The organism is Streptomyces sp. CG 926, assembly GCF_003148825.1.
Lineage (GTDB): Bacteria > Actinomycetota > Actinomycetes > Streptomycetales > Streptomycetaceae > Streptomyces.
In genome coordinates this window covers 803210-859715 of sequence record NZ_QGGZ01000001.1, presented here as the reverse complement: position 1 = coordinate 859715, position 56506 = coordinate 803210, and the positions used below count along the sequence as shown (strand labels likewise).

Sequence of the window (56506 nt, the reverse complement as noted above, 5' to 3'; positions counted from 1 at the left end):
ATGCGTCACCTGCGCGCCTCCGAGGCCCGTATGCACGTCCGTGAAGAGGTGCCCTTCTACACCGGGCGCCGCAAGTCCGTCGCCGATCTGGTGGCCGGGCTCGCCTGATACCTCCCCTGGGGGGAAGGACCGGAGGACGACCACACCGTCAGGTGAGTTCCTCCGGTGGATCGGGAGGCTGGTCCGGAAGACGGCCCCTGCCCCCGAAACGACGCAGCCGGAGCTCCCGCCCGGAAGTTCAGACGACCGGCGGCAGCAGCGCCCTGTGGGCGCTCGCTGCCCGGTCGTCCAGCGACACCGGTGCGGGCTCCGGATGCGGCGCACATGTGACACGCCACCCGGGGGTGGCGCCCGTCAGCAGATACCGCTCCACGTGACGGTCCACGCAGCCGTTGCGTCCGCCGACCACTCCGTGGGAGCCGGCCCCCGTCTCCGTCACCAGCGAAGCCCCGGCGCCGAGCCGCCGTTGGAGTTCCAGAGCGCCCGGGTACGGCGTCGCCCCGTCCCGCTCCGCCGCCACCACCAAGGTCCCGGGCAGCCGCTCCGGCTGGGCCCCGACCGCCACCGGCCGCTGCCGCTGTCGCACCGGCCAGGAGGCACACGGGAGGTTCAGGAAGGCATTGGCCCAGGTCTCGAACGGGGCCCTGCGCGCCACCTCGGTGTTGTCGCGGTCCCAGGTCCGCCAGTGGGCGGGCCAGGAGGCGTCGTTGCACAGCACCGCCGTGTAGACCGCCGTCGCGTTCTCCACCTCGGCCGCCGTCCGCGGATCCGGGGCGGCCTGGGCGGTCAGCCGCGCGGGATCGCCGCGCAGGAAGGCCGCGAGGGCCGCCGCCCGGTCCGGCCACACGTCGTCGTAGTACGCGGCCTGGAGGTAGGCGGCGCGCAGTTCGCCGGTGCCGACGACCCCGCCCGCGGGAGTACGGGCCACCGCCTCGCGTACGCGAACGTAGCTCGCCTGCACGGCCGCCGGGGTGGCGCCGAGGCCGTACGTGGTGTGGTGCCGGGCCGCCCAGGCGCGGAAGTCGTACCAGCGGCGCTCGAAGCCGGGTGACTGGTCGAGGTTGTTGCGGTACCAGACGCGGCGCGGGTCGGGGTCGACCGCCGAGTCCAGGACCATCCGTCCGACGCGGCCCGGATGCAAGGTGGCGTAGACGGCGCCGAGGTAGGTGCCGTACGAGGCGCCCATGAAGCTCAGCTTCCGCTCGCCGAGCGCGGCCCGTAGGACGTCCAGATCGCGGGCGTTGTTGAGCGTGGTGTAGTACGGCAGGGCCGCGCCGGCCCGCCGCGCGCAGCCGCGGGCGTAGGCCCGGGCGGCCGCGAGGCGCTGCCTCTTGTACGCGGGCGAGGGGTCGTCCGGGACCTGGGTGGGTCCCTCGGCCGAACTCGCGGGGTCCTGACAGGACAGCGGGGCGGAGCGGCCGACGCCGCGCGGGGCGTAGCCGACCAGGTCGTAGGCGGCGGCGATCCGCTCCCAGCCGGGGACCTCTGCGAGCAGCGGGAAGAACATGCCGGAGGCGCCGGGGCCGCCGGGGTTGTGGACGAGCGCGCCTTGGCGGACGGCGCCGCGGGCGCCGGTCGCGGCGATCTTGCTGACGGTGAGGGAGATCTGCGGGCCGTCGGGGCGGGCGTAGTCGAGCGGGACGCGCAGGGTCGCGCAGCGGACCGGGGCGGGCAGCTCCTCGGCGTCGGGGCAGCGTCCGAAGTCCAGTCCGTCGCCTCCGGGTACGGCCGCGGCCGCCGCGCGGCGGGCGGTGAGGGCGGCGCCGGCGGCCTCGGCCGCCGTCCCGCCGAGGGGGGCCGGCGATGCGGACCGGGCCACGTGGGCCGGGGCACACAGGAGAAAGGAGAGCGCCGCCACGGCGGCCGTTCGGCCCGTGCGTCCCGTCCGCATGACGGCCCCTCCCTCTCATCCGATGAACAGATGAGAGGTCGGGGCCGGGCCGTTGTAAAGGATCACCGGCAGATGTCGGCGCCGATGGCCCCGTTGCCGCCGATCGCGCCCCCGATTGCCGTACGTCCGGGGGTCAGGAGCTGCTGCCGCAGCTGGAGCTGGAGGAGCTGCCGCAGCTCGACGAACTGCCGCAGCTGGAGCTGGACGAACTCCCACAGCTGGAGCTGCTTCCACCGCAGCTGGATCCGCCGCCGGAGGAGCCGCAGCCCGAGCCACCGCCACAGCCGGAGCCGCCTCCACAGCCCGAGCCGCCCGCGCCGCCGCTGTCGCTCGCGGCGCACCAGACGATCGGCAGCACGTCGGCGGAGGACGAGTGCGCGTGCGCGTGCGTGGAGTGGGGCATGCCGTGCGGGCGGGTGCGTGATTGGGCAGCCGCCAGCCGGGTCCCGCGCACGGCGGGCACCAACAGCTGTCGCAGGTACGGGTCCCGCAGGCCGCGCAGCCCGAACAGCGCGGTCTGTACCTGCGGGGTCCGGTCGTTCAGATGGGCGGAGCGGATCGCGCGCAGCGCCCGCGCCCCCGCCGTCGTGATCCGGCTCTTGGCCCGGGCCGCGCAGACCAGACCGACGACGATGCCACCCACCAGGGCGAACAGCACCTTCACGATGAACGGCACCCCGGATCCGGACTGCAGGGCCAGCGACACGACGGTCAGCACCAGCGAGACCGGGAACAGGACCATGCACACGATCGCCTGGGTCAGCCCCCAGCGCCGCAGGCGCCGCTGCCCGGACCCGGGCGGGACGATCAGTCCGCGTTCGGCCAGGGCGTCCCCGATCTCCTGGACGGCCGGGTCGCACATGGCGGCGTAGCGCACCTGGTAGAGCCAGCCCGAGGGCGCCCCCGAGTGGGCCTGCAGGACGGCCCGCTCGGCGGGGTCGCCGGCCCGCGCCCCGGGGCGTACCTGGACGATGCCCGGACCGCCGGCCACCAGCCGCCCGTCGGCGAGCATCGACACGAGCGCGGCGTCCACCACGGTGCCGGGGCCGCCCACCATGAAGGCGGCCTCGGACAGGTCGTGCAGGCCGGACGAGGGCCCGGCGGACACCGGCCGGGACCGGATCCGGCGGAGCCTCAGCATCAGCAGGACGGACGAGAGGACGACGGCGATCCAGATCGCCACGGCGAACACGTTCATGCCGCTCTCCCTACGAGCGTCCGGGCCCAGCGCACGATCCGGCGGGGCGGTTTGGCCCCGGCCCGGTCCTGCCACCAGGTGGTGAGCCGGCGCCGGGCCGCCGGATCGGCCGGCAGGTCCCGGATCAGCAGGTCCTCGGCGAAGTCCAGCGCGTCCCGGCGGTATCCGGAGGTCATCGGGCGCCCCTTGGCATAGGAGAGGAAGGCCTCGCGGTACGCCTGCGGGCCGCCCAGGATCACCGGCAGCTCGGGAGCCACCTTCGCCACCACGTCGGCCCGCTTGGCGGCCAGCGCCCGGGCCTGCACCCGGATGCGCCGGCGGTCGAAGCCCTCGGGTACGGGGGTCCCGGCCACCAGTGCCGACAGCAGCGCGGCCTGTCCGAGCGCCACCCGGGTCCGGGTCGACTCCTCGACCGGGCGCGGCTCGGTGCCGGTGCCGGAGTCGGTGCCGGAGTCGGAGTCGGTGTCCGTCGCGCCGGCGGTGGACGCGGCCGCGGGCGTGGCCGGTCCGGCCGTCACCACCGCCCGGATCGCGGCCAGCTCGCCCGCGAGCTCGGCCTCCGCCGGGAAGTCGTCGTCCCGCTCCAGCAGGACGCCCGCCGGTTCCACCCGGGAACGCAGCTCGGCCAGCAGGTCGAGGACCACCGGCGGGACCGGGTGCGCGTGGGTGTCGTGCCAGACCCCGCCCCGCTCGACACCGCCCGCCACGTGCACGTACGCCAGCGCCTCCAGCGGGATCGCGTCCAGCACGGCGGCCGGGTCCTCGCCCCGGTTGACCCGGTTGGTGTGCAGGTTGGCCACGTCGATGAGCAGCCGGACCCCGGTCCGCTCGACCAGCTCCGTGAGGAACTGCCCCTCCGTCAGCTCCTCGCCCGGCCACGAGAACAGCGCGGCGATGTTCTCCAGGGCGAGGGGGACCGGCAGGGCGTCCTGCGCGATCCGCACGTTCTCGCACAGCACGTCCAGCGCGTCGCGGGTGCGCGGCACGGGCAGCAGGTGCCCCGCCTCCAGCAGCGGCGAGGTGGTCCGTACGAAGGCGATGTGCTCGGTGACGAGCGGCGCCCCCAGCGCCACCGCCCGCTCGCCGAGCGCCGCCAGCTTCGCCGGATCGGGGCGGTCCGCGCCCCCGAGGCCGAGCGAGACCCCGTGCGGCACCACGCGCGTGCCCCGCTCGCGCAGTCGCAGCAGGGAGTCGGGCAGGTGGCCCGGGCATACGTTCTCGGCCACCACCTCGACCCAGTCCAGGCCGGAAAGCCGCTCGACGGCGTCCGCGATCTCCGGCCGCCAGCCGATGCCCACCCCCAGGTGTGCCATGGGCTTCATGTCCCCTCGCCCCCTCTCTTCGTACCGTGTGCCGATGTCATGGCCCCGACGGAGTCGCGCCAATCGCAGGAGGGGACGTTCAGAGGAACATTTGAGGTTCCCGCCCGGCCCGCGCAGCGCGCCGGGCCGGCCCTCGGAGCCGGGCCCTCGGAGCCGGGCCCTCGGAGCCGGGCCCTCGGAGCCGGGCCCTCAGAGCCGGGCGCGCAGCGCCGGGTGGTCGGCGACCACCGTCGCGCTGCCCGGCGCGATCTCGGTGAATCCGGCGTCCCGGACCACCGGGAGCCCGCTCCCGCTCAGCTCCGCCCACCGCTCGCGCGGTGCCGTCCGTACCGCCAGCCGGAAACCGGAATCCTGCCAGGCGGTCCGCTCCGCCTCCGCCAGCTCCCACCACGCCAGCTGCGCCGCGTGCCCGGCCTGGGCCATGGCCTTGCCGGCCGACATGTCGAGGCCGGGGTTGAGCCACAGCACCGGCAGCCCCGGCTCCGCGGTCACGCCGACCGGCTCCGGGTCGTCCAGATCGGTGCCCGATACCTGCAGTTTGGCCAGTTCCTTCGGCCAGCCGTCGAGGGGCACCGGCGGGAAGACGCGTACCTGCGCGGCGTCCCCGTGCACGGTGACGCCCGGTAGGGTCTCCGCCTTGCGCCACTCGGCCCCGCGCGCCCGCCGGACCACCTTGCGGATCCGGGCGTCCTGCCAGTCGCGGACCGCCTGTGCCCATTCGCCCTCGCCGTGCGCCCGCTCGTCGGTGAGCAGGACCAGTACCGCGCGGGCCGCCGTCTCCAGGGCGTCCGTCCGGGCGGGCGGTTCGGCCTTCTCGATCCGCACCACCAACGGCAGCACGAACTGCGGTGCCTCGTCGCGCAGTACGTGCTCCTGGCGGAAGGGGCTGTCCGCGCCGACCGAGGGGAGGCCGGAGATGTCGTTCGTGTGCTGGCTGCTCATCCCGCCAAGGATGCCGGCCTCCGCCTTCAGGATGATGCCCCGGGTGGCCGTACCGGGTGAGGATCGAGGCCATGAAGAGTGACCTTTTCGCGTCCGAGAACCTGGCCCAGGCGGCCGTCGCCCCCGGCATGACCCTGCAGAACGCCAAGTCGGTGAAGTACAACGTCAACGGTGAAATGCTGGCCCGCCAGGGCTCGATGGTCGCCTTCCGCGGCAACCTCCAGTTCGAGCGCAAGGGACAGGGCATAGGCGGCATGCTCAAGCGTGCCGTGACGGGCGAGGGCCTCGCGCTCATGTCCGTGCGCGGCCAGGGCGAGGCCTGGTTCGCGCACCGGGCGGGCAACTGCTTCATCATCGACGTCGAGTCGGGTGACGCCCTCACCGTCAACGGCCGCAACGTGCTCTGCTTCGACCCGACCCTGTCCTACGAGATCAAGATGGTGAAGGGCGCCGGCATGACCGGCGGCGGCCTCTTCAACAGCGTCTTCAGCGGCACCGGCAAGCTCGCCGTCGTCTGCGACGGCAACCCGATCATCATCCCGGTCACCGCCCAGGCCCCGGTCTACGTGGACACGGACGCGGTGGTCGGCTGGAGCGCCCGGCTGGAGACCGGCCTGCACCGCTCCCAGTCGGTCGGCTCGATGATCCGCGGCGGCTCCGGCGAGGCGGTCCAGCTGAAGCTGAGCGGCGAGGGCTTCGTGATCGTCCGCCCGAGCGAGGCCGTCGAGACGGTCACCGCGCATTGAACCCGATCGGTGTGGGCCGCTCTTAGGCCGGAGCCGCCGCTGGGTGCTGCGCGGGATCACGCCGGAACTCCCGCGCGGCGCCCTCGTCCGCGTCGAAGGCGCGAACGGCGGCATTGCCCGGCCGCCGCCCGACGGCGCCGACCCTCCGGTGGAGCCGTTCGCCGTTCCGAAGAGTGATGATATGTAACCTTCTGTGATCATCGCTTCAGGGGTGGGGATGTTCGTTCCCGTAGATGTGGCCACTTCGCGCATGCGGCGAAGGGCCTCCCCTCCAGGAAAGGACGCACATGAGGAAGCTGGCTTGGGCTGCGCGGGGCATGTCGGTCGTATCGGGAGCGGTACTGCTCGGGGCGCTCGTGGCCCCGTCCGCGGTCGCCGCCGACACCCCGGGGGGCACCGCGTCCCCCAACAGCTCCATGACGGCGCAGGGCAAGAAGTGCGGTGCGCGCGACGTCAGCTCCGCCGCGCCGGACTATGAGAACTTCAACACCCCGATCGTCTTCCGTGTGGCGACCGACGCGCAGGGCCACTCGTTCGTCAACGACAGCCGCAACGCGGGCGTGTGGATCAACCTCGGCCTTCTCGCCAACGCGCCGACGTGTGTCACCGACAGCGCGCTTTCGGTGACCGAGGCCAACCCGGGCATCCTCTACATCACCCTGCTCGCCGAGAACGGGGTGCTCCACGAGGCCCAGTGCGCCACCAGCGACACGCCGTTCGCGCCGTCGAACCTCGTGGCGGCCTGCGGCGCCGGCTTCTCGATCCTCCCGAACACCCCCGTCGTCTGAGTGAGTCACACCAGGGGATAGGGGTGTCCGGCCGCCCGGCGGCCGGACACCCCTATCCCACGTCGGCCGGTGACGAACCGTCCGGGACGAGGAGACGGGGCTCGCCCGTGCCGTCCGCCGGGGTCGACCAGATGTCGCTCGCACGGCCGTCCTGGCCCGGCAGTGCGTAGGCCAGGGTCGCGCCGTCCCGCCACGCGGCCTGGTCGTCGACGCTACGGGTCTCGGCCACCGGGTGTTCGCGCATCGTCGCCAGATCGAGGACGTACAGCCGCCAGGGTGCCCGGGGGTCGTCGGAGACCTTCTTCTTGAAGGCGAGACGGGTGCCGTCCGGGGACAGCGAGGGGCATTCGACGTTCTCCCGCAGCGCCTTCGCCGACCAGGCGCGCAGATCGCCCTCGACGAGGTGGGTGGCGCCGCGGGTGGAGACGGTGGCGTAGAAGCGGTTGTCGTCGACGGCGAAGCTCACGCCCCAGTAGTTGACGTCGGAGTCGTGGTGGCGGGCCCCGTCGAGGGTCAGCGGGAGCTGCTCGATCGACTTGATCAGATAGCCGGTGCGCAGGTCCAGGATCGCCGTCCGGGTGGAGAACGCGGCCGTGTTGTAGGAGTCGCCGGTCGTGAAGGTGGTCCAGGACAGGACCTGGCCCGAGGCCGAGACGCGGGCCCGGTTCGGGATGCCGGGCACGGTCACCTTGCGGATCTCGCGCATGCTTCGGTCGAGTACGAGGGCCTCCGTGCGCGCCGGTACCCCGGGCAGCTTCCGCAGGCACAGGGCATGGCCCCCGGCGGTGTGGAAGCGGTCGCAGGACGGGCCGCCGGTCACCCGCGGCAGGCCGGGCCCGCCCTGGCGCGCGATCCGCCCGCCGACCGCGTCCCGGAAGTAGAGGCCCGGCTCCAGGGCGCCGAAGGAGGCGTTGGCCTGCTGCGTGCGCGGCCGTTCGCGGTGCCGCGCGTGCAGTACGTAGCCCAGCGAGCCACCTGCCAACAGCAGCACCGCGGTGACGACCAGGACGAGGCGCAGTCGGCGGGACGGGGGATTCACGGGACCTCCGGGGCGGCCGAGGCGTTCGGGGCGTCAGGGGGAGCGGCGGGCAGGATGCGCGAGGCGGCCGCGAGCGCCGCGGCCAGCGCGAGGGCGGCGGCCCAGAGGGCGGGCCGCTGCCCCCAGAGGGTCCATGCCGCCCCGAAGCCGGCGGCGCCCAGCAGTCGGGCCAGTGCCTGCCCGGTCTGCAGCACCGCGAGCCCGCCCGCCCGGCCGGCCGGGGGCAGCGCGGGGGCGGCGAGGGCCATCAGCACCCCGTCGGTGGCCGCGTAGAAGATACCCAGCAGGGCGAGCACCCCCACGACGGTCGGTGCGCAGACGGGAGCGAGCAGCAGGGCGTACGCGCCGAGCAGGGCGCCGTGCCCGAACAGGAAGGCCGTCCGACGGCCGGTCCGGTCGGCGATCCGGCCCGCGGGGACGGCGAGCAGCAGGTAGACGGCGGCGGCCCCGAGCGGCAACAGCGTGAACAGGGCGGGCGGCAGGTCGAGTCCGCGCAGGAGCAGCAGGTAGAGGAAGGCGTCGCCGATGGTGGTGGCGCCGAGCAGGGCCGAGGCGTACAGCACCCGGCGCAGCGCGCGGTCGCGCAGGACCGGGAGCCTGGGCGGACGGACCCCGGCCGGAGCCGGAGCGGCCGGCCCGGGCGCCGCCGGGACGTACGCGACGAGCAGCAGCACGCCGAGCAGACCGACGCAGAAGCTGACGGCGAACACCGCGTCGTAGGCGTCGGCGGTCGCCCACAGCACGGCGAACGCGGCGAGCGGCCCGAGCAGGGCGCCCGTGGTGTCCATGGCGCGGTGCACGCCGAAGGAGCGGCCGAGGCTCTCGGGGGGCCCGCTGAGCGAGATGAGGGCGTCGCGCGGGGCGGTACGGATGCCCTTGCCCAGCCGGTCCGCGGCGAGCGCGGCGGCGATCCCACCCGTGGCGCCGCCGGCGAGCAGCAGTCCGAGCCGGGAGAGCGCGGAGAGCAGGTAGCCGGCCCCGGCGACCCGCTTGTGGTGGCCGCGCCGATCGGCGAGTCGCCCGCCGAGCAGCCGGACGAGGGCGGTGGCCCCGTTGAACATCCCGTCCAGGAAGCCGAACTGGAGGGGGGTCAGGCCCAGACCCAGGACGAGGTAGAGCGGCAGGACCGCCGTGACCATCTCGGAGGAGATGTCGGTGACGAGGCTGACCGCGCCGAGCGCGAGGACGGCGGCGGGGACGCGCCGCCGCACGCCTGAGGGGCGGGGCGACGCGTCCGGGCGGCCGTTGGCGGCCAGGTACATCAGTGGCAGCTGTACTTCGGGCCGGTGTCCTTGACCTGGCCGTCGGTGGCCACGTAGGTCCATCCGTAGCCGGAGTCGGTGAAGTCCAGCTTCACCACCCCGTACGGTCCGCTGATCCGCTTCTGGCTGTTGGGCTGGACCTCCTCGATCGGGTAGGGCTCGGCGCCGCCCATCCCGCCGACGATCTCCACGATCCCGTCGGCCGTCGCCCGGCCCTCGGGGTCCTGCGGGGCGAACCGCTCGTAGTGGTGGTCGTGCCCGTTCAGGACCAGGTCGGCCCGGGCGGCGTAGAGGATCTTCCAGATCGGCTTGGAGACCGGGTCGTTGCCGTGCCCGCCGGAGGAGTACAGGGGGTGGTGCCAGTAGGCGGCGACGCACGGCTTGGTGTTGGCGGCGAGGTCGGCCTTCAGCCAGTCGGTCTGGGCCTTCTGGTCGAAGGAGTTGGAGTCGAGGGCGAGGAAGTGCCAGTTGCCCTCGTCGAAGCTGTAGTAGCTCTTGCCCTGCGGGTAGGCGATGCTGCCGAAGTACGCCTTGTATCCGGCGAGCGGGCCGGCCGGGTCGTACGTCTCGTGGTTGCCCGGGACCGGCCGGGTCCGGGACTTGAAGGCGCCCCAGCTCTTGTCGTAGTAGGCGCGGTAGTCGGACAGCCGGGCGTCGTCGTACTGGTTGTCGCCCATCGTCAGATAGAACTTCGGGTCGATCCGCGCGGCGAGCGCGGCCGTCTTCGGGTGCGCGCAGCCGCTGTCGGACGCCGTGCACTGCGCGGCGATGTCCCCCGCGGCGACGACCGTGAAGGAGCCGCCCGGCGGCGGCCCGTCCCCGACGGTGCCGAACACCTCGGCCTCGAAGAGCGAGTAGCCGTAGGAGGTGCCGCGCGCGGTGCCCTGGACACGCAGGTAGCGGCCCTTGCCGGACAGGCCGGTCCAGTCGTCGACACCGCCGTTGCCTGCGCTCTCGACGGCGAGCGTGGTCCAAGCGGCGCCGTCGGTGGAGACCTCGACGCGGTACGCCTTGGCGTAGGCGGCCTCCCAGGTGAGTCGGACGCGCGAGACGGTGGCCCCGGTGCCGAGGTCGACCCGGATCCACTGCGGGTCCTTGCCCTCGGCACTGGCCCAGCGGGTGGCCGGGTCGCCGTCGAAGGCGTTCTTCGCGCCCAGCGCGGAGGATTCGGTGGAGGAGGCGGTGGCGGGCTTCCCGCGGGATATGAGGGGGTCGGCGGCGGCCCCGGCCCGGCCGGGCCAGGCCAGGAGGAGCCCGCCGACGAGCGTGAGTGCGGCGAGACCGGTGAGGCCGGTGAGCAGGCGGGTGCGGAGTCTGCCGCGTAACAGAGGGGGATGAGCGGAGGCGTTCAGGCGCATACCTGGAACTCCCTACCTTGAGGGGGCGGCGAGAGCTGGACACTGGCGCGGGGCGCCGCACCCGCCCGCGGACGGGCAGGGGGCGGCGCCACGGCGGCCGGGTCAGAGCTCTCACTGAGCGCGTCATGCCCGTGGGGGTGGGCACCGCGCCAAGCCGCCGCCCGGGACACTAACAGGAAGGAAAGTTTCCTACCAGTACTCGCGCAGCACGTGGCCGAGAGCCGTCGGGCCGGTAGGCTCGTCCCCATGGACCGGACGGACGAGAGCGCGTCGTACTGCCCCGCACCCGCCGACCCCACCCCCGCCGGCCGGGTGGCGGGACCGCCGTACGCCAACTGCGTGCTGTGCGCCGCGCCCACCGAGTACGGGGTCGCCACCCCGGGCGTGGTGCTCTGCCCCGTGTGCGAGTGGCAGGAGGCCCAGCGCACCGCCTGCTCCGGCTGAGGTCCGGATCCGCCGGATCCACCGGCCGGGGTCCGGGGTCCGGCTCGCGGCGCGGCTACTTCCCGATCAGCTCGGAGACCTTCACGAACCGGTAGCCGCGCTTGCGCAGCTCCGGGACGATCCGCCGGACGGCATCCTCCGTGACGGGGGCGGCGCTGCGCGTGCAGTGCATGACCACCACCGAACCGGGCTTCACGCCGTCGAGCACCTGCTCGGCCACGGCGACCGGGTCCTTGGCGAAGGCGTCCCCGCTGACCACGTCCCACTGGACGGCCGTGACCTTGGCCGTGGACACGGCCCGCAGAGCCTGGTCGTCGTAGCAGCCGCCGGGGAAGCGGAAGTACGGGACGGTGTTGACGACGCCCGCCTGCCGGAAGGCGGCGAAGGCCCGGTCGACATCGGCGCGGGCGGCCGCGCCGTCGAGCGCGGGCAGCCCGTAGCAGGGGGACGTGAAGGCGTGGTGGCTGTACGAGTGGTTCGCGATCTCGAAGTTCGGGTCGGTGCCGATCGACTTGGCCTGGTCCGGGTACTCCTCGGCCCAGCGGCCCGTCATGAAGATCGTCGAGGGCACCTTGAGGGTGCGCAGGGTCGAGATCAGCGCGGGGTTGTCGAAGTGCTCCCCGTCCGCGGCGCGCGGTCCCTGGTCGGAGGTCATGTCGGCGTCGAAGGTCAGCGCCACGGTCTTGTCCGTCCGCTGCTTCGCCCGTTCGAAAACGGGGGTCAGGCCGTTCGGGCCGGGCGCCATGGTCGGGGGCTTGGCGGGCGCACCGGCCTGCGGGGAGGCGGCGGTCGACCCGGGGGCGGGCGCGGGGGTGGGTGCGGAGGCGGAGCCCGAGGTGGACGCCGAGGCGGCGGGGGTGCCCATACGGGCCTCGCGGCCGGTGGCCGGCGCGCCGGCGCCGCCCCCGCATCCCGCGAGCGCGGCGCCGAGCGCCGCCAGGGCAGCCGCGGCAGCTACTTTTCGTACGCAATTGGTCACGTACGCAAAATATATGACTAACTGATCAGAAGAATGAGCGACAGGCGGTCAGGTGGGACTCACCCCGCCAGGAGCCGCCTACGGCACTCCTCGACATCGAACTCCGCCTTCGGATACTGCGGATCGATGTCCTCCAAGTGCTCCCGCAGCAGTGTGCTGATCGCCCAGTTGCGGTACCACTTGCGGTCCGCGGGCACCACGTACCAGGGCGCCTCGTCGGTGGAGCAGCGCTCCATCGCCACCTCGTACGCCTCCTGGTACGCGGGCCACACGGTGCGCTCCTCGATGTCGCCCACGTTGAACTTCCAGTGCTTGTCCGGGTTGTCCAGTCGCTGCAGGAGTCGGGTCCGCTGCTCTTCGTGGCCGATGTGCAGGAAGACCTTCACCACGGTCACCCCGTCCTCCGTGAGAGCCTTCTCGAACCGGTTGATCTGGGCGTACCGGGCCCGCACCCGGTTGCGCGGCACCAGCTCGCGGACCCGGGCGATGAGCACGTCCTCGTAGTGGGAACGGTCGAAGATGCCGATCTCGCCCGGCCGGGGGAGCTCCTGCTTGATCCGCCAGAGGAAGGGGTGGCCCAGCTCCTCCTCGGTGGGCGCCTTGAAGGCCTTGATCCGGCACCCGGAGGGGTTGAACAGGCCGATCACGTGCTTGAGGGTGCCGCCCTTGCCGCTGGTGTCCATGCCTTGGAGGACGAGCAGGACACGGCGGCGGTCACCGGCGGTGCTCGCCGCGTAGAGCCGCTCCTGGAGGGAGCCCAGCGGCTGCGCCAGCAGAGCGGTGGCCGCCACCCCGGCCGCCTTGTCGGCGGGGCCGCCGGGGGTCGAAGAGGGGTCCAGGCGGGCGAGGTCCGGCCGCTCGCCCGGGGTGACGCGCAGCAGCTCCCGCAGTGACCGGGGGACGGACACCTCGGCCGCGGACGGCTTCCCCGACTTCGCCGACTTCCCGGAGGCCCCGGACTTCGTGCCCTTACCGGACTTCGACTTCGCGTTCTTCGCGGGCTCGGCGTCCTTCTCCCGCTCCTCCCGCCGCTTCCCGGACGGCTTCGCCGACTTCCGCTTCTCGTTCTGCTTCCCGGCCATCGCTGACCACCCCAATCCCGTCGGTTCCGTACGATCTTCCAGCAGACCGAACGGGAGCGCGAGGTCAGTGCCAGGGCCCCGTCACCGCGAACGTCGTCCCCGGCGCGTAGGCGTTCACGAACATCGTCCGCCCGTCGGGGGAGAAGGTGACCCCGGCGAACTCCCCCCACTCCGGGGCTCCGGGCCGACCGATGTCCTCGGCGTTGCGGGCCATCGGGTAGACCTCGCCGCCCTCCGTCACCCCGAAGACGTACTGCGCGCCACCGCCGTCCTCGCACACCATCAGTCCGCCGTCCGGGGCCAGGCAGATGTTGTCGGGGGAGTCCCCGGGCAGCGCGATGTCGGCCGCCGGGCCGAAGCGCACGTCCAGGCGGATCGTGGAGCGCCGCGGGTCGTGGAACCACACCTGCCCGTGGTGGTCGGCGGCCGCGCCCTCGCCGGTCCGGGCGAAGCTGGACACGAAGTGCACCCCGCCGTCGCCCCAGTAGCAGCCCTCCAGCTTCTGCGCGTGGGTGATCCCGCCGGGCCCGAAGTCCTGGAGCCGGATCGGCGTCCCGGCCGCCGAGGGGTCGGGTACGGGCACCCACTCCACCGGGAACTCCGCCCCGGGCTCGTCCACCACCGCCAGGTCCGCGACCCCGGGCACCCGCAGGGCCTCCAACCGCCCCCCGGCCCGCAGCGAGCCGAGCCCGCCCAGCGGCCGCTCCGGCAGGAACCGGTAGAACAGCCCGAACGGCCGGACGAAGGCGTCCTCGGTCTCGTAGACGACCCCGCGGTACGGGTCCACGGCGACGGCCTCGTGCGCGAAGCGGCCCATCGCGGTGAGCGGTACCGCGCCCGAGCGGTGCGGGTCGGCCGGGTCCACCTCGAAGACGTAGCCGTGGTCGCGGGTGTAGCCGGAGGTACCCGCGCGGTCCTCGGTCTCCTCACAGCTCAGCCAGGTGTTCCAGGGGGTGCGGCCGCCCGCGCAGTTGACGGCGGTACCGGCGAGGGCGACCCGCTCGCCGGTGACCCGCCCGGCCGCGTCCAGCTCCAGCGCGGTGCAGCCGCCGAGGGCCTCGGGGTCGTAGGTCAGCCCCGGGACGGCGGGGACGCGCAGCGCGGCGGTGGTGCGGTTCTCGTGATTGCGCACCAGGCGCACGCGGCCGCCTCCGGCCCCGAAGGCGGCCATGCCGTCGCAGTTGGCGGGTACCGGGCCCTCGCCGGAGCGCAGCGGCTCGCCTGCCCGGGACAGCACCCGGTACGTGAACCCCGCGGGCAGGTCGAGCAGCCCGCGCGGATCGGCGACCAGCGGTCCGTACCCGCGACCGGTGCGGGGGGACCGCCGGGTCCCGGCCGCGGCCCCGGAGCCGCCACCGGCGAACAGGGCGCCCAGCGCCCCGCTGAAGACGATCCCGCCGGCGGCGAGCAGACCCCGTCGGGTCAGGGGCTTCGGTGGCTCCCGGCGAGGCATCAGAGCGACGGCTTGGGGCGGACGGTGCCCGGAAGGCAGGTCACCGCCCGGTTGAAGGTCTCGAACAGGCCGTCGGGATTCTTCTTCCAGAGCCACATGTGCAAGGCGTAGTGCACGGGCTGACCGGGGAAGTTGCCGGGCTTGGGGCCCTTGAAGGGGATGCCGAACATCGTCGGGCGGTCGTCGTCCGTCGTCAGCTTCTGGTCGCGGTCGTAGACCAACCACTGGACCGCGACGAGCCGTTTGCCGCCGCGCCCGTCGTCCTCGTAGAACAGGGCGGCGGGCTTCCTCGGGTCGAGGGAGTTGTCGTACTTGTGGTTGAAGTGCGGGTAACCGAGCGCGCCCGGGCCCGCCTTGTCGACGACGCAGTACTGGTCGGGCTTGTAGCCGTCCGCCACGGCGTTGGCGTGGACCTGATACCTGGCGGTCGCCGCGTAGGTGAGGGCACGATCGCCCTGGGCCCGGCCGGGGCCCGGGTCCGCGGCGGCGAGCGGAGCGGCGACGGCCGCCAGGGTGAGCGAGGCGGCTGCCGTGAGGGCCAGGGCGAGACTACGGGCCATGCGCGGGCTCCTTGTGACGGGCTGGCTGGGGGCACCTGCAGCCCTTCCCCGGCCCGCCGCGCCCGCCACACACTCGGCCCGGACGGGCGACCGCCGATCGGCTGACGGTCGGCCGGACCCGTACCCCGAGCCGGCCCGGCACCCGCCGCCGGCGGCTCACTCGAACGGGAACGGCGTCGTTTCACGACCTACCCGCACGGGGAACCGGTGTTGTCCCCAGCAGGCGAGTGCGACGGAGGGTACGGACCATGGCGCAGCAGGATGCGGCACCGGACGGCGGCGGAGAGCTGCACGAGATCGTGTCGGCCGTGTCCCGGGGCGCGCCGGAGTACCGGCTGTGCCCCCATCCGATGTACGCCGCCCTGCGCGAGCGGGATCCGGTGTGTCGGCTGACCCCTCCCCACGGGATCGACACGTACCTCATCACCCGTCACGACGACGCCCGTGAGGCGCTGTCGGACCCCCGGTTCAGCAAGAACATGCACGGCGCCATCGACACCTACCACGCGGTGTACGGCAGCTTCTTCGACGCCCTCGACGACAACGTGCTCTTCTCGGACCCGCCCCGGCACACACGGCTGCGCCGCGTCCTGCGCAGCGCCTTCACCCCCCGGCGGGTGGAGCAGATGCGTCCGAGGATCACCGAGATCGCCGAGCACCTCCTCGGCGAATGCCGCGCGGCGGGCACCGTCGACCTGATGACCGCGTTCGCGTTCCCGCTGCCCGTCGCGGTCCTGTGCGAACTGATGGGCATCCCCCAGGAGGACCGCCCGGAGATCCTGGAGCAGTTCGCGGTGGTGACCCGCTCCCGCTTCGACCCCAGCCGCAAGGCCGAGCTGAAGGCCGCCGAGGAGCGCCTGCAGCACCGGTTGGAGCGGCTCATCGCGGACACGCGCGCGCACCCGTCGGACTCCTTCCTCAGCGACCTCCTGCAAGGGGAGGAGCAGCTGGAGGACCCCGAACTGATCGCCTCGCTGTGGGTGCTGTTCTTCGCCGGCCACAAGACCACCGCCTACCAGATCGGCAACTCCGTCCTGAACCTGCTGCTGCGCCCCGATCAGGCGGCCTTGCTGCGGAAGGACCCGACGCTCGTGCCGCGGGCGGTGGAGGAGATGTTGCGCTTCGAGGGCTCGGTGGAGACGTCGACCTTCCGGTACGCGGCGCGGGACGCCGAGATCCGGGGTACGCACATCCCCGAGGGTTCCCTCGTGCAGATCGCGATCTCCTCCGCCAACCGGGACCCCGAGAGGTTCGACCGCCCCGACGAGCTGGACGTGACCCGCGAGGGCCTGCAGGGCACGCACCTGGGCTTCGGGCACGGCACCCACTACTGCCTGGGGGCGCCGCTCGCGCGCCTCGAACTCGAGATCGCGCTCGCCACCCTCCTGCGGGAGTTCCCGGACATGGAGCTCGCCGACGCGCGGGAGACCGGGAAGGCGTGGCTCAAGGGGCCGGTGCCGGCGTTCCGGGGCCTCGAACACCTCCGGCTCGTCCTGGAGCCGGGGCGGGAGCCGGACCCGGTCCGACCCGACGCGGACCCGGGCGAGGCGTCCCTGGCCTCGGTCGCCTCCGGAAGGTGACGCGGACCCGATGGGAGGTGGATCGGCATGACGGATTCCATGAGTACCTCCGCACTGCGCCTCCTGGGGACGCCGGCGGACGAACTGCGCATCGCTGCGGTGGGCACCAGTGAGGTCGTCCGGGTCGCGCGGGGTTCCTCCGCGCCGGGCACGGACGCGGCGCGCGCGGTCCATCCGAAGATCGACATGCATCATCACTTCTGCGCGCCGCAGTGGCGCGACTGGGCCGCGCACCATGAACTGATCAATCCGGATCGGCTGCCCCCGTGGTCCCGGCTCGGCACCGAGGCGGCGATCCGCTTCATGGACGACGCGGGCATCACGACCGCCGTCCTCAAGCCGATGCTGCCGGCGCGCTACCGGTCGTCGGCGCAGCTGCGCGAAGCCATCAACATCACGCTGCAGTCGATGATCGAGGTGGCGCAGTCGCATCCGGGACGGTTCTCGTACTACGTGCCGCTCTTCCTGGACGACGCGGACGCCTCGTCCTGGGCCGTACGCCGCGGGCTGGGGCAGCTCGGGGCCGTCGGGGTGAACGTGACGGCCAACTACGGGGGCGTCTACCTCGGCGATCCCGCCTACGACCGGCTGTTCCACGAGCTGAACGAGTTCTCCGCCGTGGTGGACACCCACCCCCACAACCTGCCGGACGGCCCGCCCCGAGGGCCGGGTGCGGCGGGTCCGCCCGGTCCGCCCGGTGGGTCCGGTCCGCCTGGTGGGTCCGCCCCGTCCGGTCCGCCCGGTGCAGCCGGTCCTCCCGGTGGATCGACCGTGCCGGGTATCCCGAACTTCATGTGCGACTTCCTGCTGGACACCACACGGGCCGCCGTGAACATGATCAGCAGGAGGACCCTGGACCGGTTCCCGGACATCTCCGTCGTCCTGCCGCACGCCGGAGGCTTCCTGCCGTACATCGCGACGCGCCTGCAGGCCCTCGGGCGGTTCTGCGAACCGAGTGTCGAGCCCGCGGCCGTACGTGACCACCTGAGCCGCTTCTACTACGACACGGCAGGCCCCATGGCGCCCGCCGCGACCCTGCTGGAGCACGTCCCGGCCGAGCACGTCCTCTTCGGCACGGACTGGCCGGCCGCCCCCGCCGACACGGTCACGGACCTGGCGCTCCCCGCCCTCGAAGCCGACCCGGCCTTCACCCCGGAGCAGCTGCGGGGGATCTACCACGACAACGCGATGCGCCTGATCCCGCAGCTGGCGACCGCCTGACGGGGGCGCGGGCCGCCACGTGCGGCCCGCACCCCCGCCGGAGCGGGACGATCAGACGAGCTCCGCGCTCAGGGTGATCGTCGTACCGGTCAGGGCCTGGCTGACCGGGCAGTTCTTCTTGGCGTCCTCGGCCGCGGCGGCGAAGCCCTCCGCGTCCAGGCCGGGGACCTCGGCACGGACCGACAGGTGGATGCCGGTGATGCCCTCGCCCGGCTGGAAGGTCACATCGGCCTTGGTCTCCAGGCGGGTGGGCGGGGTGCCGGCGCCGTCCAGGCCGTGCGAGAGGGCCATCGAGTAGCAGCTGGAGTGCGCGGCGGCGATCAGCTCTTCCGGGCTGGTCTTGCCGTTCGCGGCCTCGGCGCGCGAGGGCCAGGAAACCTCGAACGAGCCCCTGCCCGAGGAGTCGAGGCTGACCGTGCCGGCACCCTTGAGCAGGTTGCCTTCCCAGACGGTGTGCGCGGTACGCGTGGTGGCCATGGTGATCCCTTCGAAGATGTGGGAAACGGCCGGGCTCCCGAAAGGGCCCGGCGTCCCCAAACCTACTGGGAGACCAGGGGCTTCGCGTCGCGCGCCAGGGCGGTGAGCCGCGATATGGCGCGGAAGTACTTCTTCCGATAGCCGCCGTTCAGCATCTCCTCACTGAACAGCTTGTCGAAGGGGACCCCGGAGGCCAGCACCGGGATCTCGCGGTCGTAGAGGCGGTCGGCCAGTACCACCAGCCGCAGCGCCGTCGACTGGTCCGGCACCGGGCCGACATCGGTCAGGCAGACCGCCGTGAGGCCGTCGGTCAGCGCGCCGTAGCGGCTGGGGTGCACCCGGGCCAGGTGTTCGAGCAGGCCGGGGAAGTCGTCCAGGCTCGCGCCCTCGGTCGCGTACGCCGCCTTGGTGACCTGCTCGTCGCCGAAGGGGGACGGGGCCTCGGGCAGACCGCGGTGGCGGTAGTCCTGGCCGTCGATCCGCAGCGGCCGGAAGTGCGCCGACAGCCCCTGGATCTCGCGCAGGAAGTCGGCGGCGGCGAAGCGGCCCTCGCCGAGCTTGCCGGGCAGCGTGTTGGAGGTGGCGGCCAGCGCCACACCCTGCTCGACGAGCCGGCTGAGCAGCGAGGACACCAGTACGGTGTCGCCCGGGTCGTCCAGTTCGAACTCGTCGATGCACAGCAGCCGGTGGCCGCCCAGGGTCTGCACGGTCTGCTGGAAGCCGAGCGCGCCGACCAGGTTGGTCAGCTCCACGAAGGTGCCGAACGCCTTGAGCGCGGGCTCGGCCGGGGTGGCGTGCCACAGGGAGGCCAGCAGGTGGGTCTTGCCGACGCCGTAGCCACCGTCGAGGTAGACCCCGCGGGGGCCGGTGGGGGCGGCCTGCTTCTTGGAGAACCAGCGCTTCCTGCCCGCGCCGCTGGCGTGCGCGCCGCCCAGACCGGCGGCGAAGCCGCTCAGCACGGTGACGGCCTCGGACTGGCTGGGCTGGGTCGGGTCCGGGTTGTACGTGTCGAAGCGCACCGAGTCGAAGCGCGGCGGCGGGACCATCTCGGCCACCAGCCGTTCGGCGGGCACCCGCGGCTCGCGCGCGCAGAGGGCCTGGGGCCCCGCGTCGGCTATGGGCGGCCGGCCGGAGGTGTAACCGGAGGTGGAGAGTGATGTCGACACAGCTCTCAACTCTACGGGGCGTGGCACACTGCACCGATGCGACGCCTGTTCCCTGTGACCGATCAGACACCAGCTCCGCCCCGGGACGCGGCCGACCTGGCCGACCGGGAGTGGTCGCTCGACGAGCTGGCGGAGGCCTACGCGTACCCCGCGCTGACGGCGGACGGCCACTGGCTCCGGGCCAACATGGTCTCCACCCTGGACGGGGGCGCCCAGCACGACGGCCGCTCGCAGCCCATCTCCGGTGAGACGGACATGCGGATCTTCGGCACCCTGCGAGCCCTGGCCGATGTGGTGGTCGTCGGCGCGGAAACGGTTCGGCAGGAGGGCTACCGCCCGGCCCGCGCCCGGGAGGCCTTCGCCGCCCGCCGCGCCGCCTGCGGACAGGGCCCGGCCCCCGCCATCGCCGTGGTCACCGCGAGCCTGGACCTGGACTTCTCGCTGCCCCTGTTCACCTCCCCGCTGGTGCCGACCCTGGTGGTCACCGGGGCCGCCGCGCCCGCCGACCGGGTGGCCGAGGCGACGCGGGCCGGGGCCGAGGTCGTGGTGGCCGGTGAGGGCGCGGGCGTGGACGCCGGCCGGGTGGTACGGGAGCTCGCCGCTCGGGGGCTGCGCCGCCAGCTCACCGAGGGCGGACCCCGGCTCCTGGGGCAGTTCGTGGCCGCCGACGCCCTGGACGAGCTGTGTCTGACGATCTCCCCGATGCTCGTGGCGGGAGGCGCCCAGCGGATCGCCGGAGGCCCCTCCGTCACGGTTCCGCACCGGCTCGCGCCCGCCTGCGTACTGGAAGAGGCCGGGTTCCTCTTCACGAGCTACCGTCGGATCTGACAAGGCGCGGAATTTGACGTTCCGCTTTGCTTCCGCCGGGCACATAACTGGGCAGGTATGTCTGCGCAGGGCCCCGTGCGACAGCGGGGCAGGATGGTTTCCGCAGGGGTCGGCCGGCCGGCCTCGGCCCATGAAGGAGAGGGCGTCCGTGTTCACGAGCGTATTGATGATCGAGCAGCCGCTGACCGCGGTGGACGTGGACTTCGTCACCACCCTGCACGGGGACGACGCGGTCTCCTTCATCGTCCTCATGCAACCCCGGGGCGACCAGGACCGACTGCTGCGCGCCATCGACGACGTAGCGCTCGGTGAGCTTCCGGAGGCCATCCGTGAGGGTGACGAGCCCGAGGGCGAGGCCGCCCTCGGCCCCGCCGCGCACGCCCTCGCGCACTCCCTGAACGCGCTGCGCGCCAAGGGAGCCAAGGCCGTCGGCCAGCTCGTCGAGGACCACCCGCTCGACAGACTGAAGTCCGTCGTGGAGGAGCACGGCGCCGACGAGGTGATCGTCCTGACCGCCCCGCACTTCGTGGAGGAGTTCTTCCACCGGGACTGGGCCTCGCGGGCCCGCCACAAGGTCGGCGTTCCCGTGCTCAAGCTCTTCGCCCACAACGAATAGGCTTGGGGCCAGTCAGAGCCTCACGCGCACCCGCAAGAAACACGATCCTGGAGCGACCTGAATGAAGCCCGGCCTGCCGACCGCCATGGAACGGCCCCACTTCATCGGCATCGGCGGCGCCGGCATGTCCGGCATCGCGAAGATCCTGGCCCAGCGCGGAGGGAAGGTGGCCGGCAGCGACAGCCGCGGTGACTCCGAGACCGCCGAGGCGCTGCGCGCCCACGGCGTCACGGTCCACGGCGGACACGCGGCCGACAACCTCGCCGCCGATTCCACCTGCGTGGTCGTCTCCAGCGCGATCCGCGCCGACAACCCGGAGCTGGCCCGCGCCGCCGAGCTGGGCGTCCCCGTCGTGCACCGCTCGGACGCGCTGGCCGCCCTGATGGACGGGCTGCGGCCGATCGCCGTCGCCGGCACGCACGGCAAGACCACCACCACCTCGATGCTGGCCGTGTCCCTCTCGGCCCTGGGCCTGGACCCCTCGTACGCCATCGGCGGCGACCTGGACGCCCCCGGCTCCAACGCGCACCACGGCGAGGGCGACATCTTCGTCGCCGAGGCGGACGAAAGCGACCGCACCTTCCACAAGTACACCCCGCAGGTCGCGATCATCCTCAACGCGGAGCTCGACCACCACGCGAACTACGCCTCCATCGAGGAAATCTACGAGTCCTTCGAGACCTTCGTCGGCAAGGTCGTGCCCGGCGGCACCCTGGTCGTCGCCCACGGTCAGGAGGGCGCGGCCGAGATCGCCCGCCGCGTCGCGGGCCGGGAGGGCCTCACCGTCGTCACCTACGGCGAGGAGGAGGGCGCCGACGTCCGCATCACCAAGATCACCCCGCGCGGCCTGACCAGCGAGGTCACCGTGATCCTGGACGGCCGGATGCTCACCTTCACCGTCTCGGTCCCCGGCCGCCACTACGCCCACAACGCCGTCGCGGCCCTCGCCGCGGGCGTGGCGCTCGGCATCCCGGCGCACAACCTGGCGAGCGCGCTCGGCAAGTACACCGGCGTCAAGCGCCGCCTCCAGCTCAAGGGCGAGGCCGCCGGCGTCCAGGTGATCGACTCCTACGCGCACCACCCCACCGAGATGACCGCCGACCTGGAGGCCATCCGCGGCGCCGCCGGCGACTCCCGGATCCTGGTCGTCTTCCAGCCGCACCTCTTCTCCCGCACCCAGGAGCTCGGCAAGGAGATGGGCCGGTCCCTGGCCCTCGCCGACGCCTCCCTGGTCCTGGACATCTACCCGGCCCGCGAGGACCCGATCCCCGGCGTCACCAGCGAGGTGATCATCGCGGCCGCCCGGGCGGCGGGCGCCGACGTCACCGCCGAACACGACAAGACGGCCGTCGCCGACGCCATCGCGGGAATGGCCAAGCCCGGTGATCTCGTTCTCACCATGGGCGCGGGCGACGTCACGGACCTCGGTCCGGCCATCCTCGCCCGGCTGTCGAGCTGAAGGTACGAGGGAGCGGGAGAGTCATGTCCTACGAGGTCGAGAAGACGGACGAGCAGTGGCAGGCGGAGCTGACCCCGTCCGAGTACCAGGTACTGCGCTTGGCGGGCACCGAGCCGGCCTTCCGCGGTGAATACACCGACACCAAGACCGAGGGTGTCTACTCCTGCCGCGGCTGCGGGTCCGAGCTGTTCCGCTCGTCGGAGAAGTTCGAGTCGCACTGCGGCTGGCCGTCCTTCTTCGACCCGAAGGACACCGACGCGGTCGAGCTGATCGCGGACACCTCGCACGGGATGGTCCGCACGGAGGTCCGCTGTGCGAAGTGCGGCTCCCACCTGGGCCACGTCTTCGAGGGCGAGGGCTACCCGACCCCCACGGACCAGCGTTACTGCATCAACTCGATCTCGCTGCGGCTGACTCCGGGCAGCCAGGAGAGCTGAGCGCCTGCGGTTCCCTACGGGAGTGGATCCCGTAGGGAACCGATGTCACGGAGCGGGCGGCGCCGGAGCGGTGTCGGTGCGGTGCGGCAGCCAGAAGCAGCACGCGGCCAGGAGCGCCGCCGTCGCGGCGCCGGTCAGCACCGGGACGTTCCCCAGCCAGGCCGCGAGCGCGCCCGCGGACAGGGCCCCGACCGGGACGGTGGTCAGCAGCGCCGCCTGGGCGAAGCCGGCGACGCGGCCCTGGAGGTGCCGCGGGGCGATCAGTTGCTGGGTGGTCGTCATCGAGATCGCCCACACGGTCGCCGCCATGCCGAAGACCAGTTGGTACGTGAGCAACGCGGGGAAGGCGAGGCCCAGCGACGCCGCCGGGACGAAGAAGATCGCGAGGGCCGCCACCACCGCGCAGATCCGGGTGGCCCGGTACAGCTCGACGGACGTCGCGAAGCGGCCCGCGAGCAGAACCCCGACCACGGTGGCCACGCTGAACGCGGCGTACACCGCCCCCAACTGCCACGCGGGTAGGGCGAGTTCACGATTCGCATAGACGACGAAGAGCGCATCCGCGGCTCCGCTGCCGAGGTTGAACCCGGCGCCGGCGAGCACCTGTCGACGCAGTACCGGTTCCGCCCGGACCACCGCCAGCCCCTCGCGGAGCGCGGCGAGTCGGGGGCCCTGACGTCCGGTGGGCTCCGCCGGCCTGTTCAGCGACGCGGGCAGGGCGAACAGCAGCACGGCCTCGACAGCGTAGGCGGCGCTGCCGGCCAGCAGGGCGGAGGGCGCCCCGACGAGACCGACGAGGACACCGCCCAGGGCGGGGCCGCCGATCATCCCCGTCGTCCGGGCGCCGGTCAGGGCCGAGTTGCCGGTCAGGAGCTGTTCGGGCCCGACCACTCGGGGCAGCGCGGCCTGCAGCGCCACCGAGAGGGTCCAGGTCAGCGCGCCCGACAGGCCGGCCACCACGTACAGGTGCGGCAGACCGAGGCGCCCGAGTGCCCCGGCGAGCGGCACCGAGGCGACGACCACCACCTGCAGCGAGGTGAGCGTGACGGCGAGGGTGCGCAGCCGGGCCCGGTCGGCGAGCACACCGGCGAGGGGGCTGAGCACGGCGCCGGGCAGATACGTCAGGGCCAGCAGCGCCGACGCCCCGAACGGGCCCGCGTCCAGCCGGGTCACGGCGAGCAGCGCCAGCGCCAGCGCGGTGATCTGCCGTCCGACCGAACTGGCCGCCTGTTCGCCGCAGAGCAGCAGGAACGGGCGGTGTCGTCGCAGCGCGCCCCATGGTGAGCCGCCGCCGCCGTCGGTCGTGGCCGGGGATCGGGTCGGTGACGAGGTCACAGGTCAGACGCTCGTGCAGGGGACGGGCCAGCGCCGCAGACGGGGCGGCAGCGCGACCACCCACCCCCGTGTGACCAGGACGAGCCGTTCGTCCGCCAGCAGGGCCACGGCCTCGCGGTGTGTGGCGTCGAGCGCGTCGAGGGCCGTGGGTTCCTGCACGGCGAGGAAGGCGTCGAGCACTGCCGGCCGGTCGAGGGTGAACCGGGCCGCGGCCGAGGGGTCGCGGCGGTCCATGACCGTCACGAAATCCGGCCCGCGGCGGTGGTAGAACAGGCCGTACGCGTACCGTGACCGCCACACGGCCGCCTCGTCGGACGCACCGGAGCCACCGGACGCACCGGACCCGCCCGGGGAGGCGGGCCGGGGCGCCGGTGGCGGGAGGTGGTGCAGCAGCCCGGTGTCGAAGGGCAGGGCGTCGCGGTCCGGGACCCAGCGCACCGTGAGCGCCCGACTCTGACATTCGCGCAGGAAGCGCACGGCGTCCGCCGCGCCGCGCCCGCCGGTGCCCAACGGCAGCGGTTCGTCCACCACCACCTGCCCGCCGGTCATCGGGCCACCACCTCGATGTCGACCCCGGCCCCGGCATCGTCCGTGACGGCGGCCGCGCGGACCGGGGCGTTCCGCAGCGGCAGCGACACGTACGACCGGCGGTCGAAGAACAGCAGGCCCAGGGACACCTGCTCGCCGAGCCACCGCGTGAGCCGTTCCGGGGTGGGCGTGTGTCCCTCCTCGGTGAGGAGCCGGTGCAGGGCGGGCCCGGAGCGGCCGTGTTCCAGGTGCCGGAACGCGGCGGCCTCCCAGCCGCTGCGCCGATGCGTCCGCTTCGGCCATCCGTGCCGCCGGTCGTGCACCAGCAGGTCGCCGTCCGCGCCGGATTCCATCAGCAGCGTCGAACCGGCGTGCCCGGCCCGCCAGGCCTCGACGGCCCGTGCCAGCCGCTGCTCCGTCTCGCCACCGATCCCGCGGGGCGGGGTGTCGAAGAGGTACACCAGATCGGCCAGTTCCTCCTCCGGCAGGTCGTACACATGGTCGTACATCTCGGCGGGGGAGCGCTCGGCGAAGCCGAGGGCGGGATCGGCGAAGTGCGGGCTGAACCGCTCCAGCTGGATGCGGAACGCGCCTCCCGGTGGCTGCAGATGGACGAGCGCCGGGAGCTGGTCGACGACCGGGTCGTAGTCGTCCGCCGTCTCGCCCGGGAACCCGTACAGGTAGTTCCACGTGCAGGTGAGCGACCGGTCGGCGCACTCGCGGAGCGTGCGGACGTTGCGGGAGCCGGTGACGCCCTTGTCCATGAGGTCGAGGACGCGGTTACCGAGACTCTCGATCCCCGGTTGGATGTGGACCGCTCCCGAGCGGGCCAGGAGCGCCAACTGATCCGTGGTGAGGTTGGACTTGACCTCGTAGTGCATCAGGAGGTCCCAGCCGCTGTCGGCGGCCAGCGGCAGGAAGTCCGTGAAGTACGCCATGTCGATGATGTTGTCGACCGTGACGATGTCGAGGATCCGGTGCCGTCGGACCAGCCGGTCGACCTCGGCCCACAACTGCTCACCGGGCTTGGCGCGGAACGCCATCGCGGAGCCGTTGAGACCGCAGAACGTGCAATGGTGCTTCTCGCCCCACCAGCAGCCGCGGGCGCCTTCCACGACCAGTTTCGGACGGACGTACTCGGCCACCGGGGAGGCGTCGAGCTCCGCCTGCCAGATGTCGTAGTCCGGCGAGCCGATGTCACGCGGCGCCACCGTGCGGCGGCTCTCCTCGTTGGCCCGCGAGGACCCGCCGTCCCACCAGCACAGGCCCGGTACGTCGACGGGCGGGGTCCCGGCGTCCAGATGGGCCAGCAGGGCGGGGAACGCGTACTCCCCTTCCCCGCGCACCACATGGTCGACGAAGGGATGGTTGCGGTGCAGGGCGTGGCCCATCGGCCCGTCGCAGTTGCTGCCGCCGAAGACCACGGTGAGGGAGGGACGGCGGCGCTTGAGCTCGGCGGCGAGCGCCAGCGAGGACACGTTCTGCATGAAGGTACTGGTGAACCCGACGACGTCCGGGTCCTCCTCGAGGATCTCCGCGGCGCTGCGGTTGATGAAATCCGCCGCGTGGACCCGCATGGCATGTGCCTTGTCCACCGGGATCCCGCGCCGCTCCGCGTAGGCGCGCAGCCGTGCGACGCCCCAGTCGGGGTCCGCGTAGAGCACGCCCGAGAAGACCCAGTCGCCGAGCCCGTCGAAGATCGAGTCGCTGCCCACCTCGGCGTGGTCGGCCGGGCGCAGCAGTCCGTCCGTCCGCTCCAGCAGGAATTGCGCCCAGCGCAAGGAACCGTGGAACTCGTGGATCTCGTCCGAGGGCCGGGTGCGGGTGAGCAGGGAGTGCAGCAGGCCGATCTGGAGCGAGGGCAGGTCGAGCGGCTGCCAGGGCATGGTCACCAGATGGACGCGCATGCGGCCCTCCCCGTCCGGCCGTGCTCCGTCCGCCGCGCCGGCCGATCGACGGCCCGGCACGGGGTCTCGGCGCCCGGTGTCCGCAGTGCCACGCCGGGCGCCGATTCCCGCCCGGTCAGGACGACGGTCGCTTGTCGATGGTGAGCCGGTCGCGCTTCCTGGCCTCGTCGCGAACGGCCACCTTCTTGATCTCCGGCTTGGTCCGGGTGTCGTCCTCCGGTGCCCTGTCGCTTTCCACGGTGCCTCCCCTTCCTCAAGTCCGCCGACCCTAAAGGCCGTTACTCGCGGTACGCAAGGGATGGTTCCGGCCTGTGGGGCCATTGCTCCGCGAACCGGGCCCCGCGTCCCCCGGCGGTCAGGAGCAGTCGCGCAGTCCCATCTCCCGCGGCCCTTCGGGTCGTTAGCATGGGAGATCAGGGTCCGGCCTTGTGATCGCAGGGGGATGACGACAGGTGTGGCGCAACAGGTCCTCGGACGGCAGACCCCGCAGCCTGCGCAAGGCGCTCAAGGTGGTGGACCAGTCCTTCCGGCCCGCGCAGCTGACCGGAAGAGACCTGGACCAGGCTGCCGAAGCCTTCGGCCGGGCCCTCGTGGAGGCGCTCGACCACGACCCGGCGCTGGCGGTCGAGCTGCTGGAGCGGCCGGGCCGCCGACTGCCCGCCGAGGGGTACGCGGCCGCGTTGGGGCCGGAGCGGAAGGCGGCGCTGCACGAAGCCGTCGGGCGCGGCGACCGTACCGTCCTCGGCGTGATCGCCGAGGCGGCGGGCCGCGCCGGAGACCTCGCGCTGGAGCGTGCGGCCGGGGGCCGGCTGGCGGTGCTGGCGGGCGAACGGGACAGCGCCGACGGCCTCGTCTCCTTGCTGCGGCGCCGCCAGGACGCGGGTCTCCTCGACCTCGGCACGACGACGCACGCCTTACGGGCGTACACCGCGAGGGCCGCGCTCGCTCAGGACGCCGCGCTGTGGAGCGCCTTCTTCGACCACCTCGCCGACCCCCTCGTGCCGGACCTGTACCCGGTGAAGCTCTTCCTCGGCCGCGGTGGCGACGCCGCGCGACTCGCGGACAACCCGGTACGCAAGCGCGAGGCGCTGGAGTGCTGCGCGGCCTCGCAGCGCATCGACGACGTCCTCGCCGGACTGGAACTGGCCCGCACCGAAGGGCTGTCCGAGCGGACCCGGGACTTCCACGAGCGGGCCGGTGAACTCCTCCTCGCCGCGGGCCGACCCGCCGAGGCGCTCGCGCACTGCGAGCAGGCCGGGCGGCACGATCTGGTGAGCCGCTGCCACGAGCGACTCGGCGATCGCCGGGCCGCGCTGGCGACCTGCCCCGCGGAGGAGCCCGACCGGCTGGCCGCCCTGGCCGCCGTCTGCCACCCGGACATCGACGACCAGGTGCAACGGGGCGACCGGCTCGGCGCCCTCGGGCTCGTCTCGGAGATCCTCGGCCACCTGGAACGGGCCGTGAGGCCGACGGAGCGGATCGCCGAGGAGACGGGCGAGCTGGAGGGTCTGCGGGCGGCCGTCGGCGCGGTCGAGCGGCGCCGGCTGGGTGATCTGCTGGGGCGGGCCACCCCTGCCGACCGCCCGGCCGTGTACCTGGAGTGGAGCCGGTTCGAGGAGGCGGCCGGCCGGCCCGCGGAGGCCGCCGGGCTCGCCGAGGACGCCGGCGATCTCTACCGCGCGCACGCCCTCTTCCGGAAGGCCGAGCGGTACGGCGACGCCGACCGCGTCCTCAAGAGCGAGGACTCGGCCGAGGGCCGGGCGGCCCGCGCCGCGTCCCGCGAGGCCGGTGGCGACCTGCTCGGCGCGGCCCGGCTGCACGAGCAGGACGAGCGGTACGAGGAGGCCGTCGACCTCTACGGCCGTGCGGACGACGCCTCGGCCGCGGCCCGCTGCCTGATCCGCGGACAGGGCGAGGAGGCGATCGAGGACCCGCGGCTGGCCCCGTTCCTGCGCCGGACGGGCGACATCGCCGAACTGGTCGAGCGCTGCCTGGACGCCTTGGAGCGCAGGGGACGCGCCTCGGCGGCCGCCGGGATCCTCACGTCACTGGTCGAGCAGGACGACGCGGCCGTCCCCGAGCTCCAGCGCGAACGGGTGAGCCGCGCCCTTCAGGCGATCGGCGCCGTCGGCCGCACGGAGTTCGAGGAGCGGGCCGCCGCGTGGGCGCGGCAGGCCCGCGCCGACACGCACGCCCGCTTCGCCGACGTCTGGGGTCTGGACCTCGGGACCCACTCCTGCGTCGCCGCCCTGTACGACACGGACAGCGGACGGCCGGTGATCTGTCCGGACGGAGTGAACACCCAGTTCGCCTCCACCCTGACGGTGACCGAGTCGGGCGAGGAGATCGTCGGACTGAGCGGTGACCAGATCCTCGCCCCCTGGGTGGTCGGCCACATCAGCGCGTCCAAGCGCCGGATGGGCGACGGCATGGCCTACACCGTCCTCGACCGCTCCTACCGGCCGGAAGAGGTCGCCGCCCGCCTGATCGCGCACGCCCGGACGCTGGTGGAGAAACACCTCGCCGCGCAGGTACGCGAACGGCTCGGGGAGCTGGCCCGCACGGAGCTCGGGCAGGTGCGCGACGAGTGGCTGGACTGGGCGGCCGAGCACCACGACCTCACCCTGGAGCGGGAAGAGGTGATCGTCACCATCCCCGCGTACTTCCGCAACAACGCCAAGCACGCCACCCGCAGCGCGTGCGACATCGCGGGGGTGAAGGTGCGGCGCCTGATCCACGAGCCGACCGCGGCCTGCCTGGCGGCCGCCGCCCAGCGGAGGCTGAGCGGCGAGGTCACCGTCGTGGACCTCGGCGCGGGCACCCTCGACGTGAGCGCCATGGAGGTGCAGGGCAACCGCTACCAGGTCCGGAACATCCTCGGCGACAACGAGTACGGCGGCTACGACTTCGACCGGATCGTCGCCGACGAGCTCGCACGGCGGCTCCGCGCCCGCGGACTCGACGTCCCGGCGACCGGCCGGGCGCGCCGACGGCTCGAACTGGCCGCCGAGCACCTCAAGATCGCCCTCTCCTCCCAGCCCGAGGCCGAATACATCCTCAACGCCTACCTGGGGCAGCCGGAAGTACGCCTGGAGCTGACCCGCGACGAGCTCGCCACCCTGCTCGCCGACTCGCTGGGCACCCTGCGCGCGGTCTGCGAGCGGATGACGCAGGAGCGGGGCCTCCTGCCGGACCACCTCGTCCTGGTCGGTGGCCCGATGCTCTCGCCGCTGATCAGCAAGGCCGTGGAGGAGGTCTTCGAAGCCGACCGCACCGTCCTGTCGGACCCCCGGACGGCCGTGGCCTACGGCGCCGCGCTGGAAGGTGCGGTGCTCTCCGGCCATCTGACGGGGTTCGACCTGCATGATGCGACTCCCTTCGACCTCGGGATCGCGGTCGCCGAGGCCGACGGCGCCGAGGGTTTCTCCATCCTCATCCCGCGGAACACGCGCATTCCGAACAAGGCGTCGAAGACCTACACCACCACCCGGGACCTGCAGTCGGAGGTGCTGATCAGGGTCTACATCGGCCGGATCGAGCCCCGTTCGCTGGTGGGGGTCCTGCGGCTGACGGGCATCCCGCCCCTCGCGCGCGGAGTACCGCAGATCGAAGTGACCTTCGGGTTCGACAAGAGCTGCGTCCTCACGGTCACGGCACGCGACACGGTGACCGGGAACAGCAGCTCGGCCGAGTTCACCGAGACGACCCTGCTCGCACCGGGCGAGATCGAGACGATGTCGCGGCGACACACCGTCCAGCGCGAACTGGAGGAACTCGGGCGCACCCTGGGCCGGTTGGTCGAGGAGGCGGCCGAGCTCGGCGACTGCGAGCCGCTCTGCCGTGAGTTCCGCGAGCGGCTGAGTGCCCACCGGCCGGCCCGCCGGGCCCTGGACCCGACCACACAAGGCCTGCTCGCCGAGATGTACGGCCCGCAGTCGGCCGAGCTGGAAAGCGAACTCCTGTCCCTGCGAGCCCCGTTGCGAGATCTGCTGGCCAACGCGCGGAACCATCTGGCCCAGCCGCTCCTGGCGGAACGGACCGCCGCGGGAGACCACCTCGCCCGACAACTCGCGGTGCACCTCGCCGCCATGCGCCAGGGCATGGCCCGGCTGACGCGCTGGAACGGCGTGCTCGCGGCCCTCGCCGCCGTGGACAGCGACCCGCTGACGCGTTTCCGCGCCCTGCACGCCGCCGGCGACCACGGTCGGGCACTCCAGGCGCTGGAGGAACTGGCGGAACCGCTCACCGACCCCGAGGACCTCCGGCGACGGCTGCACTGCCTCGCCGGCGCCGGAGACGTGGAGGGCTACCGGCGAACGCTGCTCGCCGACGCGGCCCGGCTGGGCGCGGTCGTACTCGACCCCGCGAACCCGGGGGACTCCACGGAGTTCACGGCGTCCGCCCGGGCCGCGCTGGTGCGGGTGGCGGACGGCAGCGGCCAGGAGGGTGACGGTTTCCTGATCTCGGACCGCCACGTCCTGACCAGCCGCCGGTGGACGGCGCAGGATCCCGAGGCGATGACCGTGCGACTGGTCGAGGGGGAGCGGGCCGTACGCCGGGTCTTCCTCGCCGACTCCTCCTCCATCGCCACGGCCGTGCTGCTGCTGGCCGAGCCGGTGCGGGCGGCGCCGCTGCGCCTGGGCTTCCCCCGGCTCGTCCACATCGGCGACCTCGTCTGGGCCGCCGAACCGGACGCACTGGCGCCCGGCACGGTCGAGAAGTTCGAGGTCTTCCCGGAGCAGCGACTCCAGTTGTTCAAGATCGATCTGACCCTGCCGGCCGACGCGGCCGGCGGCCCCCTGTTCAACGAACTCGGCGAGGTGATCGGCACGCTGGCCCTGCGCGCGGAGTCGGACGGCGTCTTCGCCGTGTCGACCGACTCGCTGGCCCCCCTGCTCGTGAGCGCCGGCTTCGGTCTGACGGGCGCGGCCGGCGGAGACGGAAGGTAGCGCGGTGAGCGACGACATGGCGGGCCGGCTGCTCGACGGGCGCTACCGGATGCGCGTGCCGCTGGGGGCGGGTGGGATGGGCGAGGTGTGGCGCGCCCACGACGAGGTGCTCGACCGGGAGGTCGCGCTCAAGCTGATCCACCCCGCCGCGGCGCAGGACGCGCATTTCCGGGCCCGGTTCGAGCGCGAGGCCAGTTTCACCGCGCGGCTGGCCGGAGACCCGCACATCGTCACGGTCTACGACTTCAGGAAGGACCCCTGCTACCACGTGGTGATGGAGCTGGTCGAGGGCAGCTCCCTGGACACCCTGGTCCGCGACGGAGCACTGCCGCGCCTGACCGACGTCCTTGCGTGGGCCCGTCAGATCTGCGCCGCGCTCATCACCGCGCACGCGAAGGAGATCGTCCACCGGGACCTCAAGCCCTCGAACGTCATCCTGACCCGGGCCGGAACCGTGAAGGTCGTGGACTTCGGCATCGCCGCGCTGCTGCCCGGAGCCGCGCCGGGCAGCCGGGGCCAGACCAAACTGACGGTGAGCGGGCACTTCCTCGGCAGCCCGCCCTACGCCTCCCCGGAACAGATCCTGGGTTCGGCGGTCGACGCCCGCGCCGACCTCTACTCACTCGGCTGCCTGCTGTACGAACTGGTCACGGGTGCCCCGCCGTTCGGAACCGGTTCGGTCCATGCCGTCGTCGACCGGCAGCTCGGCGAGCCCGCGCGGCCGCCCACGGAGCTCCGCCCCGACCTGCCCCTCGGCCTGGAACGGCTCATCCTCGATCTGCTGGCCAAGGACCGCGAGGCCCGGCCGCCGGACGCCGAGGCCGTCGGCGCACGGCTTCGGCTGCTGGAGACACCTCGGGGCTACACGCCCACGTCGGCCGACCCGCTCGCCGCCGCGGCCGCCCCGCGACCGTCGGACGGCGGGACGTCCTCGGCCACCGCGCTGCACCTCGCGCGGGTCTTCGACTTCCGGGGGCCCGACGGGGCGCCCGCCATCGCGCCCGACCGCGAGCACGTGACCTCTGCCGAGGAGTGCGCCGCCCTGCTCAGGTCCCTCCGGCAGGCCCCCGTGGCCCTGCACGGCCTCGTACCGGAACCGGACCGCCTCGATCCGACCCGGAGCAGGGTGGTGCCGGCCGGCTTCCGCACCGACGGCCTCTGGGTCTGGTCCGACCAGATCGCCTACTACCTCGAACGCTACCGATGCGCCCCGGACCCGGCCCTGCGCCACCACCTCGCGCGGCGCGCCGAGCAGCGGCCGGACGTTCCGGCACGGCTCCTGAGCGCGGCCGGAAAGCTGGTACGGGGCGAGCCCCAAGGGTCGCTGACCGGCCGACCGGCCGCCGGCGGCGGGTAGTCCGCCACCGCGGCCGGAACGCAACGGGGAGGCCTTGGTGTCGAGTACGTCGCGGTTCGATTCCGATCCGATCTCTGGCCTGCGATGATTTCCCGGAACTAGCACGCTTCGGGCTCGGAAGACACCTATCCGAAACTCCGCCATGTCTGGTTATGATCGGCCTCCCGCCGTCCCCCGCTCGCGAGGACCGATGTCTCCCACAGAACCCGAAGGCATACGACGGCAGTCGACGACCCGTCGGCGGCGTACCGTGCGTCTGCGCACCCTGCTCATCTGGCTGGCGGTGGTCCCCACCGTCGCGATGGGCACCCAAGTGACGGTGACCGCGGAACGGTTGCTGGCCCAGTCGGACAAGCTGCGGTCCGACGTGGCCGCCGCCGAACAGGTCGGCGCCCCGCTCTACACGCTCATGGTCGACATGCAGGCCGAGCGCACGGCGACGGCCGCCCGGTGGGCGGACGACGACGGCTCCGAGGGCGAACTGCGCGTCCGGCGCGAGGCCACCGACCTGGCAGCGGCGGAGTTCCGCCGACTGGCGGTCGATCCCTCGCGGTCCTTCTCCGAGGTGACCCGGCAACTGGAGAAACTGGCCGGGTACCGGCAGCGCGCCGACACCCGCAGCGGCGCCGCCGACAGCACCCTGGCCTACTACTCCGAGGTGATCGGCAAGGTCATCCAGGTGTACCAGCAGGAGTTCAGCCACGCCGAGGACGCCGAACTCGCCCAGGCGAGCCGCCCCGTGGTGTCGATGCTCCAGGCCACCGAGATGGTGGCGCGCGAGGACACCGTCCTGGCCCTGGCCGGGCCGTCCGGGGAACTGACCTTCGTCGGCTACGACCAGTTCGTCAGCGCCCTGGGTGCCCAGCGGTACCTGCACGAGGCGCTGATCGTGCCGCACCTGACGGCCCGGGACGAGCGGTTCTACGAGCGGGTCGTGGGATCCGCGGACTGGCAGACCAAGACACGCATCGAGAGCGCGGTCCTCTCCGGGCACAAGGACATCGTCTCGGGCATCAAGCTGCCCGCCGAGGTCGGCGGCTGGTCGTCCGCGCACGCCAACTTCTCGGTGCAGATGACCACCCTCAACATCGACCTGGCGCGTTCGGTGCTCGCCCGTGGCGAGGCCAAGGCCGGGGAACTGCAGACCGAGGTCGCCTGGCTGATCGGGGGCAGCGCCGGAGGGCTGCTCGCCGTCGTGGTCGTGGTCTTCTTCACCACCCGGTCGGTGCTCCGTCGCCTGAACAAGCTGCACGAACGCACGGTGACCGTCGCCGAGCGGACCCTTCCCGACGTCGTCGCCCGGCTCCAGCGCGGCCAGTCCGTGGACCCCGAGGCCCTGCCGGCCGTGACCGGGGACCGGGACGAGGTCGGACGCATCAGCGACGCCTTCGCCCGGGCCGTCGAGGTCTCCGTCGACGGACACCGCCGACTCGCCGCCGAGCGCCACGGATTCGGCCTGTTCGCCTCGGGCATCGCCTCGCGCACCGGAAACCTGGTCAGCCGCCAGCTGAGCCTCACCGAGGACCTCCAGGACACCTTCGGCCACGACGAGGCGCTGCTGGCCGAGCTGATGCGGGCCGACCAGCTGACGGTCGGCATGCGGCGGCAGATCGAGAACCTCCTGATCCTGGCGGGCGGCGAGGTCCCCGACCCGCACACCGAGCCCATGCGCGTCGCCGACCTGCTGCGCGAAGCGGCTTCGGAGGTCGAGGACTTCCGGCGCATCGAGCGCCAGGCCCTGGACGAGACCAGCGTGGAGCCGAGCGCGATCAGCCAGATCAGCCACCTGCTCGCGGAGCTGCTCGACAACGCCACCCGGTTCTCCCCGCCGAAGTCCAAGGTGGTCATCCGCGCCGAACTGGTGACGGACGGCCTGTCGGTCGAGATCGAGGACCGTGGGCCGCGGGTGAGCCCGGAGCGCTACGAGGAGATGAACGGGCGCCTGCACGAGGCCCCGCCGTACTCCGTGCTGGCGCAGAACGCCCACCGGCTCGGCCTCTTCGTGGTCGGGCACCTCGCCGACCAGCTGCGCGCGACGGTCACCCTGCGCCGCTCGGTGTACGGGGGCACCTCGGCGGTGGTGATCCTGCCCAGGCAACTGCTGGTGGCGACCGACCCGCAGACGCCCCGTGAGATCGAGGCGCAGCCCCGGGTCCTGGAGCTGCTCCCGGCCCCGGCCTCGGCTCCGGTTCCCGCCGCCCGCGTGTCGAGCGAGTCCGCTCCCGAACCCGCCCCAGCCCCGGAGCCCGAGCCGGTCGTGCGTACGAGCGCCGGGCTGCCGAGCCGCCGTACGAAGGCACCCGTGGCGGTCGCCGCCGCCGTGTCCGCGCCCGCGCCGGTAGCCGTACCCGTACCCGCACGCACGGCGCGGCCGGCCCTCCCGGAGCGCGTCCCGCAGACCCACATCGCCGAACAGCTGCGCGAGCCCCGCGCGCAGGAAAGCGTCGTCCGGCCCGACACCGCGACACCCGAAGAGGTGGCCGATGCCTGGGCGGACTACGAACAGGGGACCCAGACAGTGGAAGAAGAGCTCCGACGGGATCAGCCATGACCACCTCACCGAACACCGCGGCATCCAACGACGCGATCTACAGCGTCCTCGACAACAACCTGAGCAGGATCGCCGGCGTCCAGGGAGCCGTGCTGCTCTCCAACGACGGCATCAAGCTCAGCGCCTACCTGCTGGACGAGCCCCAGGCCGAGCGCATGGCGGCCGCGGCCTCCGGCATCGCGTCCACGATGAAGGCGATATCCCGGGAGATCGACGGCGGCCGTGTCATCCGCCAACTGGTCGAGATGGACGACCGCTACCTCTGCATCGTCGGCTGCGGCGAGGGCAGCACACTCATCGTGGTGACCTCCCGCAAGGCGCGACTCGGAGAGCTGGGTGGCGAGGCCGTACGGACCGCCCAGGCGCTCGGCGAGTGGCTGGGCACCCCCGAGCGCGGCCAGCCGTCCGCGTAATGCCGGACGAGCCACAGCCACAGTCGCAGCCGCTGCCCGTAGGCCGCCGCCGGACCCGGCTGTACGCCCTGACCGACGGGCGTACGGCCGCGGCGCACGCCGTCCTCACCATGGACACCACCATCACGGCGGCGGCCGACGGCGAGGTGGACGGGACCCTGCCCACCGAGTGGCAGGAGATCCTCGCCATGTGCGCGCCGCCGGGCGGGCGGGCCGTCGCCGAGATAGCGGCGCGGATGCACATCCGCCTCACGCCGATGACGCTGCTCCTCGGCGAACTCGCCGACCGCGGGCTGATCCACCACCGGCCGCCCCTGGCGGTCGCCGACACCACAGACGTCCACCTGCTCCAGAGAATCAGGGACAGCCTTGCCCGGATATGACACGACCGCCCCGCAGGAACAGGGACAGGAGCCCGCCCCGGTCAAGATTCTCGTCGCCGGTGGGTTCGGGGTCGGGAAGACGACCCTGGTGGAGACGATCTCCGAGATCGAGCCGCTGCGGACGGAGGAGCGGCTGACCTCGGCCGGAATCGGCGTCGACGACCTCGACGGCATCGAGTCCAAGACGGTGACCACCGTGGCGATGGACTTCGGCCGGCTCACCCTCACCGACGCCGGTGTGGTCCTCTACCTGTTCGGTACGCCCGGCCAGGAACGCTTCTGGTTCATGTGGGACGACCTGCTGAACGGGGCCCTCGGGGCGATCGTGCTGGTCGACACCCGGCGGCTGGACCGCAGCTTCCCGGCCGTGGACTTCTTCGAGAGCCGCGGACTGCCCTTCGTGGTCGGCGCGAACTGCTTCCACGGCGAACAGCCCTACACCGCCGAGGAGATCGGGGCCGCGCTGCACCTGCGCGATCCGAACACGCCCGTCCTGATGCTCGACGCCCGCTCCCGTACGGACGTCCGCGGCTCCCTGCTCGCGCTGCTCGACCTGCTCATCGCCAAGGCACAGGCCCCGGCGGCCGTCAGCGGCTGAGCCCCGGCCGGGCGCCGGCCACCGAGGCCAGGTGGTCCGCCAGGGTCCGGTGCGGGGCCCAGCCCTGGGCCCGGGCCCGGGTGAGGTCCAGGACCACCGGGTGCGCCAGTTGGTCCACCGCGTAGCGGCTGAGGGCCGGCTCGGCCCCGACCGCGCCCGCCACCGCCTCCGCGATCCGGGCCGCCGCGCCGGCCACCGGCAGCGGGAGGTGCCGGATCCGGGCCCGGACGCCGTGGGCGCGCAGGACCGCGCGGACCGCCGCGTCACGGTCGTAGGGCTCCGCGTCGGCGACGTTGTACGCGCCCGGTGCCCAGCCGGACGCCGTCAGGCAGGCCCGCGTCAGGTTCTCCACCGCCGTGAGACTGAGCCGTACGTCCGGACCGGGCAGCAGCAGGGTGCCGGCCCGGACCCGGGACAGCAGCCGGGGCAGCAGTGTGGTGTCGCCCGGCCCGTAGACGGCCCGCGGTCGCAGCACCACCGCCCCGGCGGCCAGCGCCAGGGCCTCGCCCTCCGCCTTCGTCCGCCCGTAGGCGTTCAACTGCCCGGCGCGCGGGTGCTCCTCGTCGATCAGGCCGCGGTCGTGCCGGGGGTCGTAGACGCTGGCGCTGCTCACCCACACCACGGGCCGCCCGGCCGCCGCCCCGAGCAGCCGCCGTGTGCCGTCCACGTTCACCGCGCGCATCAGCGCCTCGGCCCGCGAGCCGGGGGCCGGATCGCCGACGGCCGCCGCGCAGTGCACCACCAGTTCCACGCCCGCCAGGTCCGGCGGCTCGGCGGCCGCGTCCCAGAATCGGTGTGTGCCGACCGGGCCCGGCCTGCGGCCCAGGCACACCACCTCGGCGCCGGTCGCCGCGGCGGCGCGTGCCACGTGCCCGCCGCAGAAGCCGCTCGCGCCGGTGACCGCGATCACGCCCGGCCCCTGGCGGGTCCGGCCCCGGAGCCCGCGGCCCCGCGATCCCCGGCCCGTACGGTCAGCACGCGCCAGCCCGGCAGCGCCGCCCCCCGGTCCACCCGGGCCCGGGTCACCACCGGACGGTACGGGGCCAGCGCGCCCAGGACGTCGATCAGTTGGGCCCGAGCCGGCTGGGCCCCGGGGCACGCGTGCGGTCCGACGCCGAACACCAGCCGGTCCACGGCCGGGCCGGCGGGCCGCCGGGCGTCCGGGTCACGCCGGTGCGCCGCGGCCGCGTGTCGGGCGACCAGCAGCAGCCGGTCGCCGCCGCGCACCGGGCAGCCGCCCACGGACCCGTTGGCCGCGGCCACCCGGGGCAGCAGCGGCGAGGCCGCGGTGACCCGCAGCAACTCGTCCGCGAGTACCGGCCGCAGGGCCTCGTCCGCCGCCTGCTCCCACAGTCCCGCGTCGGCGCACCAGGCCACCGCCCGGGGCAGCGCCGCCACGGTGGTGTTGACGGCGGCAACCGCCACCATCGCCGCCAGCGCCTCGGCCTCGGACCCCAGGAGCCGGCGGAGCCGGTCGGTCGCGCGGGCCGCGGCGGCCTCGGCGCCCGGCCGACGCGGCCCCGGCAGATGGCTGCGCACCGAGGCGGCCGCGGCCTCGGCCGCCGCCTCCGCGACCGCCCGCGGGTCGGCGTCGGAGCCCAGCAGGGCGCACACCACCGAACCGGACAGCTCCCGTGCGAGGTCGACGAGGTCCACCTCACCGCCCCGGTCCAGCGGCGCGAGCCGGCGTACGAGCAACGGCCGCCAGAGCGACCGGAGATCCTCGACCCCGGCGCCGCCCAGCGAGCCGGCGAGGTCCCGCCGGTCCGCCCGGTGCCCGGCGCCCTCCTGGTCGAACAGCACACCGCCGACTCCGGCCCCGGCCCCGGCCCGGTCGGCGCCCAGGGCCGACCGCGCGGCGGCGCCCGTCGTGCCGGCCGCCGTCCGATCGAGCGGCAGCCGGGTCAGGGCCTCCCGGTAGGCCTCGGGATCGTGCACCAGCAGGGTCCGGCCGAGCCGGCGCACCGGACGCCCGCGGGTGGCGGCGAGCAGCCCGAACAGCAGCGGACGGCTGCGCAGATAGACCTGGCGGTCCCGCCGCCGGGCGCGTGCCTGGGAGACGGTGGTCATCGGCCGGACACCTCCAGCCGGCGCGCCGCCAGCGCGGCCGTCGCCGCCCGGTCCGGTTTGCGCGAGCGCCCCGACAGCGGGATCCGGGCGAGCAGCAGGGCGTCGGGCCGGGCCGTGCCCATCCGCCGCACCGGCTCCGACAGGGCGGCACGCAGCGCCTGCTCGTCCGCACCCCGCCGCGGCTGTACGACGGCGACGAGCCGTTCGTCGCCGTCGCCCGCCGGGATCCCGACGAGCACGGCCAGCTCCACCCCCGGCACGTGCAGGGCGGGTTCGTACAGCCCCGGGTAGATGTTCTCCGCCCGACGCAGCACCATGTCCTTGCTCCTGCCTTCGAGGACGATGCGGCCCGCACCGTCCAGCCGGGCCCGGTCGCCCGTGCGCACCCACGGGTCGGGCTCCTCCCCGAGGTAGCGATGGCGGGCGGCGGGGCCGGACAGCAGCAGCTGCCCGGTCCCGTCCGGTTCGGCGCGTACGCCCGGCAGCGGCGCACCGACCAGGTCCCCGGGCTCCCCGGCCGCCTCGAACGCGGACTTCTCCCGCGCCTCGACCGCGGCGGCCGGGAACAGTTCGGTCAGCGCGTACACCCCCCAGGCCTCGGCCGCGCCCGCCGCGCGGACTCGTTCCAGCAGCCCGGCGCCCGCCGGAGCCGAGCCCGTCCACACCCGGCCGTGGAAGCGGGCGCCCGCGCCCAGCGCGTCCCGCAGCCGGGGCGGGGTCAGATAGGTGTCCTCGGGCCGAATCCGATGCAACTGGCGTGCCAGGACGCGGGAGTTGCCCGCAGGGAGGGCGACGGCGGCGCCCCGCGCCAGCGAGGGGACGAGGACGAAGAAGGTACCGCCGAGCACCGGCCGGTCCCCGTCCGCGTCGAACAGGGCGGAGACCGTGCTCATGCCCGCGGCCAGGCTCGCCCGGGTGTGGACGACGGCCCGCGGCAGGGAAGTGGTCCCGGAGGTGAACACGATCACCGCGTCGGCGTCGGCGCGGTGATCGGCGCCGGGCGCGGGCACTCCCCGACGGGACGCGCCCAGGTCCAGCGCGGGCGCACAGCCCGGCAGCCGGGGCCCGACCGTCGCCACCGGCCCGAGCTCGGACAGGTCCGGCAGCGCCAGGCGCGCCCGGCGGGCCAGCGGTCGGGCCCAGCCCGCCACAGCCTGCGCGGCCGCGTCGGCCAGTACCAGCGAGGGCCGGGCCAGCGCGAGGCGGGCGCGCAGCACGTCCGGCCCGGCCCCCGGATCCAGTACGGCCCCGCGCAGCCCGAGCCGCCACAGGGCGAGCAGCACGGCGAGGGCGCGCGGACCGGGGCGCACGGCGACGCCGACGGTGTCGCCGGCGCGCAGCCCGCGCGCGTGCAGAGCCGCGGCGAAGGCGTCGGACAGCTCGGCGAGTTCGCCGCGCGTGGCTCGTACCCGGGGTACGCCGGTACGGGTGGCGGTGAGCACGGCGGGCCGCTCGGGGCGGCTGCGCAGCGCGTGGTCGAGGTGGTCCAGCATCAGCGCGGGTCGTCCGTTCCGTGTGTGCCGCTGCCCTGGTCCAGGTACCAGCGGGCGGTGCCGGCGAGCCCGTAGGCCCGCAGCCGCCGCGTCGAGTTCTCCACGACCATCTCCCGGCAGTGCGTGATCCGGTCGGTGTGGCGGCGTACGGCGTTGAGGAAGAGCCGGTCGGTCGGGGAGGGGCGCCGGGGCATGCCTCCGACGGTCAGGTACAGCTCGGCGGTGATGGCCATGTTGTTCCCGGCGTGCATGCGGTACGGCGCCCGGTAGCCGCGCCGTCGGGCGTGCTCGGGCCGCAGCCGGCCGAACAGCGCGGCGAGGGCGACCAGCGCGCCGAACCCGGCCCGTCCCAGGGGTCCGTGCTCGTCGCGGCGGGCCACGATCCGCCCGCACACCAGCCCGGGGCTGCGGATCAGCGCGCTCCGGGCGGCCCCGGTCCAGCCGGGCCGGGGAAGGCAGTCGGCGTCCGTGCGGGCGAGCAGGGCCGCGCCGCGGCCGATCGCGTACCGGAAGCCGGTGTCGACGGCGGAGCCGACCCCCTTCTCCGGCTCCTCGATCACCTCCACCGGGAAGGGCGCGCCGGCCGCGAACGCGCGGGCCACGGCCCCCGTGCCGTCCGTCGAGGCGTTGTCGACGACCAGCAGGGTGAAGTCCCGGTCCCGCTGGGCGGCGAGCGCCCGCAGGGTGTCGGCCAGCCGGGCCGCCTCCTCGTGCGCGGGCACGACCACCCACATCGGCGGGGCGGCGGCGCTCACGACTTCTCCCAGACCATCGTCATGATGCTGATGCCGCCGCCCAGGCCCACGAACAACACCCTTTCACCCGGCGTCAGTTCGTCGAACACCCGGTCCAGTTGGAGGCCGATGCTCGCGCTCGCGACATTGCCGAGCTCGGGCACCGTCACCACCAGCTTCCCGGCGGGCACCCCGGTCAGTTCCGCGAACCGCTCCAGGTACGGCACCGTCACCTGGTGCACCAGCACCTTGGCGAAGCCGTCCACGTCCATCCCCGTGCGGTGCAGCGTCCGGTCGATGACGGCGGTTCCCACCTTCTCGAAGACGCCGCGCAGTTCATGACCGTCACCGCGGAAGTAGGTGTACGCGTCCCCGCGCGGGTGCCGCGACCCGCCGCCCGGGATCCCCCCGACCTCCCAGTGCTCGGAGTGGGTCTCGGTGTCCACGTCGATGATCCCGCCGCGCTCCACGGCCTCCACGACCACGGCCGCCCCCGCGTCGCCGAAGGTGTAACCGGCGAAGCCGTCGCGCAGCTCCGCGAGATCGGCGGGGTCCTTGCGGATCGCCCGGCTCGGGGTCTCGCCGGTGACCACCAGGGCCCGCCGTGCGCGCCCGGCGATGATCATGGAGCGGGCGAGGTCGATCCCGTTGACGAAGCTGTTGCAGGCGTTGGTGACGTCCAGGGCGTGGGCCCGCGAGCCCAGTTCGGCCTGCACGATGTGCGCGGTGGCCGGTTCGACCAGATCGCGGGAGGCGGACGCGAACAGCAGCAGGTCCACGTCGAGCGGACCGAGTCCGGCGGCGGCCAGGGCCCGGCGGCCGGCGCCCACCGCGAGGGTGGAGGCGTACACGCCCTCACCCGCGACCCGGCGGGAGACGATCCCGGTGGCCTGGGTCAGCAGCCTCGGCGGCAACGTCAGACCACTGCGGCGCGCCACCTCCCGCTGGAGCGTGTCGGAGGACAGCACCTCGTCGGGCAGCAGGCTGCCGACGGCGGTTATCCCGACGCGCGGCAGCGGATCACTTGGCTGAATGAACATGCACACACGATGACAAGCAGGCCGGTCCGGAGCCTGAGTACGGATGCTCAGTTCGCCACCGCGCCCCGCACCAGCCACCTGAGTACGGCGGCAGGCTCGCGCGGAGCACCGGAACGTATCGTGGGCGCGAAGGTGGCCGAGGGTGGCCGAGAACGACGTCCTGGCCGCGCCGGACGTCTCCCTGCGGGGTCTGGGCGATGTGTGCGTCGAGGTCATGGACGACGAACGGTCCGTGCAGTGGTGGACCGCTCCTCGAACGGCGCGGGGTGACGGTCGTGCTGCGGTGAGCCGCGTCCCGGGACCCCTCCTGCCCCTGCCTGCCCACACACAACCCCGCGACACCCAGGGCCCGTTTGCATAAGGTGAGGCGACACGGCCACGGGGGAGGACGCGATATGGCAGGACGCCGGTTACCGGCGCTGGCGCAGTACCGGGACGACGCGGTGACCCGGCTGCTGTGCGCGGGAGCACACCTTGACGAGTACTTCGCCCACGAGGTGGACGTGGAACTCACCGAGGACCGGCTGCGGGCCACCGGGCTCTCGCTCGGCATAGACATGGTGGCCCTGGCCCGGCACGCGCGGGCCTCCGTACGGCGGATCGACCTGCGCGACCGGCGGCTCGCCGGGCTCTGCGCCGTCGGCGTGTGGGCGGCGGTACCGGCCGCGCTGTACGGGCTGTTCGGGGGTCTGCCCGCCCTCGCCCTCCCGGCCGCGGCCACGCTCGTCCTGGCCTACGCGACCGCCTGGGCGCTGGTCCGACGGGCCGAGGACGAGGCCCGTACGGCGGCGCTCGGCGTCGAGCACGGCGCCGGGTGGCCGGGCGACCTCGCCCCCGGCGTGGGGGCGGAGGCGGAGGACCGACTGCTGGAGCAGGAGCGGGCCAACGTGGTCCCGTACACGGCGAGCGCCGAGCGCACCAGCCCGTTCGTCGGCAGCGGCTCGAAGATCAAGGAAATGGTCTGGCAGCCCATCGACGTGAGCCGGCCCGCCGAGGACCCCGCGGGCGGCGGCACACTGACCATCAAGCCCTTCGACGCCGTCGACCTGCACAGCTTCGTCGCCCGCGAGATGGAGCACATCGCCGGACTGAAGGGCCTGCGGGCCCGTAACCGGCTCTACGTCATAGGCGATCACGTCTCCTACGTCGGGGCCGACCTGCTCCCCGACCGGCTGCGCCGCCCACGCGCCCACATCCCCAAGCAACTCGTGCAGGCCGGGGTGGTGCAGCCGGGCGCCGGCATGCGCACCTACCTCAGCCTGGAACGGACCGGCGAGGGCGGCCGCGTCATCGTCTCGATGCACCTGCGGGCCAGGCTCCAGCACCCCAGCCTCACCTGGGAGGTGGCGGCGTACGGGATCCCTCCGCTCCAGTCCCGCTTCCACCGGGTGCACACGCTGCCCCCGGGCGGCTGGGAGCGCTGGTGGAGCCTGTTCTCCTTCGCCACCGCCGCCACCGGATCGGCGCTGCTCGGCGCCCCCGGACGGCTGGTCCGGCGAGCCTCGGCCCGCCGCGAGCGGGCCCGGTGGCTGGAGCGGACACGCCGCGAGATCGACCGGCGGCACCTGCGCTTCGACTACGGAGCCGTGGACAGCCTCCGCGAGCGGGTCGCCGACTGGCAGCAGCTGGGCTTCTCCGAGCGGACCGACTCCCAGGACTTCCTGCAGCGGCTGCAGCAGGGCGTGCTGATCGCGACCGAACGGTTCCTGAAGGACCACAACGTCGACACCAGCTCCTACGACCAGGCGCAGCAGGTGATCAACACCCACACCTACACCTTCCAGGGCGACATCCACGCCAGCAACATCGGCGCCCACGGCACCGTCAACCAGGCCGGTCAGGCACAGCCGTCGGGGAAGCCCGCCGGGCAACCCTGAGCGAGCGAGCACGAGGAGTACGCGTGAGCACCTACAACTTCCACGGGAACGTCTCGGGCCCCAACAACATCGGGGACCACGGCACCATCAACATCGGGCAGCAGGACACCGCCGCGCAGACCCTGCGCCTGGCCGCCGAGCTCGCCCGGTGGCTACGGGCGGAGGGCGCGGCCCAGGACCGGCTCGACGCGGTCCAGGCCCTGCGCGGCGAGCTGGACCGGGCCGGACAGGAGGGGCGCGCCGCCGAACCGGGTCTGATCCGACGGTCGCTGGAGACCATCACCGTCGGGCTGGGCGCGGGCAGCGCCGGCCTCGCCCTCGCCCAGGAACTCGGCCGCCTGCTGGGCTGACCCGCCCCACGTGCCGCACCCGGCCGGGACACGCACCGGCCGGGACGCCGCGGCCTTGATCGGGCCGTGCAGCCCGGCCGGGACGCCACAGCCCGATCGGGCCGCGCAGCCCGGCCGGGACCGCTCACCTCGCCTGTACGACCGCCCGCGCGCCACCGAAGTCCAGCTCCAGCCCCGAGCGCAGCGGCACGGTCTGCCCCGGGGCGATCTCCTGCGTACTGCCGTCCGCGCGGGTACCCGTCCACGCCGACCCGGAACGATTGGCCAGCCCGAACTTGCCCGGCCGCTGCGGATGTTCGGTCAGCTGCGCCACCAGCGTGCCGTCGCCGTAGTCGTGCCGGGCCGGCTCCGGCGCCAGATGGTGCGCCTGCACCCGCGAGGACCGGTGCAGCAGGATGTGATGCTCGGTGCGCGGCGGAGGCGTGGTCAGTACCAGCCGGGGCGGCAGCACCAGCGCGTTCCCGCAGCTCCAGCAGGTGCCCGGAGAAGCGGACCGGGGCTCCGTCATGTTCTGCTTGCCGCAGTGGGCGCAGTCCACGACCGCGTCGAGCACCGCCCGGAGCGCGTCGCGCCACTGCGACTCCCGCACCCGGCCCGCCGGATCGTGCAGGCCCCGCGTGAAGTTCCTGGTGAAGAGCGTCCGCAGGGAGTCGGGCACCACCGCCCAGGTCGCCAGTACCGTGGCGTGCTCCACGGGATCGGGAGCGTTGGAGCGGTCCAGCGGGTCGAAGAGGAAGAGCGGATCCTTCCCGTACAGCTTGCGCTCGGCGGCCTCGTCGAAGCAGCGGATCGCCAACTCGCGCCGGCCCATCAACGGATGATGGTTCATCAACAGCATGAACAGCAGCACGGACAGGGAGTGCAGATCGCTCTGGGTGCCGGGGGAGACCCCGGGCTCGCCGCGCACCAGCTCGGGCGCCATGAACGCCATGGTCCCCGAGATGCCCGTGCTGTCGCCCTCGACCACCGCGTTGTCGTTGTCGCAGACCAGCACCTCGCCGGTGGCCGGGTCGAAGAGCAGGTTCCCCCAGGAGATGTCCCGGTAGGCGATCCCGCGCGAGTGCAGCGCCTGGTACGCCTCGACCGTGTAGAGGCAGGCGGTGAGCAGGGCACGGATCGTGGTCCGCAGCTTGCGGCGGAACAGCAGCGGCAGCCCCTTGAACCGGTCCGGGCGGATGTCCATCAGGTAGCCGAAGCCGCCGCGCCCGTCGCCCACGAAGTCCCGGGGCCACAGGAAACGGTCGTCGTCGAAGCCCCGGTCCACCAGCTGGCGGACGATGTCCTCCTGCTCCGGTGTCGCGCAGGCCGGGTAGTACCACTTGAGGGCCTGGTCGCCGGCCGGGGTGCGTACCCGGTAGACCTCCCCCTGGCCGCCGGCGCCGAGCAGGTCGAAGACCTCCACGCCCAGGCCGCTGTCGGCCGTCAGCCGGGTACCGCTGTCGAGCATGCCGCTCATTCGTCACTCCTGTACGGGTCGGTCATGTCGGCCGGATCGGCCGGGTCGGCGGCGCCGGCACCGACGCCGCCGCTGTCGGGCGGCACCCCGCCCGTTGCGGTCAGGCCCGGTGCGGTGTGCCAGGCCGCCACCAGCGTGGTGTCGTCGCCCGAGTGCTGAGAAGCCTTGGTCAGCCACTCGGGCAGGACGGCCCGGACGCACTCCGGACCCTCCGCCGAGAGCCGGTCGTCCAGTCCGGACATGAACTGCCGGAAGCCGGTGTCCGAGGCGAAGCTCTTGGACAGCCCGTCGGTGGAGAGCGAGACCAGCCTCGGCGCCCGCGCCGGGGCGGTCACCGGCGCCCAGTGCGTACGGACCCGCAGCCAGGCCTGCGGGGAACAGAGGGACTCCGTCTCGTCGCCCAGGTCCGCCTCGTCCGGCGCGAGCGGTACGGTCACCCGCCCCTCGTCGCTCACCACGGCCAGCTCCCCGTCGCCGAGCTGCCAGGCCGCGAAGACCCGCGGGGTCAGCACCGCGCCCACGAGCGTGCTCCCGTACAGCACCAGCTTGTCCGTCGGGGACAGACCGGGTTCGAGGTGCGAGCTGTTGCGCTCCCAGTGCCCGAGCGCCGTCTCCTGCCAGGCGCTGACCAGCTGGCGCGGCAGCGTGTACTGGGCGTAGTTCATCAGCCAGGACAGGCTGGGCGGCCGCGTCCCGTCCCGGGGCTCGGCGAGCGCGGCGAACTGCCGGGCCTGCTGGACGAACAGGTCCACCGCGAACCGGGATCCGAAATGACTGCGCGCGTGCGCCGCCGATCCGTGGCCGTCCGCCACCGCCATGATCAGGGGCCGCGCGGCGGTGCCGAGCCCCTCCGCGTCGTGGTGGTCCTGATTGCGCGCCTTGTTCACGCCCTGGACGCTGCCCTGGAGCGTGTCCCAGAGCGGCCGTGGTCCGTGGCTCATCCGCACGGGCTCGCTCACCACACGTCGTCATCGTCGTCGGCGAGCACGGGCGGGGCGTACGGCGGCTGCTTCACGGTCGCGTCCCCGAAACCCGCCACCGGCTGGGAGGCCGCCTTCACCGCGGCCGTGGAGGCCCAGCGGATCGCCGCCGCCAACTGCTTGGGGCTGTTCGCGTCCAGCGGCTGGAGCTCGGGATTGCCCAGGAACTCCTGGAGCACGTTGCGGTCGGCGTCCGCGCCGATCGCGATCGCCACCCGGACCGCCTTACGGCCCCACGGGGTCGCGTCGACCGCCCGCAGCCCCGCCTTCCAGTCGTCCGTCGGCACCCCGTCCGAGACCAGCGCCAGCACCGGCTTGAGCGCCCGCTGCGGCATCGGCGGGGTGTCCAGTTCGCGCGCCGCGAGCTGGAGGGCCTCACCGAGATTGGTCATGCCGTCCACCTGGACGTCCTGCCAGGTGAACTGCTCCACCGGCACCGGGTCCTTGTGGTGCCAGCGGGCGGTCGTGGAGAACGTCATGGTGCGCAGCAGCAGTTGGGCCGCCGGATTGTCCTGCGCGACGGAGAGCATCTCCGGAATCGCTTCTCTGATCGCGTAGTTGAGCTGGCCGATCTTCTCGCCCTGCATCGAGTACGAGCAGTCGATCAGCCAGATGAAATGGACGGGCCGGTTCGCCATCGGCCCGCCGGGGATGTCACTCACCGCGTGTCTCCTTCAACTTCCGCTCCATTGCGGGATGTACCGCACCAGCGCCGCCACCGCGGCGGCCGCCGTCATCACGACCGCCGACACGAACAGGACCGCCGTCATCCGTCGGCCCCGAATGATCTGCGGGGTCATCATGGGGTGTTGCTCCTTTCCTCACCGTGCCCGACCTGCGCGTCCTGCACGTCCCGCACGTCCTGCGCGCCTTCCGTGTCCCGGCGGGCCCGCGTGTCCCTTCGGGCCTGCGCGTCCGGCCGGTCCCGGACGAGCCCTCCGACGCGCAGCCCGGTCCGTGACAGCAGCCACAGCACCGGCTCCGCCGCTCGTCGCCGCTCGCTGTCCAGCGCCCCCGCCCCGGTCGCGGCCCGAGCGCTGACCACCCAGTACCGGGCCGCCGCGAAGTCGTGCCCGAGGGCCCGGACCAGCTCGTCCAGCCCGATCTCGGCGAGCCACGCCTCCACCGGCTCCGCCGGCCGAGGCAGCGAGTCCAGCCGGTCCAGCGCGTCCCGCTTGGTCACCACCGTGGCCACGGGCAGCCGCCCGCGACGGCCACCGAGCCCCTGCAGCTCTCCGGTGAACCCCGCGTACGTCTCCACCGGCCCGAGGTCGGCCGGCCGGGCGGCCTCCGCCCGCTCCGTGTCGCCCGCGTGCAGGGCGCGGCGTACGACCGGCGCGGCGAGCACGTCGGTCACCAGCAGGACCCCGTCGGCGTGCGCCAGGTAGCCCTGGCCGCGGGTGGTGTCCGCGTCCCGGAAGGACTCGCCCATCGGGTCGTACAGATAGAGCAGCCGGCGCCGTCGGCCGTGCCCGACCAGCAGCATCAGGGCGCGCGGCTGCCCGCCCTGCGTCTTGAGGGCCCACCCGGTGCGGTTCAGCGACTGCCCCAGGGTGTTGGCCTCGCGGAGGTCGTCGGGGGAGGCGTACTCGACGGTCAGGCCGGACTCGTGCGACCACGACCGCAGCCCGTCGAGCATGGCCGCCAGCAGCATCGTCTTCCCGGCGGAGGTGCCCCCGATCAGCGGCAGGTGCACGACCCGGGTGGTGCCGACGGCCGGCGGCAGGTTCCGGTCGCAGTGCGGGCACCGGGCGGCGAGCCCCCGCCGCCCGGTCATGAGGGTGCTCGGCAGGGCCTTGCCGCAGCGGCAGACGTGCCGCAGCGCGCCGAAGGCGCCCGGCCGCAGTTCGCGGTGGGCGGCGCCGCAGCCCGGGCAGAGGTGCACGGCGAGCGGGAACGGCCGGTAGCAGCCCGGGTAGGGGCACTTCATCCGGATGCCCAGGGCCAGCTTCCACAGCCGTTCCGCGGCCCGCCCCGCCAGGACGGCGGCCAGGGCGGCCAGCGCGACCAGGGCGAGCTCCACGGCGAAGAACAGCGCCACGCCGGCCAGCAGGACCGAGGCGAGCAGCGCCGACAGCAGCGCGGCGAGCGCCGTACCGGGAGCCAACAGGCGCAGCAGCAGCCGACCGAAGCCGTTGGCGGCGAGCTCGCCGGTCTGCCCGTTGCGGCCCTGCAACAGGCGGCGGCGCACCACCAGGCCCAGCCAGTGCCGGGTCAGCAGGTACCGGACGGTCAGCGCGGCGGCCTGTCCGGCGAACCGGGCGTCCAGCCACATCTGGCCCGACCAGTACGCGGGCCGTGCCGGTTCGGGACCGGTGTACGGGGTGATCCGCGGATCGTTGCCGCCCGGCGGCTCCGTCCGGAAGGCGGCCCAGGCCGCCGACAGGGCCAGTGCCAGGAACCGCCACAGCCCGTACCCGAGGCACACGGCGACCCCGACCACCCCGGTGAGGCCGCCGAGGATCCGCGCGATCAGCTCCGGATCCGTCACGTCGGACCTCCCTCCCCACCGGTCGTGCCGCCGCCACCGGCGGAGCCGGAGCGTCGCCCGGCGAAGCGTTCGCGCAGACGGCCGAAGGCACCCGGCCGCTGCCAGCCGCGGAACTCCTCCGCCCAGCGCCCGCCCAGCCGGCCCAGCGACTGCTCGACCTCGGCCAGTTCCGTCGGGGTGAGGCTCCGTACGGTCGGCCGCAGCACCCCGTCGAGCAGGTCCGTACGGGCCTCCTGCCAGGCCGGGCCGGCCTGCGGCTGGGAGGACCACACCGTGAAGCAGTCCGCGGCGTAGTCCGGATCCAGCCGCAGCCGGTCACGGACCGCCGGGGTGCGCGCCGCCGCCCGATAGGCGGCCAACAGCTCGGCGTCGTTGCTCTCGATCAGCGCCCGCAGCTCGCTGTCCGGCCGGTCCCCCGCCAGCAGCCGCGCGCACAGCGCCGCGTACGCGCTCTCCCGGGGGCCCGGCTCCGGATCCAGCGACCGCAGGTCCAGCACCTGGCGCACCCAGCCCCCGCCCGCCGGACCCGACCGCAGGTTCCGGGCCAGCTCCAGCAGCAGCAGCGACGGCCGCAGCCGCGCCGGGATCTCCTCCTGGAACTGCCCGAGGAGCTCCGGAGCCAGCTCCGCCGCATCGGGGTCCCCGGCCGGGGCCCGCACGGCCGCCCGTACGAGCAACTCCCAGGTGCCGGCCTCCCGGTGGACCTGCGCCCCGGCCGCCATCAGCACCAGCCCTGCCTCGCCCGCACCCGGCGGCTCCCCGTCCCACACCAGCCGCATCGCCGTCCGCAGCACCAGCGGCTCCGCGTACAGCGAGACGCCCGACCGGGCCAGCAGGGTGTTCAGCGCCCCGACCCGGTCCGCGGCGGCGATCTCCGGCGCCGTCGCGGCCTCGGCGCACATCCGCAGGTGCGGTCGCGCGTCGGCCGCGGTCGGCCGCAGCGCGGTGCGCTCGAACAGCCGCCGACCGGCGGCCGGATCGCCCGCCGCGAGCGCGTCCAGCCGGTCGAGTACGAGGGCGCGCAGCACGGGCAGTTCGGCCAGCGCCGCCCGCATCCCCGCCCCGTACACCCGCTCCGGATCGGCGAGCAGCGCCTGCGCCGACTGTCGGGCGACGCCGGGCAGCAGGTCGCTCACGTCCACCCCGAGCACCGAGGCCACCCGCAACAGCCCGGCCTGATGCTCCGGTTCGGCCGCGGCGTCGCCCAGCGCCGCCCGCAGGCCCGGTTCCAGTTCCGCCGCGAGCCGGCCGCGCACCTCCGCGCCCAGGGCGCCCGAGGTGGGCAGGTCCGCGGGAGGTGCGCCGGTCCGTACCGCCTCCGCCAGGGTCAGGGCCACCAGCGGCTCGCACACCGCGGGCGGGGCCCACCCGTCCAGGGCCGCGAGCAGCCGCCCGGCGGCGGCGACCTCCGCCGGGTCCCGGTCGTCGGCCGGCCGGCCCAGCGCCAGGGCCAGTGCGTGCAGTCGTCCGTGGTCCAGCGCGTCCCGGTGTCCGGCGGCCCAGTCGGCGGCCGCGGTCCGGCCGGGGGAGGGCAGGGCGATGTCCTCGGCCAGGGCGAGCGCGGCCAGCGGGCCCGCGTCGTAGGGCCCGGCGGCCAGCCGCCGCACCTCGGCGACCAGATCCTGGCGCCTCGCCTGCCAGACCCGCGCGGCGGTGTCGGCCCACACGTCCGGTTCGAAGGCGGCGGGGGCGGTGGACCGGGTGGTGTCGTAGACCCGGTAGCGGTGCTCCTGCCCGGCGAGGCTCGGCCCGTCCTCGGGCATCACCCCGATGATCTGCTGCCGGGCGAGCTGCGGCCTGCGGGTGTAGGTGGTGAAGGTGAGCCACTGCCCCCGCTGGTGCGGCAACACACTGCACGCGAGCATGATCCAGCGGGCCACGGCCTCGCTGTCCGCCTCCACGAGCACGATCTGCGGGGCGTCCGCATCCTCCCCGAGCCGGCGCACATCGGCGAAGAAGGCGGCCAGCCAGGGGCCGCGGGCGGCGACGAACGAGGCCAGCGCGGCCCGGTCGAGGCGGCCCGGCGCGGGCACCGCCGGGAGCACCGGAGCGCCGGCCTCCGGGGTCGCGGTGGCCCATTGCGGCGAGCCCCAGGCGGTGATCGGCAGCTCGCCCACGGCCGGACCGGAACCGGCGGGCTGCGGCAGGTGCACCGCGTGGGCGTGGAAGTTGCCCCAGCGGCCGCTGTAGTCGGCGCCGGTGTAGACCGAGCGCGCCAGCAGCCGGCTGCCGTCGGCCAGCACGTTCAGGCTGAGCGCCTGCGGGAAGGCGGCCAGCTCCTGCGGCCCGGGGCGCGACGGCGCGTCCCGGGGCGGCTCGTAGCCGATCAGCTGCTCCGCCTCGCGCAGCAGCGCGGCCGGCACCCCGGGGCTGACGGCCGTGAACCGGAAACCGGAGCCGTCGGGACCGGGCGGCGCCGAGGTGTAGTGCAGTTGGGCGAGATTCATGAGTTCCCCTCGGAGCCGGTACGGCCACCCGTGCCGGCGGTGCGACCCGTGCCGGTGGCGCCACCGGTGCGCGGCAGCAGCCCGCCCAGCCCCAGCAGCCACAGCAGCGGATCCTCCACGCGCAGCGGCCGCGGCCCCGACTTCGGGGCGTCGGCCGGCGCGTGCGCGGGCGGCGCCGAGCCGAGCGCCGACAGCCCGAACAGCGACAGTCGGGCGAAGTCCCGCTCCAACTGCCGCAGCAGCGCCCCCGAGTCCCAGCCGTCGAGGAGCGAGCGCAGCTCCTCGTGCACCGCCCGCCGGTCCTCCTCGTCGAGCGCGCCGGCGCGGTGGTCGGCATTGCGCAGCAGCGGCGAATGCGGCTCCAGCAGCGGCGTCAGCGAGTCCGTCTTGGTCACGGCCACCGCCACCGGCGTGGTGACCCGGCCGCGCGAGGAACCCCGGCCGTGGGCCCGCAGCTGCGCGGCGAGGTCGGCGGCGATCTGCTGCGGCGGCGTCTCGATCACGGGCAGCGGCGGCCCGTCGTCCACCGGCAGCCGGTCGCGCACCGCCCGCATCTGCAGCGGGTCCACGAGCAGGATGATCCCGTCGGCGGCGGCCAGGTAGTGCGTGTAGCGGTCCATGGCCTCGGTACTGGCCAGGTCCTCGCCCGCCGCGTCGAAGAACACCAGCGCGGTGTGCCGGCTGCCGGCCCCGCGCAGCCGGCGCCGCAGCGGCAGGCTCAGCCGGTACAGCAGCGGGTCGTTGAAGCCGAGGGCGGCCGGTCGGGTGGCCTCCGGCAGCCGCAGCCGGTCGTAGAGGTCCTCGGCCAGCTCGCGGTCGCGGCGCTGGGTCTCGCCGCCCATCGCGGTCACCGAGGCCCCGTACGCCCGGCCCACCCTGCCGCGCAGCTCGTTGAGCAGGACGGAGACGTAGGTGCTCTTGCCGGAGGCCTTGGGGCCGAGCAGGGCGATGATCCGGGTGTCCTGGTCGCAGTAGTCGCTCGGGAAGTCGCTGTGGCAGCGCCGGCAGACCCGCACCGGGGTGGACCCGCCGCAGGCGGGGCAGTCCGCGCGCGAGCCGCCCCCGTACGAGGTCAGACGCCGCCCGAGGCCGCGCGCGGCGGGGAAGACCGGGCCGCGCATCTTCAGCGCGGGAGGCACGCTGGGGCCCATGAAGTCGGCCCATATGGTGTCGAGTTCGGCGGCGCAGGGCGTGGCTCCGCGCACGCCGGTGGCGGACATCTGGCAGCGGTAGGGCAGCCGGGCCGCCGGGGACCGGTCGAAGCAGTAGGGGCAGACGACGGAGGTCATGTCAGCGGATCACCAGAGAGGGGAGAGGAGGCTCTTCGAGCCGGACGGAGGCGGCGGCGCCGCCGAGGAGAAAACCGCGTAGGGCGTACGGGCGGCCGGGCGCGACCGCGGTGTCGATCGGGCGTTCCACCGTGCCGGTGCCCGTCCCGGTGCCCGCGGCCGCGGTCGCGAGTTCGGCCCCGGTCACCCGGCACACGGCCGTGCCGCCGGTCGGCCCGCTCGGGCGCCGTGGATCGCGGCCGTCGTCCCCCCGGGCCACGAGGACGAATCCGGGGAGTTCCAGGGCGGGTGCGCCGCCCGGCGCCCGTACGGTCACCCGCAGGACGGCCGGCCCGCGCCGCAGTCCGCGCCGGGCGCCGGGCACCAGCTCGTAGGCGATGGCCACGTCGGCGGGCAGTTCGGCCCGCGCGTCGCCGCCGGGGGAGGCGAGCACGGAGCGGGCGCCGCGCGGTGCGGTGTGCGCTTCGACGGACAACGCGGCCGGGGTGACCGGCAGCCGCAGGCCCTCGCGCAGGAACACGCTGCGGGCCACGGCGAACTCGGTGCGCCGGCCGTCCTGGATCAGGACGGCGGTGACGGTGCCGGCGGTACCGGGCCAGTCGAAGCCGACCTCGACCAGTTCGGGCGCGGCCCGCCGCAGCGTGAGCCCGGTCACCGGCAGGGGGGCCTCGACCAGGACGGAGGGCCCGGCCAGGGCCCGCGCGCCCAGCACGGACACGGCCGACACGGTGGTGAGCGATCCCGGGGGCGGGTGCCCGACGCAGACCGGGCCGGTCGCGGCCGGGCGGCTCGCGTCGGGGCGGCTCGTATCGGGGCGGTTCGAATCGGGGACGCCCGTGTCCGGGCCGTTCGCGCCGGGGCCGGTCCTGTCCGGCCCGGTCGCGGTCGGCCCGGTCCATCCGGGGGCGACCCAGTCGAGCGGCGGCGGCAGTTCGGCCGCCGTCAGTTCGGCCCGCTCGGCGGGGGCGGTACCGGGCCACCGCACCAGCCGTACCTCGGCCCCTTCGCCACCGGTCCGGCGGAATTCCACCCCGCCCGCCTCCCGGGTCAGGGCCGTCAGGCCGAGCACGGGCTCCGGCCAGGCGTGCACGGTGACCGGGACGGTCACGGCCGCGGACAGCACGCCGCGTTCGGCACGGCCCTTCGGGGCGTACCGGGCCCGCACCACCCACGCGTACCGCCCGGGCACCTTCGTGTCCACGCGCAGGCTCTCGCGCGGGCCCGCCCGCACCACCGCAGGCACCGGGACGGGTCCCCGCGGCCCGGTCAGCGTCACCTCGCAGCGCAACGCGTCCGCCGGCGCGGTCCACGAGAGTCCGAGCCATCCGTTGCCGTCGGTGGCGGCCGCCCCGGTCACCGCCGGGGCCACCGACAGCGGGGCGGCGATCAGCGGCGGCCCGTCGACGGTGCCGTCGGCCCGCAGCGGCAGCGCCACGTGGCGGATCTCCTCGCCGATCCCGGCTCCGTGGTCCAGGAGCACGCCACCGACCGGCTGCCCGGGCACCTCGGCGAGCGGGGCGCCGGCCGGCTCCCCACGGGTGAGTCGCACCACGCGCCAGCGCGTGTCCCCGAAGTCCGCGCTCGGCCAGCGCAGTTCGACGCCGCCGGCGACGAGGGTGGACCGCGGCGGGCCGGGGTCCCCGGGATCGGGCCGGTAGGTGCGGACCAGCCCGCGCACGGCGCGCGGGCAGTCGCCCGCCAGCGCCGCGGCCTCCTCGTAGTGGAGGCAGGCCCGAGCGGGATCCCCCTGCTCCTCGGCCCGCCGGGCCACCGTGAGCGCGGTGTCGGCGGCCGCCGCCCGGGCGGCCACCTCGGCCAGGAGGGCCGCCAGCGGCCGGTCCTCGCCCGCGGGCGGCAGCAGTTGGGCGCGGCGGGCCGCGCAGCGGATCCGGTGCGCCGGCACGTCGTCGGGCAGGGCCTCGGCGGCGGCCCGCTGCCCGGTGTCCAGCCGGGCCCGCCGAGCGGCGGCCCGCACCAGGGCGGGTGCCTCGGCCGGGTCCACCCCGAAACCGGTCGCGGTGGTCGGCAGCTGCCCCTGGGCGTGGTCCTGGAGCAGGTGGGTGAGCTGGTACAGCAGGATCCGGCGCAGGGCGGCGGGGTCGGCGTCCTGGATCGCGGCCAGCCGCTCCAGCAACCAGGCGGCGGCCGGCTCCGGCCGGTCCCGGCGCAGCGACCGCAGCACCTCGGCGCCCACATGCCTGCGCCGACCGGGGCCGGTGACGGCGAAGATGCCGTCGAGAACCCGTAAGCGGCCGCCGGACGGGATCAGTAACTCGCCCAAGTGGCGTAATCCGATGGTCTGTTGCGCGGCGAGCAGTTCCCCGTACCCTCCCACGAGCGGCGACAGCGGCAGGCCGGAGAGCGCACGGGGCAGCCCGATGGCATGCCCGAAATCGGTCCCGGCCATCCGCTCTGCGCCCCCCGTGCAGTGTGTGGGAGGTCATTTCAGCAGATACGCAGGTCGTTCGGGAGCTCTTTTCGTTCTCCAGGTGTACGGCGCAGTGTCACGAAGTGATCTCCGGCCGGTACCCCGGGACCGCTGTCCTTGGGTCGCCCCTCGACTCCCCCCTCACCGCAGAGGTCGTCACCCCATGGCAGAACTCGACCGTCGCAGGTTCCTGCAGATAGCCGGTGGCACCGCCGCCCTCACGATGCTCAACGAGAGCATCGCGCGGGCCGCCGCCATCTCGGCGCAGGGCACCACCGGAACCATCCAGGACATCGAGCACATCGTCGTCCTGATGCAGGAGAACCGGTCCTTCGACCACTACTTCGGCGCGATGAAGGGAGTGCGGGGCTTCGGCGACCCGAGGCCGGTCCTCCAGGACAACGGCAAGTCGGTCTTCCAGCAGTCGAACGGCACGAAGGACATCCTGCCCTTCAACCCGCAGATCCAGGACCTCGGCATGCAGTTCCTGGAGGGGCTCAACCACGACTGGGCCGGCGGCCACCAGGCCTACAACAACGGCAAGTACGACAAGTGGGTCCCCGCCAAGACGGCCACGACCATGTCCTACATGACCCGGAACGACATCCCGTTCCACTACGCGCTCGCCGACGCCTTCACGGTGTGCGACGCCTACCACTGCTCCTTCATCGGAGCCACGGACCCCAACCGCTACTACATGTGGACGGGCCACACGGGCAACGACGGCCTCGGCGGCGGCCCGGTCCTCGGCAACCAGGAGGCCGGTTACGGCTGGAAGACCTACCCCGAGCGGCTGGAGTCCGCAGGGGTCTCCTGGAAGGTCTACCAGGACATCGGCGACGGCCTGAACGCGGCCGGCTCCTGGGGCTGGATCAACGACGCCTTCCGCGGCAACTACGGCGACAACTCGCTGCTGTACTTCAACACCTACCGGGGCGCCCAGCCCGGCAGCGCCCTGTACGAGAAGGCCCGCACGGGCACG

Annotated in this window: 49 protein-coding genes (2 of these 49 cut by a window edge); 19 read left to right on the top strand and 30 right to left on the bottom strand. The window is 73.9% G+C overall.

Going from position 1 to position 56506, the window contains the following annotated elements:
- On the top strand, positions 1-108 hold the end of the coding sequence (gene hemQ, locus BCL76_RS03550) for a hydrogen peroxide-dependent heme synthase (RefSeq protein ID WP_030719802.1). It extends 606 nt beyond the left edge of the window; 108 of the gene's 714 nt are visible here — the last part of the coding sequence; its start codon lies beyond the left edge, outside the window; the stop codon is at positions 106-108.
- Between the two features lie 130 nt (positions 109-238).
- Here hemQ and BCL76_RS03545 read toward each other — a convergent pair whose 3' ends face one another.
- The 4 genes from BCL76_RS03545 to BCL76_RS03530 all read right to left on the bottom strand — a co-directional run bounded on the left by BCL76_RS03545 (position 239) and on the right by BCL76_RS03530 (position 5353).
- Positions 239-1891 (bottom strand): alpha/beta hydrolase, encoded by a 1653-nt coding sequence (locus tag BCL76_RS03545; RefSeq protein ID WP_109778017.1) that lies wholly within the window; start codon positions 1889-1891, stop codon positions 239-241.
- Positions 1892-2024: 133 nt separating this feature from the next.
- Positions 2025-3089 carry a TIGR04222 domain-containing membrane protein gene (locus BCL76_RS03540; protein ID WP_109778015.1) on the bottom strand — a complete coding sequence of 355 codons (1065 nt, stop codon included), beginning with the start codon at positions 3087-3089 and terminating at the stop codon, positions 2025-2027.
- Positions 3086-4411 (bottom strand): DUF692 domain-containing protein, encoded by a 1326-nt coding sequence (locus BCL76_RS03535; RefSeq protein ID WP_109778014.1) that lies wholly within the window; start codon positions 4409-4411, stop codon positions 3086-3088. Before BCL76_RS03535 ends, BCL76_RS03540 begins: the two co-directional genes overlap by 4 nt.
- Before the next feature lie 189 nt (positions 4412-4600).
- Entirely contained in the window at positions 4601-5353 is a 753-nt protein-coding gene (locus BCL76_RS03530) for an aminoacyl-tRNA hydrolase (protein WP_109778012.1), read from the bottom strand.
- Between the two features lie 71 nt (positions 5354-5424).
- Between BCL76_RS03530 and BCL76_RS03525 the strand changes: the two genes are divergently transcribed.
- Entirely contained in the window at positions 5425-6099 is a 675-nt protein-coding gene (locus BCL76_RS03525; RefSeq protein ID WP_109778010.1) for an AIM24 family protein, read from the top strand.
- A 287-nt stretch (positions 6100-6386) separates the two neighbouring features.
- Positions 6387-6887: a hypothetical protein gene (locus BCL76_RS03515; protein ID WP_146228308.1), complete on the top strand. Its 501-nt coding sequence runs from the start codon at positions 6387-6389 to the stop codon at positions 6885-6887.
- 52 nt (positions 6888-6939) lie between these two features.
- Here the strand turns inward: BCL76_RS03515 and BCL76_RS03510 are convergent, their stop codons facing one another.
- The 3 genes from BCL76_RS03510 to BCL76_RS03500 are packed head-to-tail and all read right to left on the bottom strand — an operon-like array spanning position 6940 to position 10546.
- On the bottom strand, positions 6940-7926 hold the full coding sequence (locus BCL76_RS03510) for a TolB family protein (RefSeq protein ID WP_109778006.1): 987 nt from the start codon (positions 7924-7926) through the stop codon (positions 6940-6942).
- A complete protein-coding gene (locus BCL76_RS03505) occupies positions 7923-9188 on the bottom strand; it encodes an MFS transporter (RefSeq protein WP_109778004.1) in 1266 nt (421 codons plus the stop codon). Before BCL76_RS03505 ends, BCL76_RS03510 begins: the two co-directional genes overlap by 4 nt.
- Positions 9188-10546 carry a discoidin domain-containing protein gene (locus BCL76_RS03500; protein ID WP_109778002.1) on the bottom strand — a complete coding sequence of 453 codons (1359 nt, stop codon included), beginning with the start codon at positions 10544-10546 and terminating at the stop codon, positions 9188-9190. The genes BCL76_RS03505 and BCL76_RS03500 overlap by 1 nt, the downstream gene beginning before the upstream one ends.
- Before the next feature lie 246 nt (positions 10547-10792).
- Between BCL76_RS03500 and BCL76_RS03495 the strand changes: the two genes are divergently transcribed.
- Positions 10793-10990 (top strand): hypothetical protein, encoded by a 198-nt coding sequence (locus BCL76_RS03495; protein WP_109778327.1) that lies wholly within the window; start codon positions 10793-10795, stop codon positions 10988-10990.
- Positions 10991-11045: 55 nt separating this feature from the next.
- Here the strand turns inward: BCL76_RS03495 and BCL76_RS03490 are convergent, their stop codons facing one another.
- From BCL76_RS03490 to BCL76_RS03475, 4 genes are all read right to left on the bottom strand, one after another.
- Positions 11046-11969 carry a polysaccharide deacetylase family protein gene (locus tag BCL76_RS03490; RefSeq protein WP_258309270.1) on the bottom strand — a complete coding sequence of 308 codons (924 nt, stop codon included), beginning with the start codon at positions 11967-11969 and terminating at the stop codon, positions 11046-11048.
- Positions 11970-12028: 59 nt separating this feature from the next.
- Positions 12029-13051 (bottom strand): PPK2 family polyphosphate kinase, encoded by a 1023-nt coding sequence (locus tag BCL76_RS03485; RefSeq protein ID WP_109777998.1) that lies wholly within the window; start codon positions 13049-13051, stop codon positions 12029-12031.
- A gap of 64 nt (positions 13052-13115) precedes the next feature.
- Entirely contained in the window at positions 13116-14504 is a 1389-nt protein-coding gene (locus tag BCL76_RS03480) for an alkaline phosphatase PhoX (protein WP_109777996.1), read from the bottom strand.
- Positions 14504-15064 (bottom strand): hypothetical protein, encoded by a 561-nt coding sequence (locus tag BCL76_RS03475; protein WP_109777994.1) that lies wholly within the window; start codon positions 15062-15064, stop codon positions 14504-14506. The genes BCL76_RS03480 and BCL76_RS03475 overlap by 1 nt, the downstream gene beginning before the upstream one ends.
- Positions 15065-15312: 248 nt before the next feature.
- On the opposite strand from BCL76_RS03475, the gene BCL76_RS03470 reads away from it, so the two are divergent.
- Together BCL76_RS03470 and BCL76_RS03465 are read left to right on the top strand one after the other, a co-directional pair.
- The gene (locus BCL76_RS03470) at positions 15313-16644 is read left to right on the top strand and encodes a cytochrome P450 family protein (protein WP_109777992.1); all 1332 of its coding nucleotides are present in this window, start codon (positions 15313-15315) and stop codon (positions 16642-16644) included.
- A 27-nt stretch (positions 16645-16671) separates the two neighbouring features.
- Entirely contained in the window at positions 16672-17865 is a 1194-nt protein-coding gene (locus BCL76_RS03465; protein WP_258309269.1) for an amidohydrolase family protein, read from the top strand.
- Positions 17866-17916: 51 nt separating this feature from the next.
- Here BCL76_RS03465 and BCL76_RS03460 read toward each other — a convergent pair whose 3' ends face one another.
- Together BCL76_RS03460 and zapE are read right to left on the bottom strand one after the other, a co-directional pair.
- Positions 17917-18342, bottom strand: a complete 426-nt coding sequence (locus tag BCL76_RS03460) for an OsmC family protein (protein WP_030760618.1) — start codon at positions 18340-18342, stop codon at positions 17917-17919.
- 62 nt (positions 18343-18404) lie between these two features.
- Positions 18405-19460 (bottom strand): cell division protein ZapE, encoded by a 1056-nt coding sequence (gene zapE / locus BCL76_RS03455; RefSeq protein ID WP_375137887.1) that lies wholly within the window; start codon positions 19458-19460, stop codon positions 18405-18407.
- 84 nt (positions 19461-19544) lie between these two features.
- Here zapE and BCL76_RS03450 point away from each other — a divergent pair, with 84 nt between their 5' ends.
- The 4 genes from BCL76_RS03450 to msrB all read left to right on the top strand — a co-directional run bounded on the left by BCL76_RS03450 (position 19545) and on the right by msrB (position 22848).
- Positions 19545-20336: a pyrimidine reductase family protein gene (locus tag BCL76_RS03450; protein ID WP_109777988.1), complete on the top strand. Its 792-nt coding sequence runs from the start codon at positions 19545-19547 to the stop codon at positions 20334-20336.
- Positions 20337-20484: 148 nt separating this feature from the next.
- The gene (locus BCL76_RS03445; RefSeq protein ID WP_109777986.1) at positions 20485-20952 is read left to right on the top strand and encodes an indole-3-glycerol phosphate synthase; all 468 of its coding nucleotides are present in this window, start codon (positions 20485-20487) and stop codon (positions 20950-20952) included.
- A 61-nt stretch (positions 20953-21013) separates the two neighbouring features.
- The gene (gene murC, locus BCL76_RS03440; protein WP_109777984.1) at positions 21014-22411 is read left to right on the top strand and encodes a UDP-N-acetylmuramate--L-alanine ligase; all 1398 of its coding nucleotides are present in this window, start codon (positions 21014-21016) and stop codon (positions 22409-22411) included.
- Between the two features lie 23 nt (positions 22412-22434).
- Positions 22435-22848: a peptide-methionine (R)-S-oxide reductase MsrB gene (msrB, locus tag BCL76_RS03435; protein WP_030760602.1), complete on the top strand. Its 414-nt coding sequence runs from the start codon at positions 22435-22437 to the stop codon at positions 22846-22848.
- A 45-nt stretch (positions 22849-22893) separates the two neighbouring features.
- Here msrB and BCL76_RS03430 read toward each other — a convergent pair whose 3' ends face one another.
- From BCL76_RS03430 to BCL76_RS39585, 4 genes are all read right to left on the bottom strand, one after another.
- Complete coding sequence (locus BCL76_RS03430) at positions 22894-24183, bottom strand: MFS transporter (protein ID WP_109777982.1); 1290 nt, start codon at positions 24181-24183, stop codon at positions 22894-22896.
- Positions 24184-24186: 3 nt separating this feature from the next.
- Complete coding sequence (locus BCL76_RS03425) at positions 24187-24732, bottom strand: DUF5825 family protein (protein ID WP_109777980.1); 546 nt, start codon at positions 24730-24732, stop codon at positions 24187-24189.
- On the bottom strand, positions 24729-26618 hold the full coding sequence (locus BCL76_RS03420; RefSeq protein ID WP_109777978.1) for a RiPP maturation radical SAM C-methyltransferase: 1890 nt from the start codon (positions 26616-26618) through the stop codon (positions 24729-24731). Before BCL76_RS03420 ends, BCL76_RS03425 begins: the two co-directional genes overlap by 4 nt.
- 115 nt (positions 26619-26733) lie before the next feature.
- The gene (locus BCL76_RS39585) at positions 26734-26856 is read right to left on the bottom strand and encodes a hypothetical protein (protein WP_258309265.1); all 123 of its coding nucleotides are present in this window, start codon (positions 26854-26856) and stop codon (positions 26734-26736) included.
- 214 nt (positions 26857-27070) lie between these two features.
- On the opposite strand from BCL76_RS39585, the gene BCL76_RS03415 reads away from it, so the two are divergent.
- The 6 genes from BCL76_RS03415 to BCL76_RS03390 all read left to right on the top strand — a co-directional run bounded on the left by BCL76_RS03415 (position 27071) and on the right by BCL76_RS03390 (position 36869).
- Complete coding sequence (locus tag BCL76_RS03415; protein WP_109777977.1) at positions 27071-31567, top strand: Hsp70 family protein; 4497 nt, start codon at positions 27071-27073, stop codon at positions 31565-31567.
- 4 nt (positions 31568-31571) lie between these two features.
- Entirely contained in the window at positions 31572-32924 is a 1353-nt protein-coding gene (locus BCL76_RS03410; protein ID WP_109777975.1) for a serine/threonine-protein kinase, read from the top strand.
- Positions 32925-33114: 190 nt separating this feature from the next.
- Entirely contained in the window at positions 33115-35475 is a 2361-nt protein-coding gene (locus BCL76_RS03405; protein ID WP_109777973.1) for a sensor histidine kinase, read from the top strand.
- Positions 35472-35888 carry a roadblock/LC7 domain-containing protein gene (locus BCL76_RS03400; protein ID WP_030012808.1) on the top strand — a complete coding sequence of 139 codons (417 nt, stop codon included), beginning with the start codon at positions 35472-35474 and terminating at the stop codon, positions 35886-35888. Before BCL76_RS03405 ends, BCL76_RS03400 begins: the two co-directional genes overlap by 4 nt.
- Complete coding sequence (locus BCL76_RS03395; RefSeq protein WP_109777971.1) at positions 35888-36271, top strand: DUF742 domain-containing protein; 384 nt, start codon at positions 35888-35890, stop codon at positions 36269-36271. Before BCL76_RS03400 ends, BCL76_RS03395 begins: the two co-directional genes overlap by 1 nt.
- Positions 36258-36869 carry a GTP-binding protein gene (locus tag BCL76_RS03390; protein ID WP_109777969.1) on the top strand — a complete coding sequence of 204 codons (612 nt, stop codon included), beginning with the start codon at positions 36258-36260 and terminating at the stop codon, positions 36867-36869. Before BCL76_RS03395 ends, BCL76_RS03390 begins: the two co-directional genes overlap by 14 nt.
- On the opposite strand, the gene BCL76_RS03385 is transcribed toward BCL76_RS03390, so the two are convergent.
- Genes BCL76_RS03385 through BCL76_RS03365 form a run of 5 tightly spaced genes read right to left on the bottom strand, consistent with a single transcriptional unit; the run spans position 36859 to position 42206 of the window.
- Complete coding sequence (locus BCL76_RS03385; protein ID WP_219933925.1) at positions 36859-37779, bottom strand: NAD-dependent epimerase/dehydratase family protein; 921 nt, start codon at positions 37777-37779, stop codon at positions 36859-36861. The genes BCL76_RS03390 and BCL76_RS03385 overlap by 11 nt on opposite strands.
- The gene (locus BCL76_RS03380; protein WP_109777968.1) at positions 37776-38939 is read right to left on the bottom strand and encodes a cytochrome; all 1164 of its coding nucleotides are present in this window, start codon (positions 38937-38939) and stop codon (positions 37776-37778) included. The genes BCL76_RS03385 and BCL76_RS03380 overlap by 4 nt, the downstream gene beginning before the upstream one ends.
- On the bottom strand, positions 38936-40432 hold the full coding sequence (locus BCL76_RS03375) for a class I adenylate-forming enzyme family protein (RefSeq protein WP_109777966.1): 1497 nt from the start codon (positions 40430-40432) through the stop codon (positions 38936-38938). Before BCL76_RS03375 ends, BCL76_RS03380 begins: the two co-directional genes overlap by 4 nt.
- The gene (locus BCL76_RS03370; protein WP_258309264.1) at positions 40432-41187 is read right to left on the bottom strand and encodes a glycosyltransferase family 2 protein; all 756 of its coding nucleotides are present in this window, start codon (positions 41185-41187) and stop codon (positions 40432-40434) included. The genes BCL76_RS03375 and BCL76_RS03370 overlap by 1 nt, the downstream gene beginning before the upstream one ends.
- Positions 41184-42206, bottom strand: a complete 1023-nt coding sequence (locus BCL76_RS03365) for a 3-oxoacyl-ACP synthase III family protein (RefSeq protein WP_109777964.1) — start codon at positions 42204-42206, stop codon at positions 41184-41186. The genes BCL76_RS03370 and BCL76_RS03365 overlap by 4 nt, the downstream gene beginning before the upstream one ends.
- 395 nt (positions 42207-42601) lie before the next feature.
- Between BCL76_RS03365 and BCL76_RS03355 the strand changes: the two genes are divergently transcribed.
- Both BCL76_RS03355 and BCL76_RS03350 read left to right on the top strand, forming a co-directional pair.
- Positions 42602-44083 (top strand): hypothetical protein, encoded by a 1482-nt coding sequence (locus tag BCL76_RS03355; RefSeq protein ID WP_109777961.1) that lies wholly within the window; start codon positions 42602-42604, stop codon positions 44081-44083.
- Positions 44084-44106: 23 nt separating this feature from the next.
- Positions 44107-44433: a hypothetical protein gene (locus tag BCL76_RS03350; protein ID WP_109777959.1), complete on the top strand. Its 327-nt coding sequence runs from the start codon at positions 44107-44109 to the stop codon at positions 44431-44433.
- 124 nt (positions 44434-44557) lie between these two features.
- Here BCL76_RS03350 and BCL76_RS03345 read toward each other — a convergent pair whose 3' ends face one another.
- The 8 genes from BCL76_RS03345 to BCL76_RS03315 are packed head-to-tail and all read right to left on the bottom strand — an operon-like array spanning position 44558 to position 55503.
- Positions 44558-45889 (bottom strand): protein kinase domain-containing protein, encoded by a 1332-nt coding sequence (locus BCL76_RS03345; protein ID WP_109777957.1) that lies wholly within the window; start codon positions 45887-45889, stop codon positions 44558-44560.
- Positions 45886-46830 carry a PP2C family serine/threonine-protein phosphatase gene (locus BCL76_RS03340; protein WP_109778323.1) on the bottom strand — a complete coding sequence of 315 codons (945 nt, stop codon included), beginning with the start codon at positions 46828-46830 and terminating at the stop codon, positions 45886-45888. The genes BCL76_RS03345 and BCL76_RS03340 overlap by 4 nt, the downstream gene beginning before the upstream one ends.
- 14 nt (positions 46831-46844) lie before the next feature.
- Positions 46845-47507 carry a vWA domain-containing protein gene (locus tag BCL76_RS03335; protein WP_030010476.1) on the bottom strand — a complete coding sequence of 221 codons (663 nt, stop codon included), beginning with the start codon at positions 47505-47507 and terminating at the stop codon, positions 46845-46847.
- Between the two features lie 36 nt (positions 47508-47543).
- A complete protein-coding gene (locus tag BCL76_RS39580; protein ID WP_258309263.1) occupies positions 47544-47672 on the bottom strand; it encodes a hypothetical protein in 129 nt (42 codons plus the stop codon).
- Positions 47669-49360 (bottom strand): TRAFAC clade GTPase domain-containing protein, encoded by a 1692-nt coding sequence (locus tag BCL76_RS03330; RefSeq protein WP_109777955.1) that lies wholly within the window; start codon positions 49358-49360, stop codon positions 47669-47671. The genes BCL76_RS39580 and BCL76_RS03330 overlap by 4 nt, the downstream gene beginning before the upstream one ends.
- Positions 49357-51807, bottom strand: coding sequence for a GTPase-associated protein 1-related protein (locus BCL76_RS03325; protein ID WP_109777953.1), 2451 nt, complete (start codon positions 51805-51807; stop codon positions 49357-49359). The genes BCL76_RS03330 and BCL76_RS03325 overlap by 4 nt, the downstream gene beginning before the upstream one ends.
- Positions 51804-53096, bottom strand: coding sequence for a TRAFAC clade GTPase domain-containing protein (locus BCL76_RS03320; protein WP_219933924.1), 1293 nt, complete (start codon positions 53094-53096; stop codon positions 51804-51806). The genes BCL76_RS03325 and BCL76_RS03320 overlap by 4 nt, the downstream gene beginning before the upstream one ends.
- A 1-nt stretch (position 53097) precedes the next feature.
- Positions 53098-55503 carry a hypothetical protein gene (locus BCL76_RS03315; protein WP_109777950.1) on the bottom strand — a complete coding sequence of 802 codons (2406 nt, stop codon included), beginning with the start codon at positions 55501-55503 and terminating at the stop codon, positions 53098-53100.
- Between the two features lie 184 nt (positions 55504-55687).
- Here BCL76_RS03315 and BCL76_RS03310 point away from each other — a divergent pair, with 184 nt between their 5' ends.
- A protein-coding gene (locus BCL76_RS03310; RefSeq protein WP_109777948.1) for a phosphocholine-specific phospholipase C crosses the window boundary here: on the top strand, positions 55688-56506 show its 5' end (the start). Its footprint extends 1242 nt past the window's final position; 819 of the gene's 2061 nt are visible here — the first part of the coding sequence; its start codon is at positions 55688-55690; the stop codon falls past the right edge of the window.

What these genes read in the sequence shown, in the direction of transcription:
- BCL76_RS03450 (WP_109777988.1), top strand. Translation starts at nt 19,545, where the DNA reads ATGCGACGCCTGTTCCCTGTGACCGATCAGACACCAGCTCCGCCCCGG.
- BCL76_RS03500 (WP_109778002.1), bottom strand. Translation starts at nt 10,546, where the DNA reads ATGCGCCTGAACGCCTCCGCTCATCCCCCTCTGTTACGCGGCAGACTC.
- BCL76_RS03460 (WP_030760618.1), bottom strand. Translation starts at nt 18,342, where the DNA reads ATGGCCACCACGCGTACCGCGCACACCGTCTGGGAAGGCAACCTGCTC.
- BCL76_RS03535 (WP_109778014.1), bottom strand. Translation starts at nt 4,411, where the DNA reads ATGAAGCCCATGGCACACCTGGGGGTGGGCATCGGCTGGCGGCCGGAG.
- BCL76_RS03315 (WP_109777950.1), bottom strand. Translation starts at nt 55,503, where the DNA reads ATGGCCGGGACCGATTTCGGGCATGCCATCGGGCTGCCCCGTGCGCTC.
- BCL76_RS03545 (WP_109778017.1), bottom strand. Translation starts at nt 1,891, where the DNA reads ATGCGGACGGGACGCACGGGCCGAACGGCCGCCGTGGCGGCGCTCTCC.
- BCL76_RS03400 (WP_030012808.1), top strand. Translation starts at nt 35,472, where the DNA reads ATGACCACCTCACCGAACACCGCGGCATCCAACGACGCGATCTACAGC.
- BCL76_RS03480 (WP_109777996.1), bottom strand. Translation starts at nt 14,504, where the DNA reads ATGCCTCGCCGGGAGCCACCGAAGCCCCTGACCCGACGGGGTCTGCTC.
- BCL76_RS03325 (WP_109777953.1), bottom strand. Translation starts at nt 51,807, where the DNA reads ATGAATCTCGCCCAACTGCACTACACCTCGGCGCCGCCCGGTCCCGAC.
- BCL76_RS03530 (WP_109778012.1), bottom strand. Translation starts at nt 5,353, where the DNA reads ATGAGCAGCCAGCACACGAACGACATCTCCGGCCTCCCCTCGGTCGGC.
- BCL76_RS03470 (WP_109777992.1), top strand. Translation starts at nt 15,313, where the DNA reads ATGGCGCAGCAGGATGCGGCACCGGACGGCGGCGGAGAGCTGCACGAG.
- BCL76_RS39580 (WP_258309263.1), bottom strand. Translation starts at nt 47,672, where the DNA reads ATGATGACCCCGCAGATCATTCGGGGCCGACGGATGACGGCGGTCCTG.
- BCL76_RS03320 (WP_219933924.1), bottom strand. Translation starts at nt 53,096, where the DNA reads ATGACCTCCGTCGTCTGCCCCTACTGCTTCGACCGGTCCCCGGCGGCC.
- BCL76_RS03335 (WP_030010476.1), bottom strand. Translation starts at nt 47,507, where the DNA reads ATGGCGAACCGGCCCGTCCATTTCATCTGGCTGATCGACTGCTCGTAC.
- BCL76_RS03380 (WP_109777968.1), bottom strand. Translation starts at nt 38,939, where the DNA reads ATGACCACCGTCTCCCAGGCACGCGCCCGGCGGCGGGACCGCCAGGTC.
- BCL76_RS03340 (WP_109778323.1), bottom strand. Translation starts at nt 46,830, where the DNA reads ATGAGCCACGGACCACGGCCGCTCTGGGACACGCTCCAGGGCAGCGTC.
- BCL76_RS03365 (WP_109777964.1), bottom strand. Translation starts at nt 42,206, where the DNA reads ATGTTCATTCAGCCAAGTGATCCGCTGCCGCGCGTCGGGATAACCGCC.
- BCL76_RS03465 (WP_258309269.1), top strand. Translation starts at nt 16,672, where the DNA reads ATGACGGATTCCATGAGTACCTCCGCACTGCGCCTCCTGGGGACGCCG.
- BCL76_RS03515 (WP_146228308.1), top strand. Translation starts at nt 6,387, where the DNA reads ATGAGGAAGCTGGCTTGGGCTGCGCGGGGCATGTCGGTCGTATCGGGA.
- BCL76_RS03375 (WP_109777966.1), bottom strand. Translation starts at nt 40,432, where the DNA reads ATGCTGGACCACCTCGACCACGCGCTGCGCAGCCGCCCCGAGCGGCCC.
- BCL76_RS03505 (WP_109778004.1), bottom strand. Translation starts at nt 9,188, where the DNA reads ATGTACCTGGCCGCCAACGGCCGCCCGGACGCGTCGCCCCGCCCCTCA.
- BCL76_RS03405 (WP_109777973.1), top strand. Translation starts at nt 33,115, where the DNA reads ATGTCTCCCACAGAACCCGAAGGCATACGACGGCAGTCGACGACCCGT.
- BCL76_RS03355 (WP_109777961.1), top strand. Translation starts at nt 42,602, where the DNA reads ATGGCAGGACGCCGGTTACCGGCGCTGGCGCAGTACCGGGACGACGCG.
- BCL76_RS03525 (WP_109778010.1), top strand. Translation starts at nt 5,425, where the DNA reads ATGAAGAGTGACCTTTTCGCGTCCGAGAACCTGGCCCAGGCGGCCGTC.
- BCL76_RS03395 (WP_109777971.1), top strand. Translation starts at nt 35,888, where the DNA reads ATGCCGGACGAGCCACAGCCACAGTCGCAGCCGCTGCCCGTAGGCCGC.
- BCL76_RS03495 (WP_109778327.1), top strand. Translation starts at nt 10,793, where the DNA reads ATGGACCGGACGGACGAGAGCGCGTCGTACTGCCCCGCACCCGCCGAC.
- BCL76_RS03420 (WP_109777978.1), bottom strand. Translation starts at nt 26,618, where the DNA reads ATGCGCGTCCATCTGGTGACCATGCCCTGGCAGCCGCTCGACCTGCCC.
- murC (WP_109777984.1), top strand. Translation starts at nt 21,014, where the DNA reads ATGAAGCCCGGCCTGCCGACCGCCATGGAACGGCCCCACTTCATCGGC.
- BCL76_RS03425 (WP_109777980.1), bottom strand. Translation starts at nt 24,732, where the DNA reads ATGACCGGCGGGCAGGTGGTGGTGGACGAACCGCTGCCGTTGGGCACC.
- BCL76_RS03475 (WP_109777994.1), bottom strand. Translation starts at nt 15,064, where the DNA reads ATGGCCCGTAGTCTCGCCCTGGCCCTCACGGCAGCCGCCTCGCTCACC.
- BCL76_RS03345 (WP_109777957.1), bottom strand. Translation starts at nt 45,889, where the DNA reads ATGAGCGGCATGCTCGACAGCGGTACCCGGCTGACGGCCGACAGCGGC.
- msrB (WP_030760602.1), top strand. Translation starts at nt 22,435, where the DNA reads ATGTCCTACGAGGTCGAGAAGACGGACGAGCAGTGGCAGGCGGAGCTG.
- BCL76_RS03540 (WP_109778015.1), bottom strand. Translation starts at nt 3,089, where the DNA reads ATGAACGTGTTCGCCGTGGCGATCTGGATCGCCGTCGTCCTCTCGTCC.
- BCL76_RS03485 (WP_109777998.1), bottom strand. Translation starts at nt 13,051, where the DNA reads ATGGCCGGGAAGCAGAACGAGAAGCGGAAGTCGGCGAAGCCGTCCGGG.